Origin of the sequence: Butyrivibrio sp. INlla21 (genome assembly GCF_900116875.1) — a bacterium.
Taxonomy (GTDB): Bacteria; Bacillota; Clostridia; order Lachnospirales; family Lachnospiraceae; genus Butyrivibrio.
This window is the reverse complement of the sequence record NZ_FPCC01000021.1, coordinates 1-55,443: the sequence shown is the minus strand read 5'-3', so window position 1 is coordinate 55,443 and position 55,443 is coordinate 1. Positions and strand designations below refer to the sequence as shown.

Below are 55,443 nucleotides of genomic sequence, written 5' to 3'. Positions count from 1 at the left end.
CATATGGAAACAGTGGAAACTTCCCAAGACAAAGAAGAGAAATCTTATTAAACTGGGGATACCCGAATACTATGCACATATTACAGCCAACAGCCGTAGAGGCTATTGGTTTGTGTCTGGTATGGGCGCGGTTAACCGTGCCTTATCAAAAGAAAGACTGATAAACAGTGGCTTTTATGATTTAGCCACAGCCTATCAGTCTATGCACGTCAACTATTGAAAGCGCCGTATACCGAACGGTTCGTACGGTGCTGTGAGAGGACGGGAGCTAATCACTCCCTCCTACTCGATTGCCGAAAGCCTTCAAAACATTCTAATCTTAATAGGAATAATCTAAGACCTGAGAGATGAATAACTGATAGTGCAATAGGCAGGGGCGTGAAAGAGCCCTTGTTTTATGCACATAAAATTTGAACAGGATGGTAGATATAGGTATAATTATTGAAATAATACATTGACAGACATCTATGTATATGTTACTATCAACGCATAGACAAATATCAATGTAAGGAGGGGATTATGGCTAAATTAGACGAAGTATTGGTATGCAAGGCTCTTGGTGATCCCAACAGAATGGAAATCGTTAAGATGCTTTCTGATCAGGAGAAGTGCGGGTGTAAGCTTCTTGAAAAGTTTGATATTACACAGCCGACTCTTTCCCATCACATGAAGATACTGGTGGATTCGGGTCTGGTTAACGACAGAAAAGAAGGCAAGTGGCACTACTATTCAATAAACACTGGCATTATGAAAGAATTCTGTGGATTTATTAAAACTCTCTGTAATGAAACCACCGGCAAATGCTGTAAGGGGAAAGCATGATGTGGGACTTTATTCAGACACAGATCCTGGGGATGAAGTGGTTGAACATTTTGATAGGAGAGCTCCTCTCTACATTAGGATTGGATACAGATAGCAGGATAGGTTCCGGTATACATTTTTTTATCTATGATGTTATAAAGATCACGATCCTTCTTTGTTTGCTGATCTTTGTGATCTCATATATCCAGAGTTTCTTTCCGCCGGAGCGGAGCAGGAAGATAATGGGCAGATTTCACGGAATTGGAGCAAATATCGTAGGAGCTTTGCTTGGAACCGTAACACCATTCTGCTCGTGCTCATCCATCCCGATATTTATGGGATTTACGAGTGCCGGATTACCGCTTGGAGTAACATTTTCTTTTCTGATCTCATCACCGATGGTGGATCTGGGGAGCCTGGTGCTGCTTATGAGCATCTTTGGGGCAAGGATAGCCATCGTTTATGTTGTGATGGGGCTGATTATCGCCGTTACGGGTGGAACATTAATCGAGAAACTTCATATGGAAGATCAGATCGCGGATTTTATCAGGAATGCAAACAGCAGTGTTGAAATAGAAAATCCGCAGCTATCTGTTAAAGATCGACTACTCTACGCAAAGGACCAGGTAGTATCTACATTTAAGAAAGTGTTTCCATACATTCTGATAGGAGTCGGGATTGGGGCTGTGATACATAACTGGATTCCGGAAAGCTGGATCAGGGCAGTGCTTGGGGGAAGAAATCCCTTTGGAGTGATACTTGCAACAATCCTAGGTATCCCGATGTATGCTGATATCTTTGGCGTGGTCACTATAGCAGAGGCACTCCTGTCCAAGGGCGCTTTGCTTGGTACGATCTTAAGCTTTATGATGGCAGTGACTACACTCAGTCTTCCGTCGCTCATTATGCTGAAGAAAGCTATCAAGCCAAAACTGTTAGGAACATTTATAGCCATCTGTACAGTGGGTATCATCATTGTCGGGTATGGTTTCAACTTATTTCAATTTTTATTCATCTGAAGGAGGATATGGCATGAATATTAAAGTATTAGGTGGAGGATGTAAAAGCTGTGAGGCACTCCTTGCATCCGCAAAGGAAGCAGTGGCTCAAAAAGGGATTGATGCGGAGATAGAGTATATCACTGATATGGAAAAGATCATGGGTTTTGGGGTGATGAGTATGCCGGCTCTTATAATCGATGGAAAAGTAGTTTCAGCCGGAAAAGTTCTTAAAGCGAAGGACGTTGAAAAACTCTTATAGAAGATGTTAGGGATATGGAGGAGAATATTATGCTTTTTGAAACGAAAGAGTGTACTAATCCTGATATTGTGAAAGAGCTTTTTATTGAGTATTCGCATATCAAAGGGGCAGAAAGCTGTTTTGTTTCCTTTGATAAGGAATTGAATGATCTGCTTGAGTATTATTCAGGTGGAGCAATAATAGTAGGATATGAAGAAGATAAACCCATTGCCTGTGTTGCCATAAAGAAAATAAGCGACGAAACCTGTGAAGGAAAGCGTCTGTTTATCAGACCGGAATACAGAGGAAAAGGATATGCAAGGATAATGCTCAAAGCAATGACGGATAAGGCTTTTGAACTTGGGTTTAAGGAATTGATTTTCACAACGAAACCGGAAGTTATGAGAATTGGATATAGCCTATATAAACGTTTGGGATACGAGGAATTATCAGAGGAAAATGGTATTGTATCAATGAGGATAGATCTTAGCAAGGAATATCCGTATGGGTGATTACTAATTGTCTTTGGAGGTAATATGGAAAGAGAACTGTTTATAAGGGACGCTGATCCCGAAGATGCTAAAAAACTGGTGGAGATATATTCATATTATGTTCTGAATACCGCTGTTTCTTTTGAATATGAAGCTCCGTCAGTTGAAGAATTTAAAAACAGGATTAAGACAACAAAAGAAAAATATCCATATATGGTGTGCTTATTAAAAGACAGGATCGTCGGCTATGCGTATGCGGGACCATATAGTTCTAGAGAAGCTTATAACTGGACAGCAACAACATCTATTTATGTTGATAAGGATTATCGCAGACAGGGTATCGGTTCGTTGCTGTACAAAGAGCTGGAAAAAAGGCTTAAAGAACAGGGCATAGTCAACCTGCTTGCAGGAGCCGCCTATAGTGATGAAGAGGATGAATATCTCACACATGACAGCTATAAGTTTCATATACGATCGGGATATACAAAAGCAGCGCACATGAAGACTATAGGTAAGAAATTTGACAGATGGTATGATCTGTTATGGATGCAGAAAAAACTATAGTAAGCTGAGTGAAGATCTATGACACACAAAGAAAAAGCAATGAAGATATTTTATGAAAAATTCAAGTGCTCGCAGGCAGTTCTTGGAGCTTACGCGGAAGATTATGGGCTGACGATAGACCAAGCTATGAAAGTGGTAGCATGTTTCAGCGGGGGGCGTGAGAAAAGGTGAAGTGTGTGGTGCTGTATCCGGGGCAATCATGGTGATCGGTTTGAAACACGGAGACGGCCCCGACTATAAAACAACTGCTTACCCCAAGGCTGCTGAGTTTATGGACAGATTCAAAGAAAAAGAATGCTTCATATGTCTGTAGAGATATACTTGGCTGTGACATATCCTCCGAAGAATTTGATAGTTTTGATGACAAGGCTTTGATTGTGGAACTGTTGAATGGTATGTATGCTGAACTTCCGGAGAAGAAACCAAAGAAAGCAAAATGAGACAGAAAACTTCTTAATTATCAGGATGGATGGTGGAACGTTATATCGGAAGATAATCCTACAAAAGACAGACAAAGATTTAATGAGTAGAAAGAAAAATCAGAGTATTATTTTTGATCGCAGTTATTCAAGTTGCCACCAGCCGCATACAGTAGCCCTGAGCTTTCTACCGTACGCAGCAGGTAAACAGCAACTCGTTCTAGAAATGCCACAAACACAGCACTTAGGACATTGAAAAAGTTCTCAAAGAGATGATCAATCTGCAATAGCAGATTTCAGAAGACTCGGTACATTGTACCGAGTCTTTTTTGTAAGCATACGGCGAATGCCGCGACAACGAGGAACAAGCGAAGCGGTTTCGAGTCTGTCGGCATGGCATCGCTGTTAGAAATAAGGAACACGCATTGCGTCAAAATATAAGATATGATAAGATTAATTATCGCATTGCGTGGAGGTGCAAATATGGATATAGCGGAGAGAATTAAGCAATTAAGAGAGAGCACAGGAGAAACGCGAAAAGAGTTTTCGATTCACACAGGCATTCCGGTGCGTACATTAGAGGATTGGGAAGCGGGGCGTAGAACTCCTCCGGAGTATATTCCGAGGTTATTGGCATATCAGCTTAAATTTGAAAAAATAATGAATGATAAAGGGGAAGTTGATGGAAAAGAATGAAATAGTATTATTTGAATCAAAAGATAAGAAAATTGTGCTATCAGTACCTATGGACGGGGATACGGTCTGGCTAAATCAGTTACAAATGGCGAATCTTTTTGATACCACAAAGCAAAATATAAGTTTACATGCTAATAATTGCTTTAAAGAGGGAGAGTTGGATAAGAATTCAGTTGTCAAGGATTTCTTGACAACTGGTTCAGATGGCAAAAAGTATAAAACTAAGCACTACAGTTTAGATGTAATTATTTCTGTTGGTTACCGAGTAAAATCTCAGCGAGGAACAGAGTTTAGACAATGGGCTAATAATGTATTGAAACAGTATATTATTAATGGCTATGCAATAAATGAGCGCAGGCTACAGGCACTTCAGAAAACTGTTGAGATACAAACAAAGATGATTGCAGGGACACTTGATATCGAACAACAGGATGTGCTTAAGGCGGTAAATCTATACACACAAGCACTTATGCTTTTGGATCAATATGATCACCAGTCTCTTGAGAAGCCTGAAGGCTCAAGCCCAATATATAGAATCACTTATAGTGATTGCAGAGAGATGGTCAATCATATGGAGGATACTTTCAAATCAGACGTGTTTGGCGTAGAAAAAGAAGCCGGTAAGGTAGAAGGTATTCTGGCAGCAGTCTATCAGGATGTATTTGGAGGGGAGGTGTATCCTTCATTAGAGGAAAAGGCAGCCAATCTTCTTTATTTCATGATAAAAGATCATCCTTTTGAGGATGGTTGTAAGAGAATAGCGGCTTCCTTGTTCTTGGAGTTTTTGAGTAGAAATAACGCACTTTTTAGGGATGGGCAGAAGATAATAAGTGATGGAGCACTTGTTGCTATTACATTGATGATTGCTGAATCCAATCCTGATGAAAAAGATATTATGACAGCTATGGTAATGAATCTATTGAGGATATAAATGTGTTATTTATCAAAAAAAGAAAGCTGTATGCAAGAGTTGTAAGATGTGAGTAACACTTGGGACCAAGCTAGGCGTAGAGCTTGGCTTGGTCACTATATGGAGAACATAATATGAACAAGACGGGAACGCGCACAATAGAAACTACAAGGCTCATATTAAGGAGATTCACAATCGATGATGCTGAGGATATGTACAATAACTGGGCTTCAGATCCGATAGTTACAGAATTTCTTTCCTGGTCACCGCATCCAAGCGCGGATTTTACAAGGCAGCTTCTTGAGGATTGGATCAGCGAATATGAGGATGGAGAGTATTTTAACTGGGTAATTGAACTCAAGGAAAATAGGCAGGCCATAGGCAATATTTCGGTGATTAAGCTTGATGAAAAAATCGATGCGGCAGAAATAGGGTACTGCATGAGCAGCTCATACTGGGGACAGGGAATAATGCCTGAAGCATTAAAGGCGGTTATGGATTATCTTTTTGACGTTGTAGGACTTAATCGAGTCGCTGCATGCCACGATGTTAATAATCCTAAATCCGGCAGAGTAATGGAAAAAGCCGGAATGAAGTTGGAAGGTACTTTACGAGCAACCGGTAGAAATAATAAGGGAATGCTATATGATAAAGTATTGCATTCAATGATTAAAAGCGATAGATGCTAGAAATAATACATGAAGTATTATAATACTCACAGCATTTCTGAACTGAATCCTTCACGAAGACATGATATCAGTGTCGATGAAGGAATAGACATTCCGTTTTCTATCCATTTGATGAGCATGGAATTCATTCCGCCCAAGCTGTATGCGAGAAGATACGGAAGTTCAGCTTTGTACTGCTCAGAGAGGTCTGCCGATTTCACGGATCGGAATACTTCAAAAGATCTTTCGTAGGACTCCTCAAACAATTGCGGAAGCAGATTGCTCTGCTTCATCAGGTTCAGGATTTTGGCATGACTTTCCCAAAAATCAAAAAAGCATTGGACAACGTCCCAGTAATGGTGTAAGTCGTTGTCCTTTATTGTTGATACGCATTCTTTATACAGTGAATCAAACAGGTGCTTTAGGACTTCATCCTTATCACGGAAATGACGGTAGAAAGTCTTTCTGGAAACTTCAGCTTCCTGCGTGATCTGAGTCACTGTGATCTCCCTGTAATCATATATCTTCATAACCTTGAGCATAGCATTTGCGATAGTTTTCTTAGAACGTTCTGCAATAATTCCGTTTGTATTATTCAGCGGAACGGGAAACAGCTTGCGTGCGTCAAAAGTAATAGCAGAGGTACTTAAAGACACCACCATTGTCAATGTGAGAAAAGATCCTTCGGGATACAGTGCTGAGGATGCAGACATTATCGGCTTTGTCTGCCCGGTTTACGAATGGGATGTACCCGGAAGAATGAAAGAGTTTATCTCTGGGCTTTCCGTAAACCCCAATGCCTATATTTTTATGGTGGCCACGTACATAGCTGTTCACGGAAAAGCATTTGAAACTGTCGAGGATATTCTTTCTACGAAAGGGGTTCATCTGAACTATTCCCGTGCGATCAGGTGCGTCGCAAGCCAGTGCATAGCGTATCCGCCTTTTCCGCCTGAAAAGCTCATGCTTCCTTTGATGGAAAAAAATATGCTAAAGACAGCACGCGAGATATCGGAAATGAAATTCAGAAAGTATCCGCATATGTCTTTCATAACACGAAAACTGTTCCCAAAGCTTATGGTTCCGTATCTTAATATTGAGCATGAATATGACAAAGGCTTTTTTACAGACAAAAGATGCATCGGCTGCTCAACCTGCGAGAAGGTGTGCCCTAATAAGAATATTGTGATCGAAGACGGCCGCCCTAAATGGAATCATAATTGTAACGGTTGCAACGCTTGCGTGGTCTATTGCCCCACCAAAGCGATACAGTTCAAAAGACCTAAAGCATATGATGAATTAGGAACACTTATGACAAAGCTGCTTGGCTTGCCCGATAAAAGGAAGCGTTATCACAACCCGCATATCAATGCACATGACCTGATGGTATAATGGACCATAAAAGATAATCTGATGACATATAGAAGAAATGCTTAAGAAAAGGAAAGAGAATAACAATGAACAACAAATCTTTTGATTCAAAGCGTATAGCCATGGGATATACCAAGAGGCCATGGCTTCACAAGTCAGTAATAGAACAATTAAAAAGAGATTGCGATCTTGCGCCGGACCATATATTCAAGAACGGTCTTGACGTTGGCTGCGGCGCGGGACTTTCAACCAAGGCGTTAAAGCTTATCTGTGATAAAGTAACAGGAACCGATATCGCGGATGCTATGGTAGAAGCGTGCAAAAAACTGTACGGAGATAACAATGCATACGCCTTCTACACTGCCAAAGCAGAAGAGACAAGACTTCCCGAAGAAAAGTATGATATCGTGACTGCCGCAGGTTGCATAAACTGGGTCGATGAACAGATATTTATGGCAAATATGTCAGATGTCATGGAAGACGGAGGACTTTTAGTCATCTACGATTTTGGAATAACGAATCGCATGGCGAGGCATATAATGCCCGAGAGCGGACAGAATGTTTCCCTAAAGCTCGAAAGCGGAGCCGAGGTCTCACAAACCGCTGAAAGCGATGCATACACTCACTGGTACAACGATGAGTATCTGACTAGGTTTCCCAAGCCTCCAAGAAAAGAAAACAAGTGGAAACAAGAAGACCTTCCCGAAGGCTTTACCATGGAAAAACAGACCGAATATGACATGGTTTATTCTTTTACACTTGAGGAATTTGTTGATTTCATGCTTATCCAGTCTAATGTAAATACGCAGATTGAGAGCGGAACTGTCAGCGCAGAAGAAGCAAAAGAGTGGATGACGAAATCTCTTTTGCCCATATTTGATAATAAAGATAGGGGACTTATCTTTAGCGGCTATAGCTGGTACATTAGAAAGAACTGACGATTTATTAAAGGAGAGAGCAATACATAAATTGACTAAATAATAAGCACAAAAGTATAATTAAACTGATAACATATACACCAAACAACTTCATGGACGAGCGGGTGAATAGTATGTCGGATAAATCATTGGAGAACTACACGTTACAAGACATTTTTGGATTATTGCAGGAAAATGTGGCTATTGTGATCCTTGCGGATACTTCGGTCAATAAGTACAGAGTTCTTGCGCGCAATAATGATTTTGCGGATTTCGTAGAAGAGACCGGAAGCTATGACGATCTTATACAAAAGCTCTGGTTTCATATTTCCGAATCCAATGAGAAAGTATCGGATGAGTACAATGCCTTTGTGTCATACTATGGCAAGTTTAAAGGTAAGTACAGTAGGAAAATAAAGCTTTATTCAAATGGTAGCCAAACACCTACCATTCTTCAGATGACTGTTTATCCGATAAAAGATACAACGAAGTATGTTTACATCATGGATGAACTGTACGATGAATACGTTCAGGAGTACATGACTTCCGGTAAGGTAAACACTACGATCCAGAATACATTTCTTTTTTCCATGTATGTTGACCTTGTTAACGATACGACCAGCAGCATAAGTGTCACAGAGGTTTCGGAAGAGGTTATCAACGCGGATATTAAGTATTCCGACTGGCGCATGATGACGGTTAATATGATCTGGCCTGAGGATAAAGAGCAATTTCTTAAGATCACCGATCCGGAATACCTGAAAAATAATCTTGCTCGCGGCCGCACGACATCTTTTGATTGTCAGATGCAGAACCTCGAGGGAAAGTTCATCTGGGTAAAACTGATCTTCAGCAGAGCCATGACAAGTGCCGAAGAGGATTTCAGATTTGTGTTTATGGTGCAGAATATTCACGATTCTTCCATGCAGCTTATGTCTGAGCTTAAGAAGTACGAGAAGCTTGCCCAGAACGACACTCTTACGGAGCTCCTAAATCAGGGCAGTATTAAGAACGAGATCAATATCAGTATAGATAAGCATCATAGAGGTGGCATAAACGTAGCAATGATGATGCTTGATCTGGATTTTTTCAAGAAAGTCAACGATACATACGGACACTCCGCCGGAGATACTGTGCTTAAGTCACTTGCAGATCTGTTAAAAGACTTCGTGGCTGAAAAAGAAGCAGCTGTCGGAAGATGGGGCGGCGAGGAGTTTGTAATAGTTTACAACAATAAAACCGGAGATGAGCTGTATGCTATCGCCGACGAACTTAGGAAAAAAGTTGAAGCTACGGAGTTTCCGAAGATCGGGCATGTGACATGCTCTATCGGGGTGACGCAGGTTAAAGACGATGATACTTTTGAAGATGCATTTGACCGTATGGACAAGGCAATGTATCTGTCAAAAGAAAACGGCAGAAATACTGTCACATTGGTATAAGAAAAAGATATAAGAATAAAGACAAAATATTAAGACACAAAAGGACAGGATGAACAATGCTTGAAAAAATGGACAATTTCTTCACTGCTCGCGTTGACGGATATGACGAGCACATGAAGAGCAATATAGAAGGTGCTGATGTATTCTACGGTTACACGGCAGCGCTTTTGCCAAAGCCGGAAGGAGCGAACGTACTTGATCTTGGCTGCGGAACGGGCCTTGAGCTTGAAGCATTTTTTGAAATGAATCCCGGCGCCAAGGTTACGGGAATCGACCTCACAAAGTCGATGCTTGATGCGCTAAAAGCTAAATTCCCGGGGAAAGATATTACACTGATATGTGGTTCATATTTTGACGAGCCGTTTGGTGAAGATAAATATGACGCGGCCGTATCGGTTGAATCGCTGCATCATTTCACCAAAGAAGAGAAGGTCCCGCTTTACACAAGGTTATGCAAGGCGCTTACTTCCAAGGGATACTTTATCCTTACGGATTGCTTTTCAAAGTCCGATGAGGAAGAGGCTTCGCTAAGGCAGGAACTTCTTAAGATCAGAAAAGAGCTGAAGCTTCCGGATGGCGAATTCTATCACTTCGATACGCCGCTTACGGTGGAGCACGAAAAAGAAGCACTTCTGACAGCAGGCTTTTCATCGGTGGAAGTTCTTAAGAACTGGGATAAAACATATACGCTTAAAGCAAGCAAATAAAAAAACCTCAATCTTCAAATACCTGAAGATTGAGATTTTTTATTATGTATTCGATTATCGCGAAGAATCAAGAAGCCGACTCAATCTCGCTTTCGTGAATTTCCTGAATCTTACCGATGGCAGAGAGCATAGGCTTAACGTTTTTGTGTCTAAGCTTTCTGTCAACGTAGTTCTTGGTTATCTTAACAACCGTTCCGCTGAGTGCAATGACACCGATAAGGTTCGGGATTGCCATAAGTCCGTTGAGGGTATCAGAAATGTCCCAGGCAAGTGTGAGATCCATAGTTGCACCGATAAGGATGAATAACACAAAAACAATCTGATAGAATATAGTACTCTTTGTGCCGAAGAGATATTCAAAGCCCTTGCTTCCGTACTGGCTCCAGCCAAGTACTGTTGAGAAAGCAAAGAACAGGATTGCGATCGCGATGAACGCCGAGCCGAATCTTCCGAATATCGTTGAAAAAGCTTCTGCGACAAGAGCTGTGGAAACCTGCTCCGAAAGCACTTTTCCTGTATTAAGATCGACAAGTCCGCTTGAAAGAACCGCAAATGCAGTGATCGTGCAGACGATGATGGTGTCGGCAAATACCTCGAAGATGCCCCACATTCCCTGAACAACGGGCTCTCTTACGTTTGAGCTTGAGTGAACCATTACGGAAGAACCAAGACCCGCCTCATTGGAAAAGACGCCTCGCTTCATTCCCCACTGCATAGCCATTGCAACACCGCTTCCCACGATGCCGCCGCCGACAGCTTTAAATCCGAAAGCGCCGCGGAATATTGCTGAGAAAACGGCTCCGAACTGATCAATGTTGCAGATGCATACGATGAGTGCACCGACGATATATATAACAGCCATGAAAGGAACGAGCTTTTCCGTTACGGATGCGATTCTCTTAAGGCCGCCGACGATAACCATGCCCGCAAGTGCCATAAGTACGATTCCGCTTATCAAAGTGGGAATGCCGAATGCGCTGTGCATGTTAAGCGCGATCGAGTTGATCTGGCTCATGTTACCGATGCCGAATGAGGCAAATACGCAAAAGAAACTGAACATAAACGCAAGAGCTGTTCCGATATGTCTGCATCCCTTCTTGGATCCGAGTCCGTCCTTTAAGTAATACATAGCTCCGCCGCACCATTCATTTCTGCTGTTTCTGCGGCGATAGAAAATTCCGAGTACGTTCTCCGAATAATTCGTCATCATTCCAAAGAAAGCAACGATCCACATCCAGAAAATGGCTCCCGGGCCGCCCGAAACGATGGCAGCTGCAACACCTGCGATGTTACCTGTTCCGATAGTAGCGGCAAGAGCGGTACAAAGGCTCTGGAACTGTGAGATCTGAGTGTCTTCATTTCCTGTGTGCGCCGTTACTTTTTTATCCTTAAATATTCCGCCGATAGTGTTTTTTACCCAGTGATTAAAGTGACTCACCTGGAAAAAACGTGTCAGGACGGTCATAAGTATTCCCGTGCCGACCAAAAGAACCAGCATGGGAAGTCCCCAAACAAATCCGTTTACTGCGCCGTTAATCTGTTCAACTTTTGATAAAATATTCTCCATACAACCTCCGGTAAAAAAAGATAATATTTGCCGTGCAGGCATAATAAACAGTATAAAAGAAAAACGGTGCCTCATGTTATCCATGAAACACCGTCGTTTCAATAACTTATATTATCATACTCAATACAAAAAGAACAGAAAAATTTAATAATTCATCAAAACAATATACGATATAATGATAATATGAGCAAATCAAAAAAGAAAAGGTTAATAGTCGTATCAATTCTATATTTTGTTTTGACTTTGGTAATGGCTCAGCTTGTTTTCTACAGAGGGATAAACACGCTCAGACCGATATATCTTATCAATATCGGCGCGGACTTAGTGGGAATGATGTTGGGCTGTACTCTCTATGTCTGTTGCCTTATCGACCTTCAAAAGACGGGCGCTGATATAAAGTACATGATGGCCCTTATTAATGTTGTGTTTATTCAACTCTTAGCGGACGGCTGTGCATGGCTTGTTGACGGAATCCCGTCTCTCAGACACCTCAATATTTTGGACAATACATTGTACTATCTGTGTGCTCCTATAGAGGCACTGTTCTTTTGGATGTACACGATGACATATTTGAAAATTAGAAAAAATCTGGTAAAAAAGCTCTTTTTGATCGTCAGCATTGGCGCCTATGTGGCCATTGCGGTCAGGATCATAAATATTTTTACCGGAATCTATTTTACTGTCGGGCAAGACGGCGTCTATGCAAGAAGCGCGCTCTATCCGATCTCTATGGTCTATTCCTATTTCACCGTTATAGCTGCGCTTGTAGTGGTTGTTCTTGAGCGTAAGCTCCTTGAAAGATATCAGGTCTTTGCATTTTTTATGTATGTGCTGGCTCCGATGCTTGTTGGCATTATAACTATTGTTGTATACGGACTTTCGCTCGGACCTGCCGTATTTATGATTGCTTTGATGCTTATGTACTGCATTCTCAACGTTTCCGAGGGCCGTGAGATGGTGGCGGCATCCAGAGATATGGCACTTGCTGCGGAAATACAGGAAGATGCCATGCCAAAGGTTTATCCGTATATGCCCGAGAGAAAAGATTTTGATCTGTACGCATACATGAAGCCTGCAAAAGAGGTGGGCGGCGACTTCTATGATTATTTCATGATTGACGAGGATCACCTTGGACTGGTCATTGCAGATGTTTCCGGAAAAGGCATACCGGCGGCATTGTTTATGATGATGGCCAAAAAACTTATAAAGAATGCACTTACTTCGGGTATGTCTCCCGCGGATACTTTGTATGAGGTAAACAACAGGCTGTGCGAAGACAATAAGATGGGCTTCTTTGTGACGGTGTGGATCGGAGTTATCGATCTTACCAGCGGTGAGAGTATATCTGTCAATGCAGGACACAAGCATCCGGTTATAAGGCATGCAGGCGGCGAGTATGAATTTGTAAAATATAAGCATTCACTTCCTGTGGCGGTAATGGAAAATACCAAGTTTGTTCCGCACAATTTCAAGATGGAACCGGGAGACAGCATATTCGTCTATACGAACGGATTCCCGGAGGCCATTAATGAGGGCAATGAGCTTCTTGGAAATGACCGAATGCTTGAGATAATGAACAGATTCCCTGTGGCCAATCCCAAGGTCGCCATTGAAAACGTCATGGTCGGCATCGATGAATATGTGGGCGGTGCCAAGCAGTTTGATGACATAACCATGCTATACATGACATATTACGGGAAATGATGAGCTTCGAAAGAAAGTAGTGACATGATAATTAATGAAAAAGACAATGCGCTTACAGTTGAAGCGACGCTGGAAAAACTGCCGAATGTTATGAAGTTCATAGATTCCAAGCTGGAAGAAATTTCTTGTCCTAAAAAGAGTCAAAACCAGATCCGGACAGCAGTCGAGGAGTTGTTCGTCAACATCGCACATTTCGCGTATCCCGGAGAGATAGGTCTTGCGGAAGTTAGATTTAAATTTATAGAAAAAGAACGTGCGGTAGAAATATCTTTTGCCGACCAAGGAATCCCTTACGATCCGCTAAAAAAGACCAATCCCGATATCACATTACCCGCGGATAAAAGAGCTGTCGGGGGACTTGGTATCTATATGGTAAAAAAGCTGATGGACGATTTCAGATACGAATACAAAGATTTACGAAATATAAACACGATATACAAGCGGATATAGAGCATTCAATGAGCGGGGCTGACGATAAGGAGGGACAACATTATGCTTAACATCGAAAAAATAAAGGATAATGGCAATATGAAGATCTCGCTGGAGGGACGCCTTGATACAACGACTTCTCCGCAGCTTGAGATCGAGGTTCAGAGCTCATTGGATGGCGTTGATAATCTTACTTTCGATCTTGCCAAGCTTGATTATATTTCAAGTGCGGGACTACGCGTTCTTCTTTCCGCGCAGAAGATCATGAACAAGCAGGGGAGCATGGTTGTTACAAACGCAGCCGAAGAGATAAAAGAGATATTTGAAGTTACGGGATTTTCGGATATCCTTACGATTCAGTGACAGGTTCTTTTTATAGGAGTAGCACCGCAAGGCTGATAAACTTGGAATTATAAAGGATAAAAGGATTCGAAAAAATAATATAGCCTTGACTTAGCCGTACGACTAAATTTATAATAATTAATATAAAATTTAGCCGTACGGCTAAATTTATGCCTAGCGCGATCGAATTATGCCGTACGGCATAATTTGGAGAAAGCACATTTACGAGGGGAAAGTATATGAAGATCAGCGATACAAAAACATTTGGAAAAGCAATCAGAGACAGACGCAAGAAGCTTGGATATACACAGAAGTACATATCTGATTTTACGGGGATATCCGTGACGTTTCTTTCGGATCTTGAAAACGGAAAGAAGACAATTGAGCTTGGAAAGGCGCTTCTTATTGCCAATCTTCTGGGGCTTGATATAGAACTTAATGAAAGAGGATGATATGAGAAATCTTGGAGTATACATTGAAATAAACGGAGAGCAGACGCTCGTCGGAAATATTACAGGCGAAGCCTATACCGATGCGACTTTTAAATATGACAGTGAATTTATGAACGCTTCTTATGGCGCGCCGATATCAATTTCGCTTCCTTTTCAGGAAGAAAGTTTTACTGCTGAAAATACGAGAACCTTTTTTGAAAGTCTCCTTCCGGAGGGCTTTTCAAGACGTGCTGTTGCAGATTGGATAAAGACCGATGAGAAGGATTACCTATCTATTTTGGCGGGACTTGGAAGAGAATGCCTTGGCGCGATCAAGATTGCAGAGGGTGGTGTTTTAAGTGACGCTCATTATGAGAAACTGACCAAGGCTCAGGTTAAATCGCTTGCGGCAGAAGGTGCAACGAGATCGACTCAGATACTTATGGAAACACATCTTTCGCTTACGGGAGCTTCAGGTAAGGTGGGGCTTTACTATGATCCCAAAGGCAAGTGGTATCTTCCAAAAGGAGATGCGCCGAGTACACATATAGTCAAGCAGAGCCATGTAAGACTCGATCGTATAGTATTAAATGAGCAGCTTTGCATGCTTACCGCCAAGAATATAGGTATAGATGTTCCGGAGAGCTTTATTGTAAACGTAGGAGGCGGAGAAGACAGTGATGTACTCTATGCAACAAAGAGATATGACAGAGATTTAAACGGAGTAAAAGAAATAGATGGTCTTCTTGTACCGCTGAGGCTCCACCAGGAAGACTTTGCTCAGGCCATGGGAATTGCAGCCGAGGATAAGTATGAGAAGCAACCTATTGGATATATGAAGAAGATGTTTGATCTTATCAAAAAGCATTCATCAAATCCTATCGAAGATCAGAGCAAGCTTCTTGAGCGAATAATTTTTAATTTCCTCATAGGTAATACAGATTGCCACTTGAAGAACTATGCTCTTTTATACTCTCCCGACCTTAAGTCGGTGAGACTTTCGCCCGCTTATGATATTGTTTCTACGAGAGTGTACAATTCGATTCCGGAGATGTCTTTTTATATCGGAGGAGAGCTTGATATCAATAATATAAACAGAGATAGCTTCATTAAATCAGCTGAAGATGTCGGTTTGAGTAATAGAGTTGTAGAGACAACTTTTGACAGATTGTCGGATAGATTTGAGAAATCGCTCAAAGAAGCTGCAGAAAGCCTGACTAATAGCGGCTTTGTCGCAGCAAAAAAGCTTAAGAACGATATCTTAAAAACCGGAGGATATTCTCATCTTAAGTAAAATTACAAAAAGTCCTATGACTTTCGCAAGGATGTTTGCAAAAGTCATAGGACTTTTGGTTCTTAAACCAAGACCTCAATATCAGTCTTCGTTAAAATCCATAGGGATTACCTTAGTTGAGGCTGCGCCGAGTCCCTTGAGTTCTTCTGTAGATTCAAGTCTGATAGCGTTGTTCTCGGTTGAAACTCCGATGAGCTTAAAGGTAATATTGTCTTCACCGGCTCTCATCTTCTGATTGGATGCGTTGTTTCTTATAGTGTTTCCTTTACTGTTGTCATCGCATTCCTCATAGTAAACCTCAGCTTCGTTAGCTGCGATAAAGATGTTTTTCTCGATCACGTTTTCTTCATCGTGTGCATTCTGAATAGTGATACATGTATTGTCTGTGTTCAAAACAGTGTTGTTGTAGATATGGCAAGCCTTTGCCTCACCGTTTTCTTCGGGATTGCAACCACCGATAACGAGGCCGGCAAGATTATTGTTTTCTACAAGAGTGTTGTTGTACACTTCGATTCCTGTTGTAGCGGTTCCGTGATGCTCTGTAGCGATCTCGATACCGATATCGCTGTCTGATACGTAGTTATTGAAGATATCAATGTCTTTTCCGCCGTCAACATAGATTCCGTCCGCGCAAGCATCGCCAAAGTAAGTCATGTTCTTTGCGGATGAAATTCCAACAACGGTATTATCGTGGATTTTTCCGTCGTGAGCTCTGTCGCTCTCAAGTAAAAGGAGCTCGCCTGTCTCGGGATTGGTACGCTCATAGCCGATAGCATCGATTCCGATATTGTCACAGTTGTGAACGTAGTTGCCGGAAATATCGAAGTTGCCTACGTTACCGTTAACTACAAGTGCTTCACTGTTACCGAGCGTCATGTTATAGATCTCGTTTCCTGTGATTGAAACTCCGTTTACAGGTGATTCGGGCTGACCGTATACAAGGATTCCGTGTGCATTGTAGTACTCGGATTCCTCTGTGTACTTAACACCCATGTCATGGATCTTACATTTTGAGATTGATATTCCGTCTGAACCTGCGTCTACATAGATACCCATGGGCTTGACGTCCATAGAAGGATGATCCTGACTAAGGCCCGTGATCTCAAGACCTGAGATGGAAACGTTCTTGGCATGAACATTGATCATTGCGTAATCGTCTTTTGTCGGTGTTAAGCCTGCACCGTTAAGAACAGCACCTTCTTCACCTACAAGTTTTACTCCATCCTTTTCAATCTTTAACTGTTCGGAATAATTTCCCTTGGGGATTACGATCGTATCCCCGTTTGAAGCCTTGTCAATGGCTTCCGCGATGGTAGAAGCGTCACTACCTACTTTGATTGTGTTTCCGTTTTCTGCGGCTGCACTGGCCTTACAACAAAAACCGGTTGAACACATAAATGCAAAACCTGCTATCATAAGGCTAGAAACAACATAACCCGCATTTTTTTTCATCATTATTCCCCTTTCTGATGTTTTTTGCTAAGTTTTCAGTTACTATGATATAAACCATAACATACGGAAGTGCCCAAAAAGCGACTAAAAAATAAAAAAGATATAAACAAAAGTTACATAAATAATCGCCGGAGTACGCGCGATATTATATAATAAGCATAGAACGAGGTGTAAAATGACTAATAGAATATATCAAATTATTGCAATATTTTTCATGCTCATTTTTTACGGTATTTATTTTATAAAGATGCTTATCCAGAAAAATAAAGGGATAGTGACCGATCAGATCGCCAAGGGAAAAAAGCGTGATAAAAGCTTCTACACAGAGCTTCTTATGAAGATTGCGACAATACTTGCGCCTATAACCGAACTGATATCGATAATAATCGGAAAATCGCAGCTTTCTTTTATGTGCAGAATTTTCGGAGTTTACTTCGCGGTTGTCGGTGTCACAGTGTTCGGGATTGCCGTGTATACCATGAGAGACAGCTGGAGAGCGGGCGTCGCGGAAGAAGACAAGGAAAAAAGAAATCTAGTCACGAACGGTATTTATAACTACTCAAGAAACCCTGCTTTTTTGGGCTTTGACCTTGTTTACATAGGAATCCTTCTTATGTACTTTAATCCGGTGCTTCTTGCTGTGACCTTATTTGCGATGATCATGTTTCATCTTCAGATATTAAGAGAAGAAAAATTCTTAGAAAGCTCTTTTGGCAAGGAATACATCGATTACAAAAACAGAGTAAGCAGATACGCCGGAATGGGAAAGATCACGTACGTTAAGATAGTAATGTACATCTATTTCCTTATATTTATATGGTCTGTTCTGTATTTCTTTACATGCATTGCCTACGGAGGCGGATTGCTCCTTTCATGGGTTTGGCTGTGGATTCTTATCGCCGTATTTTCTTTTGTCAGGATAAAGATGCTCATAGCAAGGATTAACGGAACAGAGAAATTCAAGGTTCCGCCGGTGATCACATGGATATACAGGGTTGCGGCCACCGCATTTATTGTTTTCTTTTTAATAACGGAAGCTAAGATCGTGGATGACATGACTGCGATACCCGAGAGAAATCTTGATTATGTGATTGTTCTCGGTGCGGGACTTAACGGAACAGAGCCTAGTAACCCGTACAGAGTAAGGATAAAAAGAGCCGGCGAGTACCTGTCGGAAAACGAAAAGACTATAGTCATCGCTTCCGGCGGACAGGGAGAGCATGAGCAGATAAGCGAGGCTGAGTGTGCAAAAAGAGTGCTTATAAGGGATTACGGTATCGATGAGAGCAGGATCCTATTGGAGAATAAGTCGACCGACACTCATGAAAACCTTAAGTTTAGTCTTGAGATAATAGGAGATCCCACTGCACATGTCGGCATAGTTACGAACAGCTTCCATGAGCATAGGGCGCTTTCCATTGCCAAGAAAGTAGGCTTTGAAAATGCCGAAGCCGTTCCCGCAACGACTCTTTTGCCTGTCGGAATTCATTATGTTGTGAGGGAGTTTTTCGGAATGGTCGAGTTTTATATTAGAGACATGTGATAAAGAAAGTTCTTTTAATTGACATCTTCTGCGAAGTAGTGCTAATATTGTAAATTGCAAATGAATTGCAAATTATAAAAATGTAAACGATCATAGCATTTACACGCGGAGGAATACAATGTTTGGTTTATCAAAGAAACCGGTGACCATACTGACAGGATATCTTGGCTCAGGTAAGACAACGGTGCTTAATGAGTTGTTAAAAAATACGGAATCAGACGGAATCGCACTGATAGTAAATGATATGGGAAGCGTTAACATTGACGCTTCCCTTATTTCGAAAAGTAACGTTACTCAGGCGGATTCCAAGATGATAGAGCTCACGAACGGCTGCATCTGCTGCACTCTTCAGGAAGCCTTTATGACACAGGTCGAGGCGCTTGCAAAAGATAAGCATATCAAAAGAATCATCGTGGAAGCCTCAGGCATCAGTAATCCCGCATCAATAGCGGATGGATTCCTTATGTATCAGGAATCGCACAAAAAGCTTGGCTTCTATCTGGACTCTGTTGTGACTGTCGTTGATGCCGACAGGATATACACGGAGTTTCTTGACGGAATAAAAGAAAAGTCCGATGAAAGACAAAGAGAGATCATGGACGAGGATCCTGACATCATCAATCTTATAATGGATCAGATCGAATTCTGCAACGTGGTTCTTTTGAACAAATGCGATCTTCTTCCCACTGATAAAAAAGAAGCGGTGAGGAAGGTGATAAGACAGTTCCAAAGAAAGGCCGAGATCGTAGAGTGCATATACGGCAAGGTTAATCCCGACAGGATTTTCAAGGGATCAAAGTTTGACTACGACGAGGTTATGAATTCTTCGGCGATGCAGGCTGCTCTTGCCAGAGAAAAAGCGATGGATGAAGGATGCGTTGATGAATACGGCATCAGCTCTTTTGTCTATGAGGAAAAAAGACCTTTCGATCACGAGAAGTTCAGTGCTTTCGTTGAAGAAAACTATCCCGAAAATATAATCCGCGCTAAAGGTTATATCTGGTTTTCGGATGATGACATTCATGTTCAGCTCTTTGAGCATGCGGGAAGAAATGCGTCAATATCCGAAGTTTCCAATTGGGTAGCGGCTTTTGACGAAAAGGAAAAAGAAGAGGTTATTCGAAGCTTCCCTGACATCATGGAAGAGTGGGATGAAATCTACGGCGACAGGCTCAATCAGATTGTTTTCATAGGAAAAAATATTGATAAAGAGCGCATAGTTTCAATGCTGGATGAGTGCATAGACAAGGCACCGTATACACCGCAGGCAGAGCTTGAAAATAAGGAGAATAAGAAAATTGGGTAAGGTTTATTTTGTGAACGGATTTTTGGATGCGGGAAAGACCTCTTTTATCCAGGACTTGTTCGAAGAGTCGTATTTCAAGATTGACGGAGTAACGCTTCTTATCGTCTGTGAGGAAGGCGAAGTGGAATACGACGACTATCTTCTTGAGAAGATGGGCGTGGTTGTAAGGTATATCGAGGATGAGGAGGATTTTACTCCGGAGCACATCGAGGAGCTTGAAAAGGCGGTCAAGCCGGCGCGGGTTGTGGTTGAGTTTAACGGCATGTGGATGCGAAAAGACTTATCTTTTCCCTGGTACTGGAACGACATTATGGAGATCGCCGTGATCAACGGAAAGACTTTTGAGCTTTATGCGGCCAATATGAAATCTCTTTTGTCTGAGCAGGTCAGGAACGCGTACATGGCGGTTGTAAATAACTGCACGGGACTTGAGGATAAGCTTTCGTATTTCAGAAGGAATCTTAAGGCCGTGAACACGGGGCTCAACATTGTATTTAAGGATGACGAGAGGGACGATATTGTAATAAGGTTTGAGGACGACCTTCCGTATGACTTAAATGCTGATATAGTCGATGTCGACAATGATTCATTTTCCGTGTTCTATTTGGACAGCCTCGACAACTTGGACAGATACGTCGGAAAGACGATTCGCTTCACGGCGCAGGTCATGAAGTCACGCGGTAAGACAAGGCAGTCTTTTCTTGCGGGCAGATACGCAATGACATGCTGCGAGGACGACCTGTCTTTATTCGGAATAATCTGCGACTACGATGACCTTGACAGCCTTGAAAACGGCAGCTGGGTGAATGTTACAGGGCTTGTGGAAAAAGAGTATATGGATAAGTACAAGGTTGATTTCCCGGTGTGCAAGGTGAGCGGGCTAAAGGCTGCCGACAAACCTGAGCGGGAAGTGATAAATGTAGTGTGAAGCTTTGTTTGGAAAAAGTTCGCGAAAGCGGGCTTTTTTCTTTAAATATAAGGCGAAAGAGGGTATAATAATACGGCGAGATTCTTGAAAAATCTCGCTAAGCGAAACAGTAAGGGAGTATTAAGACATGAAATCACCGGCAGAAATTGCTCAAAAATATGTACAGGTAGGAAAGGCCAAGGCCGAAGCTAAGGCTTCACAGACCTTTCTTTTAGCTATAATGGCGGGAGCCTTCATTGCGCTTGGAGGACTCGGAAGCCAGATCGCATCATGCCTTGCGGATAATGCTTCATCGGCAAGGGTTATCAGTTCTGTAGTTTTCCCTATAGGTCTTTTTATGGTGCTTGTCGGAGGAGCTGAGCTCTTCACAGGCAATTGCCTTATTACGATCCCTGTTCTCAAGAAAGAGACCTCGCCTCTTAAGATGTTTAAGAACTGGGTTATCGTTTATTTCGGAAACATGGTCGGAGGCTTTATCATTGCAGCACTTGCGGCTTTTGGCCATATTTATTCGTTCGGTGACGGACAGCTTGCAACAAACGTAGTTGCGACAGCAGTGACTAAGTCAGGCATCTCTTTTGCCGACGGACTCCTTCGCGGAATCCTTTGTAACGTTCTTGTATGCATGGCAGTATGGTGTTCTTTCGCTGCAGATGAGCTTGCAGGAAAAGTGCTTGCACTTTGGCTTCCCGTTATGCTCTTTATTATCTGTGGTTTCGAACACTGCGTTGCAAATATGTATTTCATTCCTGCAGGTTTCCTTGCATCTTACGTTCACGGAATCCCCGCAGACGGATTGTCATTATTCGGCTTCTTTGTGATAAATCTACTTCCCGTAACCATCGGAAATATCATTGGCGGCGGACTTTGCGTCGGCGCAGTTTACTACGGCGCTTATCTTAAAAAGAACTGATTACCTGTCCTGTATATAAACATAACAAAAAATGAGAAGTCTTATGTCTATCGATAAATAGTCATAAGACTTTTTCTGTGCCATTATTATGAAATAGGCGTGCTTATTATGCATGATATAATAGTAATTAGTTAATCAGAGCAAACGAGAAAGGGGTTATTATGCAGAATTTTACGTTCTACTCACCTACTTATTTTGTTTTTGGAAAAGACACTGAGAATCAGGCCGGAGAGTACGTCAAGAAGTTTGGCGGAAGCAAAGTTCTTATTCATTACGGCGGCGGAAGCGTTGTTAAATGGGGACTTCTTGACAGAGTTAAGGCTTCTCTTGATAAGGAGAGTATTCCTTATGTGCTTCTTGGAGGCGTTAAGCCCAATCCCAGAAGCGGCCTTGTTTACGAAGGAATAGAGCTTTGTAAAAAAGAAAATGTTGACTTTATTCTTGCTGTGGGCGGCGGAAGTACTATAGATTCATCCAAGGCTATAGCTGCAGGAACAGTTTATGACGGAGATTTCTGGGATTTCTATCAGGGAAAGACTATCACTGAGGCTCTTCCTGTGGGAACTATCCTTACAATTGCCGCTGCAGGCAGTGAGGGAAGTCCTGATTCCGTTATTACCAAGGAAGATGGTATGATCAAGCGCGGTGCAAGCGGAGACGCGATAAGACCTAAGTTCAGTATTCTCAATCCCGCTCTTACCCAGACTCTTCCCGCATATCAGTCGGCAGCAGGTATCACGGATATTATGGCTCATCTGTATGAGAGATATCTTACAAATACCGCTGAGGTCGAGGTTACGGACAGACTTATAGAAGCACTTCTTCTTACAATGAAGCACGAGGGACCCAGAGTTATCGAAGATCCCAACAACTATGAGGCAAGAGCCAATATCATGTGGGCAGGAATGATGGCACACAATAATTCATGCGGCGTCGGAAGAACTCAGGACTGGAACAGCCACAACATTGAGCATGAGCTTTCAGCTCTCTATGACTGCGCTCACGGAGCAGGTCTTGCTGTTACAATGCCCGCTGTATTCACATATGTAATGAAGCACGATGTAATGCGCTTTGCGCAGGTAGCTACAAGAGTTTGGGGTTGCCAGATGGACTTCACCAATCCCGAAGTTACAGCTAAGGCCGGCATTGAAGCTCTCAGAAACTTCCTCATCTCGATCGGTATGCCCAAGAACTTTGAGGAACTCGGAGCCAAGAAGGAAGATATTCCAAAGCTCGTTGATGTCCTTTGTAACGGCGACGGAAGACCCGGTTCAATCTCAGGCTTCGTAACTCTTAGCGAGGATGATTGCACCAAGATCTATGAGCTTATGATCTGAATATAATACATATGAATCAATAAAAATGCTCTGCATGCGTCCATGCAGAGCATTTTTTATGAGATTAAGTTAATGCACCTTCACATTGCTGTGGGGCAATAAGATCAGCCAACATACTTCTTGAGCGTTGCTCTTACGGCGCCTGTGCCGGCGATAAGTTCTTCAAAGTAAGAAAGAACTCTATCCGAAAGGCCTGCTTCTTCAAGGTCTACGCCAAAGATTGTAGCGTCCTTGAGAATAGGAAGAAGCTTAGCTTTGATAGCAGCTTTATCTATAGAAGCTCCAAGCTCAATTCCTTCAACAAAGCTCTTAGCCTTCTCAAGAAGCGGATCGGGGCTTGGCTCAAATGCTTTGCCGTTATCGTCTACGCCCATCACATAGCGAAGCCAGCCGGCGTGTACTAGAGGAATACACTTTAGATCGGCTACATTGAGACTATCTGAAGAAAGGTAAGCTTTGATAGTCTCACCGAATCTGATGGCAAGCTTCTGCGATGTGTCTGTGGCAATCCTTTGAGGGGTATCAGGCATGAACTTGTTGGGAATTCTGACGTTTACAACGGTATCAATGAATTCCTGAGGCTTTATAACACCCGGATCTGTAACAACGGGGAGTCCCTCAACATATCCGATTGTCTTAACAAGCTTAACAAGCTCCGTATCTTTCATTTCTTCTGAGATCTTGTCGTATCCAAGAAGGCATCCGTATACGGCAAGTGATGTGTGAAGAGGATTGAGGCAGGTACAAACCTTCATTCGCTCAACCTTATCCACAGTCTCTTTTTCCGTGAAGATAACTCCGACCTTCTCAAGAGCGGGACGACCGTTCGGGAACTTATCCTCGATAACGAGGTATTCGCTCTCCTCAGCATTAACAAAGGGAGCAACCCAAGTTTTCTTGGAAGTCACAACGGGCTCAAGCTCCTCGATTCCATCGTTTTTAAGAATCTCATTAACGGAATCGTCGGGTCTTGGTGTGATCTTATCGATCATTGACCAAGGGAAAGAAACCTTGGAATCATCTTCTATATATGAAATAAATCCTGCGTCAGCCTTACCGTTTGCAGTCCACTCTTTTGCAAATGCATGTACCGCATCAAAGAGCTTATCTCCGTTGTGTGAGCAGTTATCTGTGCTGACCATGGCGATCTTCTTTTCACCTGCAAGGAATCTCTCATACAAAAGAGCTGCAACCTTACCGATATAGCTCTGAGGCTTTGAAGGGCCTGCTGCAAAATCGTCTTTTACAGCGGGAAGAAGCTCACCTGCGGGATTAACAAGGCTGTAGCCTTTCTCTGTGATCGTAAAAGTAGCAAGCTGAAGAGAATCGCATCTAAAGATCTCTTTAAGACGAGAAAACTCTTTTTCATCATTTGAATCAAGGATGCATGACTCCGCAATACTTGAGATCACGGATTTTTCAACGGATCCGTCAGCTTTAAGTGTGACAAGGAGTGAGAGGTTGTCGTGAGGTCTGTACATCTTCTCGATGATCTCATAGTCAAAACCTTCTACGACAGTAAGTCCCTTATCGTTCATGCCGCCGTCAAGCATTCTCTGTGAAAGATTGGCCTGAAATGCTCTGAAGATATTTCCTGCTCCGAAGTGAACCCACTCGGGTGCTTCAACTGTCTTTTTTATCATTTCAGCCCTGTCGAAAGTGGGAAGGTAGTAACCCTTCTCTTTCCAAGCGCTGTCTTTTAAACTCTGTTCGTTAAGCTTCATGATCAAACTCCTCTCTGATGTGCCTTATCTATTGCTTCCCAAAGACCGTTGAGGTAAGTCGCACCGAGCGCTCTGTCATAGAGACCGTAGCCGGGCATTGCAACTTCGCCCCAGATCATTCTTCCGTGGTCGGGACGGATAGGTCCGTCGAAGCCTGTCTCGTAGAGAGCCTTCATGATCTCGTACATATCGAAAGTTCCGTCGGCTGAAAGGTGAGCAGACTCCTCAAAGTTGGTGGGAGAGATGAACTTAAGATTACGAACGTGTGCAAAGTGAATTCTTCCTTCAAGTGCTCTGATCATGTGAGGCAGATCGTTCTCAAGGCTTGTGCCGTAAGAGCCGGAGCAGAATGTAACTCCGTTGTGAACGTCATCAACCGCCTTCATGAGCTTAAGGATGTTCTTTTCATTGTTGATGATCCTCGGAAGTCCGAATACAGACCAGGCGGGATCGTCGGGATGGATAGCCATCTTGATGTCATACTTATTACATACGGGCATGATCGCCTTCAAGAAATAAACAATATTTTCAAAGAGCTTGTCCTCGTCGATTCCTGAGTAGAGCTCAAAGAGCTCCTTGATGTGAGCCATTCTTTCGGGCTCCCAACCGGGCATTACGCTGCCGTTTGTGTCACCTGAAAGTGTTTCGAACATCTTCTCGGGATTGATAGCATCGATAGCTTCCTGAGTGTAAGCAAGTACGGTCGAGCCGTCTTCTCTTTTTCTTGCAAGCTCGGTTCTTGTCCAGTCGAATACAGGCATGAAGTTGTAGCATACCATGTGGATATCTTCTTTACCGAGATTCTCCAAAGTCTTTATATAGTTATCGATGTGCTCGTCTCTCTCTGCGGTAGCAGCCTTGATGGCATCCGATACGTTTACCGATTCGATACCTGAAACCTTAAGTCCGCCGTCAGCGACATCCTTTTTGAGAGCCTTGATCTCGTCCTGAGTCCAGAGCTCGCCTGCCTGCTTGTTGTAAAGAGTTGTGATAACGCCCTTTACACCGGGAACCTGTCTTATCTGCCAAAGCTTGACGGTATCGTATTCCTTACCGTACCAGCGAAGTGTCATTTCCATAATTAGAATTTCTCCCTTCCTAATACATCTTTTTTGATCTGATTTAATGATCTGAATAATAATTGTGGTCTGTATAATACAATAGTTTCTTTTAGTAAAAAAAAGAATGGAATAATTTGTTTCATACCTTGCAAAAATTGCAATCGGTGTTATTATACAAATATGAAAAGCAAACTAAGATCATCCTTTAACACAAGACAATACATGGTTTCATCGGATTTTGAGGTCTACTATTACTCAGACAGAGACTTCAAGACGCTTAAGCCGCATGCCCATGATTATTACGAGTGCTACCTCTTTATAGAGGGAGACGTTACCATGGAGATATTCAGTCCCGAGGGCAAGACCATCAGATACAAGATGTCTCCCGGCGACCTTATGCTGGTTCCTCCCGGGATCTCGCATCATGCGCTTATGAACAACCCCGAGAAGAACTACAGACGTTTTCTGTTCTGGATCAGCAAGGATTGTTGCAATTCACTCATGCAGGAATCAGTTGATTACATGTTCCTTTTCCAGAAGGCGGAGGCGTATCACAAATATATCTACCACCTTGCGCCTGCGCAGTTTCACATGGTAGAGTCCAAGTTCTTGCGCCTTTTAGAGGAGATCGCAAGTGAGAGATACGGAAGCACTGCGTTCAGACATCTGTGCCTTTGCGACCTTATCCTTACGATCAACAGGATTGTCTACGACGAGGAGAACATCAGCAGCGGAAGTGATGAGCTGACTCTTTTCCAAAATATCATTGCTTACGTTGAGAGTAATCTCGAAGATGCCCTTACGCTCGACGATATTGCCGGGCAGTTTTTTATAAGCAAGTACTACGTTGCGCATCTTTTCAAGGATACGCTCGGCGTTTCGCTCCATCAGTACATTATCAAAAAGCGCCTCGCCGAGTGCAGAAATGCGATCACGGGTGGCGCCAGTATTACAGGAACATATGAGAGATTTGGTTTTAGAGATTATTCCAGCTTTTTTAAGGCATTCAAAAAAGAGTACGGAATGTCCCCAAAGGAATACCAGGGACTCTATTCCAACAGCATATTACACACAGACGGTAAAGAGGCAAAGAAATGATACAGGACATAGCACCACATAAACTTCACAACGAGTACGATCCGGGCAAAAGACCCGGTGCAGACAGCAAGATATTTGTTTTCAGAGACAATCAAAGCGGCCGCGGCGATAAGGAACTTGCACTTTTTCTTGATGATGAAAAAAAGTGTGTCGAACTTCCGAAGTACTGCGAATTTTCGGGGCAAAAGATATCCGAAGAGAATTTCATATATCTTTTTTCCGTAGACGATGAGAGCTTTTTCCTTCTTGAAAATGTGGATGAAAAGACGCTTTCCGAGATCTTTAAGGGTAAAAGATACAGCTTTTGTTCTTTGAGAGAACTCAGAAACGAATATTACAATCCCAAAGAATACATTTATGCGGCATTTACCGCAAACCAGCTTGCCGAGTGGTATTCTGTAACAAGGTTCTGCGGAAAGTGCGGAGCAGAGAATGAGAACGATAAGCTAGAGCGCGCAAGAACCTGCCCTAAATGCGGAAACAAGATCTACCCGAGGATAAACCCTGCCGTTATCATTGGAGTTACCGACAAGGAGACCGACAGTATCATTCTTACCAAGTACCGCGTGGGCTACGGCCACAACGCTCTTGTTGCGGGCTTTACAGAGATTGGTGAGACGCTTGAAGAGTGCGTTGCAAGAGAAGTTATGGAAGAGGTCGGACTTAAGGTTGAAAACGTAAGATACTACAAGTCTCAGCCATGGGGTATCGCAAGCGACATCCTTGTTGGTTTTTACTGTGATGTGGTTGGAAATAAAGAGATCAAGATGGATAAAGGCGAGCTTAAATATGCCGAATGGGTGAAAAGAGAAGACATCGTCCTTCAGCCGCTTGAGTACAGCCTTACGAATGAGATGATGACAGTATTTAAAGAAAAAGGGTATAAAGGAACGGTGTAGCATAAGCTACACCGTTTTGTTAATTAAAGAAAAAATAAGGAACTTCCGATCTCACTTCGTTCGCCGGAAGACGTTCGAACCAGACTCAACAATACTTCGTCAGGTTCTCACAGCCGATATATTATATCGCTTCTTGCAGGTCCGTTACTTACCATAGTGATGGGATATCCGATCTGCTCCTCGATGAACTCGATATACTTTCTGCAGTTCTCAGGGAGATCTTCGTACTTCTTGATTCCTCTGATATCGCACTTCCATCCGGGAAGAGTCTTGAATACGGGCTTAGCCTTCTCAAGAAGGTGTGTTACGGGGAACTCAGTTGTAATTTCGCCGTCAATATCATAGCCTACGCATACGGGAATCTCATCGAGATATCCGAGAACGTCAAGTACTGTGAAAGCAACATCCGTTGTGCCCTGAAGTCTGCAGCCGTACTTACTTGCTACGCAGTCATACCAGCCCACACGTCTGGGTCTTCCTGTTGTTGCGCCGTACTCACCGCCGTCGCCGCCTCTTCTTCTGAGTTCCTCAGCTTCATCTCCGAAGAGCTCTGATACGAATGCACCTGCTCCGACAGCTGATGAATAAGCCTTGGATACTGTAACGATCTGCTTGATCTCATAAGGAGGGATGCCTGCTCCGATCGCGCCGTAAGCTGCGAGAGGAGATGAAGATGTAACCATGGGATAGATTCCGTGGTCGGGATCCTTCATTGTTCCGAGCTGACCCTCGAGAAGAATTGTCTTTCCTTCCTTGATCGCTTTGTCGAGATAGAGAGATACGTTGCCGACATAAGGCTTAACCTGCTCTCTCCAGTCAATAATCTGTTTGAAGAGTGCTTCCTGATCGATGGGCTCTGCATGATAGAGATTAACAAGGAGTACGTCCTTGATCTGCGCGATACGTGCGATCTTTTCCTTGATAACGTCATCATCCTGGAAGAACTCGTTTATCTGCCATCCTATCTTAGAGAACTTATCTGAATAAAAAGGAGCGATTCCTGACTTTGTTGAACCAAAGCTCTTTCCGGCAAGTCTTGCTTCCTCAAGTGAATCGAACTGCACATGATAAGGCATCATAACCTGAACTCTGTCTGAGATCATGATCTGAGGAGCGGGAACTCCCTTGGAAGTAATCTCATTAAGCTCATTCATGAACTTTGTGATGTCAAATGCGACACCGTTACCGATGATGTTCATGATGTGTGAGTGGAATACACCTGAAGGCATCGTGTGAAGTGCGAATTTACCGTAATCGTTAACTATTGTGTGTCCGGCGTTTGCTCCGCCCTGGAAACGGATAACGACATCGGCCTGGTCTGCAAGAGTATCGGTAATCTTACCTTTTCCCTCGTCGCCCCAGTTGGCACCTACTACTGCTTTAACCATTTTAAAAAATCCTCCTTAAAAATAACTCTTTTAAGCTACATGAGATATGATATACGAAAAAAGAATATAAGTAAAATCAATCTTTTTTATATTTGCCATAAGTTTTGCTTATTTCTCGAAATTTTATATAAATTTATACAATTTTTTGACATACAAACCGGTAAAAAGCTTAAAATAATAGTACATATAATCATTTATGATTCGCATAATATAGGAGGTTAGCATGGGCAGAGCAGCCGTAATAGGAAATGAATTTTCACAAGATTCATTCAAAAAACTTTCTGTATCCGATAAGTTTAAAAAAGTCTTCAACAGACTTAGACTTAATCTTGTTGTTATCTTTGTGGTAATCATCATAATTGATGCTTTCTCTGTTTTTAATCTGAATATGATCTACAACAGATTTTATGAGCAGAATACCCAGCAGGGTGAGATACGTATCACCATCCAGGCCCTTGCCAAGTACTACCTCTGGGCACTGAATGCATATGACGAGGCTGACAGAGCCGAGCAGATGCAGGGGGCAAAAGAAAAGATCCAGGAGCTGAACGATGGCCTTGATTCACTCGGAAAGGTATATAACGACGACCTTACCGAAGTATATAAGCACATCGCGGATATAGACAATTCCGCGGCTACTTTGGATGCAATGTTTGCTGCGGGTAATTCTCACGAAGAACTTTATAATTACTACGTTGCCAACGTCAACGAGGCTATAAAAGTAGTCGTTAAAGATTTCAAGGAAATAGGTATATCAGCCAAAGAGCAGGCACATAAAGCATTTAATGCCGCTCTTACAAGTGTGTTTATTTTGACTGTGTTCTCACTGGCCATAGTTGCCTATGCGATTCTTTATTCAAACAAGGCAAGACGCGCTCTAACCGGAAGCATACTCGGACCTATCGAATCCATTTCCAAGGCTGCCGACGACATGGCTAACGGTAAGATCGAGATCAAGATCCCCAGCGAATCGGACGACGAGCTTGGAAAGCTTGCCAATGATATCACATATTCGACCGATGTTATCGAAGAGATTGTAAAAGATATTACGGAGACCCTGGGACGTATGTCAACGGGCGATTTCTCCTGCGGTTCAAAGAATGAAAAACTGTATATCGGTGATTATGCTGCCATTAAGAAGGCTCTCGGAAATATTGCCGAGACGCTTAGCAGCACACTTCAAGAAGTTAAGAATTCTTCATCGCAGGTTTCTCAAGGAGCCATCAATATGTCACAGGGAGCCAACGATCTTGCGGAAGGCTCTACAGATCAGGCTGCGGCTGTTGAAGAGCTTACGGCCTCGGTTAATTCAGTAACCGAGCAGACAAGGCAGCTTGCGACAGTTGCGGAAAAGAGTAAGAGAATGGCGACTGAAGTAAGAGACAATGCCGAGACATCAGCTGCCAAGATGCATCTTGTGACAGATGCCATGACCAGGATCACTGAGGCGTCCGCTGAGATTGAACAGGTAACAAATTCAATTGAGGCTATTGCCAGTCAGACATCACTTCTTGCACTCAATGCTTCAATTGAGGCTGCAAGAGCCGGAGAAACAGGAAAAGGCTTTGCGGTTGTTGCGGATCAGATTGGACAGCTTGCGGATCAGTCCAGCGAAGCTGCAAAGAATACACATCAGCTTATAGCAGATACAATGGATGAGATCAGTAACGGTAATGCGGTTGTTGCAGAGACGACGCAGGCGCTCGATGCCATGCAGCACAGCGTAGAAGAGATAACGGAGATGATCGTTCAGACAGGAGACCTTGCGGAGCAGCAGTCTCAGAGTATGGACGAGATCGATAAGGGAATCGAGATGATATCCAATGTCGTTCAGAACAACTCCGCTACAGCTCAGGAATCAAGTGCCGTATCGCAGGAACTTTCGGAACAGTCGGAGAGTCTTAACAAGCTGATAGATCAGTTCACGATAGGTTCACAGTTCTGATTTTTGACACAGTATCATAATATTGCTTTTGAAATATGCCTACATTATAATGATGTAGATATCGATATTTCGGTATCTACATCATTTTTTATTTAATGAGCATAAGCAATTTGGGGGCGCCGCGGCGCAAAAGAGAGGACTGGGGTATGATACATATTAAATCATTAGAGGACGGACTTGAGCTTTTTAAGACTCTGGGCTCCGACATAAGAATTGAGATCATAAAGGTGCTTCTTGATGAGGGAAGCCTTAACATGAACGATCTTGCAAGACATCTTAATATCACAAACGGTGCTCTTACAAGTCATATAAAAAAGCTTGAGGAGTGCGGACTTGTTCGCGTATCATCGGAAGCACTCGGTCACGGCAATCAGAAGATCTGCTCGGCAACACTTGAAAGAATACTTATAGATGTTGTTCCTGAGAAAAAAGATCAGGATATATATACAACGGATATTAAAGTCGGACATTATCTTGACTGCCTTGTTTATCCCACATGCGGAATATGTTCAACGGAGAAAGCCATCGGAGAAGTTGACGATCCAAGATATTTCACTCATCCCGATAGATTCGATGCGGATATTCTTTGGTTTACCAAGGGCTTTGTTGAATATCAGATTCCAAATTTCATCCCAGGCAATCAGAAAATAGATGAACTATGCATCACCGCAGAGCTCAGCTCGGAGGCTCCAGGTTACAATAACGTATGGCCTTCCGATATCTATTTTTACATTAACAATACATTTGTCGGAACTTGGACATCTCCCGGAGATTTCGGTGACGTGAAGGGAGTCTTTACGCCCGATTGGTGGTTCCCGATGTGGAATCAGTACGGACTTATCAAGATGCTTGTCATAAATCACGACGGCACTTTTATTGACGGACTCAAGATTTCCGATGTAACGACAGATTCTCTTGAACTTACATCCAAGAGCAATATTAAATTTAAACTCGAGGTTCCCGACACTGCGGAGCATGTCGGAGGACTAACGATATTTGGCAAAGGTTTTGGTAATTACAACCAGGACATCAATGTCAAAATGAAATACAGTGCAATGAATTAAGGAGACATCTAAGTGGAACAGAACAGCAAAACACCTATGTACAAGCGAGTTCTCGCTATTATCGGTATCTTGATCCTTATCGGTATGTACATAAATCTTTTAATTCAGGCGGCAATCGGTTCGCCTGATACCTTCAACACATTTGTATATTGCGCAGCCGCAACAGTTGCGGTTCCGATAGCCATATGGGTACTTATGTGGGCAACAGGTGCGATCATCGGAAGGCATACGATGGCATCACTGGATCTTTTTTCAGCAAACAAAAGACATGACAAATACGGAAACGTTATTCCGGATGGCGAGATAGATACGGTTGTCTTTGATATAGGAAATGTCCTTGTTGATTTCGCCTGGGAGAAGTTTATTGAGGATAAGGGCTTTACCGGCGAGATCGCAGAGCGTATCGGAAAGGCATCTGTTTTGAGCGATGACTGGAAAGAGATCGACCGCGGAGTCCTTTCTATTGAAGAGATAATCGGAAATTTTGTTAAGAACGATCCTGAGATAAAAGAGCAGATTGAAAAGACATTCTCGGATTTTAACAATATCTGTATAAAAAGAGACGCAACGATTCCTTGGATAACGGCGCTCAAGACAGCCGGCTATAAGGTTTTGTATCTTTCCAATTATTCGGGACAGGTTCTTGAAGGAACAAAAGAAGCTATGGCATTCAGAGAATTTACCGACGGAGGCATTCTTAGCTACACCGAGCACATGATAAAGCCCGACCGTGAGATTTATGACCTTCTCGTTGAGCGCTATAACCTTACACCTTCAAAGACAGTATTTATCGATGACACTCCCGTCAACGTGGAGGCTGCCAAGAACTATGGTTGGAAAGGCATCGTGTTTAAGGATTATAAGCAGGTAAAAGAAGAACTTGAGAAACTTGGGGTGAAATACTAATGAAGATCTTGGAAACGGTGAACCTGAGACCATTGATCACATGTATTCAGACCTTCAGGAATTTATCAGCATGTGCAACAGCATTATACGTGAGCGCTAAAAGTACTTGTGCAGTACGACGCCTCAGGCTTTTATAAGCTCGACGAGTTTTCTTGCGGCAATAGACAGCGGTCTTGTTTCGTTTGTGATAACGCAGATCTTCCTTTTGGGGATCATCTTATTAAAACGAAGCTCGAACAAAACTCCGCTGTCGAGGTACTCTTTGGCAAAGTCTTTGACAACGCAGCCGACTCCAAGGTTACGAAGCGCGAACTGTACGATCATGTCGCTTGTTGCGAGCTCGAACTCAGGGTGAAGCTCGGCGCCGTTCTCGGTTAAAAGAGAACTTATATAATCTCTGGTACTTGTCTTTCCTTCAAGCATTATTAACGGAACGTTTGAAAGATCGGAAAAATCCAGCATCTTATTTTTATATTGAATAAACTTACGGCCGGCTACAAAGGTATCTTCTATCTCGGAAACGGGGAAGAAACTGTAGCCGTCTTTTTCTTTAAAGGGCGTGGAAATAACACCGAAATCAATCTTGTCATCTTCGAGAGAAGAAAGCGTTTCGGGTGTGGGACCGTTGGTTACGGTAACCTTGATCCCGGGATAGAGCTCATGGAATTTTTCAAGATAGGGCAGCAAAAAGAATCTGAGCGTCATATCGCTTGCACCGATCCTGACTTCTCCGGCGTCCAGATGAAGAAGCTGCGAAAGGCGCTGCTCTCCGAGCTCTATCTGTTCATAACCTCTTTCGATATATCTATATAGAAGATTTCCTTCACTTGTAAGCTTCATTCCTCTGGAAGTTCTCTGAAAAAGAGTGCAGCCGAGGGACTTTTCAAGCTGATGGATTGACTGTGTCACGGCAGGCTGGGAAATAGACAGTTCTTTTGCCGCGAGAGTTATGCTTGAAAGCTTTCCTACATAATAAAAGGTTTTATAATATTCGAGGTTGTTGGTCATAAGTGGGCTCCGTGGGGTACCTTGATAAAGGTGGAGTGCGGTTGGTTGTGGGGAAATACGCATTGCTACGTTGCTTCGCAACTCTCGCAATGCTCCAATCATTCGGAATCCGCTATTTTTACATCGTAAAAATGCTACTTCCTCATGAATGGGTGGGGGAGGCAAGCCAATTTGATATACGCATTGCCATAATTGTGATATAAGAAGTGCTGCGCTGAGGCAGCTTTCGCACTTCTTCATTCATTCGGAATCCGCACTGTCGTGCTACTTCCGAATGCCTGTACGATTCCCAAAAACAAACAGAATCTTAAGCGAGCTTAGATTCTGCTTCTTTTTGGGAATCTATATCACAATTATAAAAAATAATATTGCCATTCGCAAATCTGCTTGCTATAATGTTTCAAGAACTCGGACAGGAGTTTTTTTGAGTGCCACAAATTCAGTTAGAAACGGCCGAAAGCCAGAACAGGAGCGGAATTTCATGAGCATGGAAAATGACAACAATGTCAATGAGAACAGTGTTGAGGATATTATTTTAAGATATCGACCCGAGCTTGCGAAGATTACACCTTACCTTAATTGGCTTAAAGAGAACGTCAAAGTTGAGGTCGCTCAGACCTATTCAAACAGCGAGCTCAAATCTATACCCTTTCCGGTATACGATTCCAATCTTTTGGGCTTTGTAAAGGCGGCTCAGACCACCAATCTTCTAGATCGCAACTACGTCTATGTTTACAGCGAGAATCACCTTAGAAACTACAAGGACGAGCTTCTTTTTATACAGGAAGCCGGAATCACGGACATGGATGCTCTTGCGGGAATCCTTTCCAGTTACATATTAAGAGGAATGGTAAAGGGCTCTGTTTGGTCAGAAGGCGTGGCTACGGGAGTTCTGTATCAGGTAGTCAAGAAGATGGACGAACTGATCAAGTTCTGGGGACAGGATAACCTTTCAAGACAGTAACATTGACAAGTAGCAGAGGATAGCGGACGAATGGGAGAGAAATCCACCATCAAAAAGAAGTACATTCTTGGCAAGGCCAGAGAAGTCTTTGCCGAAAAAGGCTTCAAGAATGTCACAATGAAGGATATTGTAGATGCCTGCGACATCAGCCGTGGGGGTCTTTATCTCTATTTTTCCGGTACAGATGAATTATTCCTTGCAGTTCTTGCAGACGATATTGCAGAAGACGATGAAGAAGCCGTAACGGCAGCTCTTTCCGGCAATGCATCTGCAGGTGATATGTTAGCTCTTTTCCTAAAAGAACAAAAGAAAGAGATCCTCAGGAAAAAGAACAATCTCATTGTCGCTACTTATGAATACTTTTCCGTTAATAAAGTATCGGCTAAGGATAATCCCCTAAAAAAACAGTTTGATACCGCAGTTAAAATAGTTGAAAAGCTTATTGAAAACGGCGTTGAAAGTGGTGAATTCTATTGCGAGAACCCTCTTGGATGTGCTCGTAATCTTATGTACGTTGTGGAAGGTCTCAAGATCACTTCCAAGACGGTAGGTATTAATGAAGAAGCCATTGATAAAGAGCTTATGTATGTATTAGAGGGATTAGTGCCCGATGAATTAAATAATAACAGTAATTAATAAAGAGTGCTTTGAACCATCGGCACTCTTTATTTACAATATACATTATCAAATTAGTGAGGAGATATTATGAGCACGGTAAAACGAATCTATGTTGAAAAGAAAGCCCCCTATGCCGGAAAGGCTAAGGAACTCAAGGCAGAGATCAAGGGCTACCTTGGCATTAAGAGTGTGGAGGAAGTACGTATATTCATCAGATATGACGTTGAGAACGTATCGGATGAAGTATTTGAGAAGGCTTGCAACACAGTCTTTTCAGAGCCCCCTGTAGACATTCTTTACAGAGAAAATATTGAGATTCCTCAGAATGCAAAAGTATTCAGCATAGAGGCGCTTCCCGGACAGTTCGATCAGAGAGCCGATTCCGCAGAGCAGTGCGTTCGCTTCATCAAGGGCGACGAAGAGCCTGTCATCAAGACAGCCGTTACATACATGCTTATCGGAAATGTATCTGATGAAGAGCTTGCCAAGATTCAGGAATATACAATGAACCCTGTTGATTCAAGAATTGCTGCGCCCGAAAAGCCCGCAACTCTTGTTACCAACTACGATGAGCCCGATGATGTTGCAGTATTTGACGGCTTCAAGGATATGTCTGAGAACGATCTCAAGGCGCTTTATGAGTCACTCGGACTTGCCATGACCTTCAACGATTTCAAGTGGATCCAGACATATTTCCATGATGATGAGAACCGCGATCCTTCAATGACAGAGATCAGAGTTCTTGATACATACTGGTCAGATCATTGCCGTCACACAACATTCGGCACTGAGCTCACGGATATCGAGTTTGCAGACGGCTTCTACAAGGAACCCATCGTCAATGCTTATAACGAATACCTCACAGCAAGAGACGATCTTTACAAGACAGATGAAAAGAAAAAAGAGAAGTTCATTTCTCTTATGGATATCGCCCTCATGGGTATGAAGAAGCTCAAGAAGGACGGAAAGCTCACAGACATGGAAGAGTCTGAGGAGAACAACGCTTGTACAGTAGTTGTGCCTATCGAGGTTGACTACGGCGAGGGCGTTAAGACAGAGAACTGGCTTGTGTTCTTCAAGAACGAGACACACAACCATCCCACAGAGATCGAGCCTTTCGGTGGCGCTGCTACTTGCCTTGGAGGTGCGATCAGAGATCCTCTTTCAGGAAGAGGCTATGTATACCAGGCTATGCGTGTAACAGGTGCGGCTGATCCCACTGTTCCCGTAGCTGAGACAATGAAAGGCAAGCTTTCACAGAAGAAGCTCGTTCGCGGCGCTGCATCAGGTTACTCTTCATACGGTAACCAGATCGGACTTGCAACAGGCTATGTAAAAGAGGTTTATCATCCCGGATACGTTGCAAAGCGTATGGAGATCGGTGCGGTAATGGGAGCTGCTCCTCAGGAGCACGTTATCAGAGAGTCCGCAGATCCCGGAGATATCATCATACTCCTTGGCGGACGTACAGGTAGAGACGGCTGCGGCGGAGCTACAGGTTCATCCAAGGCTCACGACAGCAAGTCACTTACAACTTGCGGAGCAGAGGTTCAGAAGGGTAACGCTCCTACAGAGAGAAAACTTCAGAGGCTCTTTAGAAGACCTGAAGTAAGTGAGCTTATCAAGAAGTGTAACGACTTCGGTGCCGGCGGTGTATCCGTTGCGATCGGTGAGCTTGCACCCGGTCTTGATATCAACCTCGATCTTGTACCCAAGAAGTACGCAGGTCTTGACGGAACAGAGCTTGCAATCTCCGAGTCACAGGAGAGAATGGCAGTTGTTGTTGCACCTAAGGATGTAGACAAGTTCCTTGGATATGCGGCAGAAGAGAACCTCGAGGCGGTTAAGGTTGCGGTTGTCACAGAAGAACCCAGACTTGTCCTTAACTGGAGAGGTAAAAAGATTGTAGACATAAAGAGAGCATTCCTTGATACCAACGGAGCTCATCAGGAGACCAAGGTTAAGGTAGAAGTTCCTGCTCAGGAAGACAACTACTTTAACAAGATCGCATCCGATAAGGTATCACAGGCTCTTTCAAATAACGATGTAAAAGAGGCATGGCTTGCACAGATGAGCGACCTCAACGTATGCTCACAGAAGGGTCTCGTTGAGATGTTCGACTCTTCGATCGGCGCAGGTTCGGTACTCATGCCTTACGGTGGAAAGTATCAGCTCACCGAGACACAGACAATGATCGCCAAGCTTCCTGTACTTTCAGGAAAGACAGATACAGTAACAATGATGAGCTACGGCTTCGATCCTTATCTTTCAAGCTGGAGCCCTTATCACGGAGCTGCTTACGCGGTAACAGAGTCTGTATCAAGAATCGTTGCATCCGGCGGTGATTATAAGAACCTCCACTTCACATTCCAGGAGTACTTCAAGAGAATGACTGAGGATGCACAGCGCTGGAGCGAGCCTTTCACGGCACTTCTCGGAGCATTTGAAGCTCAGCTTCGCTTCGGAATCGCTTCAATAGGCGGTAAGGATTCAATGTCAGGCTCATTTAACGAGATCAACGTTCCGCCCACACTCGTATCTTTTGCGGTAGACGTTGCTAAGCTTTCGGATGTCATCACACCCGAACTTAAGAAAGCAGGAAACAAGCTTGTACAGGTAAGGCTCCCTAAAGATAAATTCGACCTTCCCGATTACGACAAGGTTATGGCTATCTACTCCGATATCACAGACCTTATGAAGAAAAAAGCTATCGTTTCGGCTTACGCTGAGGACAGCTACGGAATCGCTGTGGCTGTCAGCAAGATGGCATTCGGTAACGGACTCGGAGTTAAGATCGCTGATGGAATCAAGGCAGAAGAGCTCTTTGCGAACGACATCGCAGACATCGTTGCTGAAGTTCCCGCAGATAAGCTTGCAGATGTACTTAAGATCGCAGGAGCAAGAGAGATCGGTGAAGTTACGGCTGATGCCAAGATCACAGCATGCGGCATGACTCTTGACCTTAACGATGCACTTGCAGCTTGGAAGAATAAGCTCGAGAAGGTATTCCCTTCAACAGTCGGAACAGAGAAGACTTCAGTTGAGTCACCTCTCTTTAAGGCTGACAGCATCTACGTATGCAAGAATAAGGTTGCAAAGCCCACAGTATTCATCCCCGTATTCCCGGGAAGTAACTGTGAGTACGACAGCGCGCAGGCATTTGAGAGAGCAGGCGCCAATACAAACATCAAGATATTCAAGAACAGAAACGCAGAGGATATCGTAGAGTCTGTGGCAGAGTTTAAGAAGGCTATAAACAATGCTCAGATCATCATGTTCCCCGGCGGATTCTCAGCAGGTGATGAGCCTGACGGAAGTGCCAAGTTCTTCGCGACAGCCTTCCAGAACGCAGAGATAAAAGAAGCTGTAGAAGATCTTCTCAATAACAGAGACGGACTTGCGCTCGGAATCTGTAACGGTTTCCAGGCTATGATAAAGCTCGGACTTGTACCTAACGGCAAGATCACAGGACAGAATGAGAACTCTCCTACACTTACATTCAATACTATAGGAAGACATATCTCCAAGATGGCTTACATCAAGGTCGTTTCAAACAACTCACCTTGGCTTTCCGAAGCTAAGCTCGGCGGAGTTTACACTAACCCCGCATCACACGGTGAGGGTAGATTTGTAGCGCCCGACGATGTACTTGATACACTCTTTAAGAACGGACAGATCGCAACACAGTACTGCGATCTCGACGGTAACGTAACAATGGACGATGAGTGGAACATCAACGGTTCTTACAGAGCGGTTGAGGGTATTCTTTCACCTGACGGAAGATGCCTTGGTAAGATGGCTCACTCAGAGAGAAGAGGCGACGGCGTAGCCGTTAATATCTTCGGTGAGCAGGACATCAAGATATTCGAGAGTGGTGTTAAGTACTTTAAGTAAGAAATAAACGAGTTATATCTGGAGGAAATAAATGAAAGCTTTTTTGATCTTGGAAGACGGAAGCATCTTTGAAGGCAAGCACTTCGGAGCCGACAAGGATGTTATAAGTGAAATAGTTTTTAATACATCGATGGCGGGATATACGGAAGTATTTACAGATCCTTCCTACGCAGGACAGGCAGTCTGCATGACTTATCCCCTTATAGGAAACTACGGCGTTTGCCTTGACGATATGGAGTCGGAAAGACCTTGGGTTGACGCTGTAATTGTTAGAGAGCTTTCACGCATCCCTTCAAACTTCCGCTGCGACATGTCAATCCAGGAATTCTTGGAAAAATACGAGATTCCCGGAATTGAAGGAATAGACACAAGAAAACTTGTAAGGATTCTCAGAGAAAAGGGAACCATGAACGGTATCATCACAACCAATGAAAACCTTACATTCGACAGCATCAAAGACAAGCTCCACGCATACACAACAGGAGACGTTGTAAGCAAGGTATCCTGCAAGGAAAAGATAGTTCTCAAGGGCGTATCCGATCTTTCAGAGAACGGACCTCTTTCAGGAAGTGCCGTATTCAACGCGGATAACTACAAGGCAGATCTTGCAGGCGACCACTCCAAGAGAGAAAAGAGACCTGCGATCGTAAAAGAGCTTAACGGCAAAGGCCTTAAGGTTGCGCTCCTCGATGTGGGAGCCAAGAAGAACATTGCGGCTTCACTTGCTGCAAGAGGCTGTGATGTTACGATATATCCTTCAAATACAACCGCTGAGGAGATCCTTAAGGACGCTCCCGACGGAATCATGCTTTCAAACGGCCCCGGTGACCCGAAGGAGAACGTGGATGTAATTAAGGAGATTAAAAAACTCTACGATTCAGATACACCTATTTTTGCGATCTGCCTCGGACACCAGCTTATGGCGCTTGCAACGGGTGCGGATACATTTAAGATGAAGTACGGCCACAGAGGCGGTAACCACCCGGTAAAAGACCTTACGAACGGCCGCGTATACATCTCATCTCAGAACCACGGCTATGTAGTAGACATGGATAAGCTTGATAAGAACATAGCTGAGCCTGCGTTCATAAACGTTAACGACGGAACCAATGAAGGACTTGCTTATGTCGGCAAGAACATCTTCACTGTGCAGTTCCATCCCGAGGCATGCCCCGGACCGCAGGATTCAAGCTATCTGTTTGACAGATTTATAGATATGATGAAAAAAGGAAAAGTAGGAGGAAAGAACTGATGCCAAAGAATAAAGATGTTAAAAAGGTACTGGTAATCGGTTCAGGACCTATCGTAATCGGACAGGCAGCAGAGTTTGACTATGCCGGAACTCAGGCATGCCGTTCACTTAAAGAGGAAGGAGTTGAGGTTATCCTCGTTAACTCCAACCCCGCAACTATCATGACGGATAAGGACATTGCCGACGAGGTTTATATCGAGCCCCTTACAGTCAAAGTCCTTGAGCAGATAATCGAAAAGGAAAAGCCCGATTCAATCCTTCCCACACTTGGAGGACAGGCAGGACTTAACCTTGGTATGGAGCTTGATGAGTCAGGCTTTCTTAAGTCACATAACGTAAAGCTCCTCGGAACAACAGCAGAGACAATCAGAAAGGCTGAGGACAGACAGGAATTCAAGGACACCATGGAAAGAATCGGTGAGCCTTGCGCTGCTTCACTCGTTGTTCACAACGTTCAGGACGGTGTTGAGTTTGCCAACAAGATTGGCTACCCCGTTGTTCTTCGTCCCGCGTTCACACTCGGTGGTTCAGGTGGCGGTATCGCGCACAATCAGGTTGAGTGTGAGGAGATACTTGAGAACGGACTCAGACTTTCACGTGCAAACGAAGTTCTTGTAGAAAGATGCATCGCAGGATGGAAAGAGATCGAGTACGAGGTAATGCGTGACTCTGCGGGAAACTGCATCACGGTATGTAACATGGAGAACATCGATCCCGTCGGTGTACATACAGGTGACTCCATCGTTGTGGCTCCTTCTCAGACACTTTCCGACAAGGAATACCAAATGCTCAGAAGCGCGGCTCTCAACATCATCGACGAGCTTCAGATCACAGGTGGATGTAACGTACAGTTTGCTCTTCACCCCACAAGCTTTGAGTACTGCGTAATCGAGGTTAACCCTCGTGTAAGCCGTTCATCAGCGCTCGCTTCCAAGGCTACGGGTTATCCGATCGCCAAGGTTGCAGCCAAGATCGCACTCGGCTACACACTTGATGAGATCAAGAACGCCATCACAGGTAAGACATATGCAAGTTTCGAGCCTACACTTGACTACTGCGTAGTTAAGTTCCCGAGACTTCCTTTTGATAAATTCATCACTGCAAAGAGAACTCTTACAACACAGATGAAAGCAACAGGTGAGGTAATGAGTATCTGCACCAACTTTGAAGGTGCCATGATGAAGGCTATCCGCTCACTTGAGCAGCACGTTGACTGCCTTACAAGCTATGACTTCTCAGAGCTTGACGACGAAGAGCTTACTGAGCGTCTTAAAGTTGTAGACGATCAGAGAATCTGGGTTATTGCCGAGGCTCTCAGAAGAGGCTTCTCACACGAGCAGATCCATGACATCACACTCATCGACATCTGGTTCATTGATAAGCTTCACGCACTTGTTAAGATGGAGCTTAAGCTTCTTAGGATCGGTGAGAAGAATACACAGGGTAAGGACGCAGACCTTGCGGAAGCCAAGAAGATCATCAGCTTTGAGACACTTCTTGAAGCTAAGCGCCTTGAGTATCCCGATTCCGTTATCAGCAGACTCACACGTTTCTCTGAGGATGTGTTAAAAGAGCTTAGATATGAATACAATATCAAGGCCACCTTCAAGATCGTTGATACCTGCGCAGCTGAGTTTGCGGCTGAGACACCTTACTACTATTCGGTTTACAACGGACCCGATTCTGAAGATGAGGCTGCTCTTAAGGCTGACAGCGGCAAAAAGAAGATCCTTGTACTTGGCTCAGGTCCTATCAGGATCGGTCAGGGTATCGAGTTCGACTATTGCTCTGTTCACGCAACATGGGCATTTAAGAAGGCCGGTTTTGAGACAATTATCATAAACAACAACCCCGAGACTGTAAGTACTGACTTCGATATAGCTGATAAGCTTTACTTCGAGCCTCTTACACCCGAGGATGTAGAGAATATCGTAAGACTTGAAAAGCCCGACGGAGCGGTTGTTCAGTTCGGCGGACAGACAGCCATCAAGCTTACTCAGGATCTTATGAAGATGGGCGTTAAGATCTACGGTACGGATGCCAAGGATGTAGATGCAGCCGAGGACAGAGAGATTTTTGATCAGATCCTTGAAGAGACACAGATCAAGCGTGCTCAGGGTGCTACCGTATACACAGCGGAAGAAGCCAAAGAAGTTGCAAACCGTCTTGGTTATCCCGTACTTGTAAGACCTTCCTACGTACTTGGAGGACAGGGCATGCAGATAGCTCTTTCCGATGCAGAGATAGAAGAGTTCATGAACATCATCAACAGATATGCTCAGGATCATCCTATCCTTGTTGATAAGTACCTTCAGGGTGTTGAGACAGAGGTTGATGCCGTTTGCGACGGTGAAGACATCGTTATCCCCGGTATCATGGAGCATATCGAGAGATCCGGTATTCACTCAGGTGACTCAATCTCCGTATATCCCGCACAGTCTCTTTCGGATAAGGTTAAGCAGACAATCGCCGAATATACAAGAAGACTTGCAAAGGCTCTTCACGTAATCGGACTTATAAACGTACAGTTCATAGCTGTGGGCGATGAAGTATATATTATCGAGGCGAACCCCAGATCATCACGTACCGTTCCTTACATCAGTAAGGTTACCGGTATTCCGATCGTCGATCTTGCAGCAGAAGTTATGCTCGGTAAGAAGCTCAAAGACCTCGGATACACACCCGGACTTCAGCCTGAAGCCGGCTATGTGGCGATCAAGATGCCTGTATTCTCATTTGAGAAGATCAGAGGAGCCGAGATCAGCCTCGGACCCGAGATGAAGTCTACAGGTGAGTGCCTTGGTATCAGCAAGAACTTCAATGAAGCACTTTACAAGGCATTCCTCGGAGCAGGAGTTAAGCTTCCGAAATATAAGCAGATGATCATCACCGTTAAGGATTCCGATAAGGGCGAGATCATCGACATCGCAAGACGTTATGAGAAGCTAGGATATATCATTTACGCGACAAGATCTACAGCCGCTACTCTTAACGACAACGGAGTAAAGGCAAGAAAGATCAACAAACTTTCTCAGGAATCACCTACGGTCATCGACCTTATATTAGGTCACAAGATCGACCTAGTAATCGATACACCTACACAGGGAAGAGATAAGACACGTGACGGATTCCTTATCAGAAGAACCGCGATCGAGACAGGTGTTAACGTTATCACTGCTCTCGATACAGCCAAGGCTCTTGTGACAAGCCTTGAGACAACCAACTCTGAAGAAGGACTTGAGCTTGTGGATATCGCAAAGCTTTAATGTAACAGATGACGCGAATCCGCGTATGCGGATGAATTAGACATGGTATTACTTTATGAGGAAACACTATGGCTAAGCTGATTTTAGACAATTCTCTTTCGGAAAAAGATATTGCTCGGGACTTCGAGTTATACGGAAACGCCGATATATCTTTTCCGGAAGGGGCACTTAAGATAGAGACAAAAGATAAGGAAGGCGAGGCTGCGTTTTTATGCACAGGCTCTTTTCCTTCTGATGTCCGTATTGAGTGGGAATTTATGCCTCTTTCGTCAGGCGGAAGAGCGTCTTTGATATTTGCTTGTAAGAATGCGCAAAGTGACGATGCTGCTAAGGAAGAACCCGGCAGCGAAAGTTTCTTTGAGCTTTCTTTTTATAGAAGAAAAGGCGCGGCGTCCAAGGCTTTTCATGTGAGTAAGCTTTTTAAGAGCGATCCCGTGCAGACGTGGGAAGTCGCTTCCGGAGCAGATCCTCTTCCCGATGCTGTAGTGCAGGCTTTCAGCGGTGTGAATGAATCAGGGGATAGCGACGGTTTTTGGTACAAGATGACTGTTGTAAAGAATAAAGACAAAGTCTCTTTTGCCATAAATGACATGGATATCCTCGGTTTTGCCGATGACGGCCTTAAGTGCGGAGAACTTCTTACGGGTGGACGGATCGGATTTAAACAGGAAGGCGCGATGGCTGCGAAGTACAGAAATCTCAAAGTCACATGGATATGATACGGTGTCAAAAGATCTTTTGACTAAAGATATTAATAATGGGAGAAGCGTATGAAAATTTTGGTTATAAACGGACCGAACCTCAATTTCCTCGGAATCAGAGAAAAGGCGGTCTACGGCAATCAGGACTATGACTATCTTTGCAATATGATAAAAGAAAAGGCGAAGGCGGACGGTGATGAGGTTGAGCTCTATCAGTCCAACCATGAGGGTGCCATAATCGACAGGATTCAGGCTGCCTACAGCGACGGAACCGAAGGGATCGTAATTAATCCCGGTGCGTATACACATTACAGCTATGCGATCCACGATGCGCTTAAGAGTATAGAGAATATCACCAAGGTTGAGGTGCACATTTCCGACATCAGTTCCAGGGAGGAATTTCGCAAGATTTCAGTAACGGCGCCTGCTTGTGACAAGCAGATATACGGACATGGGCTAAACGGCTACCTCGAAGCAATGGATTATATAAAAAAATGATGTAAAACCGCGAAGAATTGGCTTATAATGTTGATATGATATAGGTGTCATAAGTGCAAAATGCGTACATGCTTGCATGTGCCAAAGGAGCTTGGCATGAGAAATATTATTATTAAAGTAAGCACAATTATTTTCGCGGCTTTTATTTTGAGCTTTGCGATCGCAACACCCGCTTACGCGAGCGGTTTTGACGCAGCGTATTATGCGGCCAAATATCCCGACGTGCATGAGGCGTTTGGTGATGATGTACTTGAGCTGTATAATCACTACCTCAATTTCGGTATGGATGAGGGACGATTTAAAAACGCGGAAGAAGAGGCGGCAGGCGTGCCGGCGACCACAATCGATACATATGTTGACGTTGATATCGAGAATCAGACGATGACTTATTATGTTGACGGTGAGGTTGTGCTTACATCGCCCTGCGTTACCGGTAAAGAGAGCACCGGCAATTCGACTCCCAGAGGAAGATTTGTGCTTCGAGCCAAGGTTCCCGGCAAAAATCTTGTAGGTCCCACATGGAACGTCTGGGTCGACAGATGGATGAGATTTACTACCTTCTGCGGACTTCACGATGCAAGCTGGAGAGGTAAGTTCGGCGGACAGATATACAAGAAGAACGGATCGCACGGATGCGTCAATCTTCCCAAAGATGTGGCGTATCAGCTTTATGACATGATTGAGATCGGTACGGCGGTGATCGTGCACTGATCGAGTTTTTATGAGGATGATGTAAAAATCTTATTTTGAGGGGAATAATATGGCATTTGATATTTCTTCGATAACAGGTGCGGTAAACAATTACTTAAGCTCAATATCGGATACAAGCAAGCTCCTTACTCAGAAAGAGAGCGAGAATGCTTTTGATACAAGCTTAAGCGGGATATTCCAAAAGTATCTGGATAAGGCTATCTCAGATGAGACGGGGAAGAGTCTCGACGGCATAACATCAGATACCACGGTAAAAGAAATTGCGGCTAAATATGGGATCACGGAAGACGATCTTTTGAAATATATAAGATCTGATATTACGCCGGCAAAACAGGTTGCGGCGGTAAAAGATGTTCCACAGACAAAAAATACAGAAGCGGCGCATGTACAGAGGGTCGACACTTCGATTCCGTTTCCCAAGTTTGATATAGGGAGCATGATAGCTGATAATATCGCTTCACACAACAGATTTAACACGGATACTTTCTCAGGAGCTGAGCACACTGCTCAGAGAGAAATATCCGCAAAGGGGATAGATCCGTATTATTCAAATATGATAAAGAGCTCTATAAAGGAAAGTGAAACATGAGTACAAGTTATGCTGAGGGTGGAATACCCAAGACAATTGAGGAACTGAAGGATTATTGTGAGAGAAACGGTTTTACCGAGAGTAAGACAAGATTCTTTATAGGCTATAATTATGAAGGGCCTAAGGCTTTTGGTATATACAAGGACGAGGCCACGGGAGAATTCGTGGTCTACAAGAATAAAGCCGACGGGACCAGAGCCGTTCGATATAAGGGAAAAGACGAGGAGTTTGCGGTTGTTGAACTGTACGATCGTCTTCAGTCTGAGATTACCAATCAAAAACTTCAATATGCCGCCGACATGGCAGAGAGAGAAAGAAATAAATACGAGGTCGGTGACGGTCGCAGATTTTTAAACAGCTTCAGCAGAATGGATGAATATGAAAGCAGCGGTTTTTCGAATTTTACTCCGGATAACAACGACTCTTTCAAAGTTGATAACGACAGGACTTTCGGACGCGGCGGATATGACAGGAACGATTCAAGAGAATATAATCCGCTTGGAATTATAATAGGGATTATCGCGATCATTTTATCGCTTCTTTTAGGCGGCGGAGGCGGCTATCACGGTGGTAGCAGCGGACGAAGCAGCTATGGCGGATACGATAGATATGATTCACATTGGGATTCCGGTTCACACTCCGATTGGGATTCGGGTAACTGGGATTCGGGATATACAGATTGGGATTCCGATTGGTGATCCATGAATATTAACCAAAAAAAACAGTTGAAAAATCAAATCTTATAGTTTAATATAAACTAGTTGTTTGATGTGATGTAATTTAGGAGGATTTTTATATGATTTCTGCAAGTGATTTCAGAAATGGTATGACCATCGAGATTGATGGCAATGTATGTCAGATTATTGAATTTCAGCATGTTAAGCCCGGTAAAGGCGCTGCTTTCGTAAGAACTAAGCTCAAGGATATCATCAATGGTGGTGTTAAGGAGACAACTTTCCGTCCCACTGAGAAGTTCCCTGCAGCTCGTATCGACAAGAAGGATATGCAGTATCTTTATCAGGATGGAGATATCTTTAACTTCATGGATTCAGAGACTTATGAGCAGATCGGTCTTACATCAGACCAGATCGGTGACTCTCTCAAGTTCGTGAAAGAGAACGAAGTATGCAAGGTTATGTCTTATAACGGAAGCGTATTCGCAGTTGAGCCTCCTATGTTCGTAGAGCTTGCAATCTCTGAGACAGAGCCCGGATTCAAGGGTGACACAGCTACAGGTGCTACAAAGCCCGCTACAGTTGAGACAGGTGCTACAGTAGCAGTTCCTCTCTTCGTTAACGAGGGAGATGTTATCAAGATCGATACAAGAACAGGCGAGTATCTTTCAAGAGTTTAATCTGACGACCTTACTGACGCTTGGTAAAGTCATACTTATTCATAAAGAAACTAATATAGGCAATAGAGATGTATGTCTCTATTGCTTTTTCTTTTACCCAAAAACATGAAAAGAGGACTTTATGAATACAGAAGAATTTGAAAAAATAATAGAAAAAACATACACTGACTTTTCCGATGTCGCTGACAGGCTTTCTTTTAAGCTTATGAATCTGAAGAAAAACAAATGGGTATTGTCCGATGTTCCATACAGGCAATTTGAGGATCTGGCACTTGTTCCGATCTATATTTTTGATGATGACGGCGGAAGCGGCAATATCCTGATCAAGAACAATCATTTAAGATATTGGGATATAACGAGCGAAGAGCTATGGGAAAATGTGATGGAGAGCGCAGTGAAGATTGCTCCCGTCAAGATCCGCAACATAATACAGACTCTTGAAGAAATCCGAAAGATCAGGATAATCGGATACGAGAATCCGGACAGGATGCTCGTTGTGAGTAATGAAGATAACTTTTTCGGGGCGGGGGCAATTTTTTACCCCGGAGTGCTCAAAGATCTGGCAGGACGATTTGGCACAGACTTATATGTTGTTCCCGCATCGGTACATGAAGTCATCGTCGTCTCGGCAAAGGACAAGGAGGATGGATATGATATCATTCATGAGATATTGGAAGACGTCAATGCACATGACATCCCGCCTATGGATATCCTAAGTAACAACGTGTATATATATGATTGTAAGTCCGATAAACTCAGCATTTGCAAAGAGGAAAAGTGAGAAAAAGCCCATGGGACCGCATCATGCGTAGCTACGCCCGTATGGGCTTCCGTTTTTGGGCATCTTGTGGTATGATAGTGAAGTATGTATGCACCCGTAGTCTAATGGATAGAACGGAGGCCTCCGACGCCTTTAATGCAGGTTCGATTCCTGTCGGGTGCATCGAGAAATACAAGAAATACCCTCTTGAACGGGGAAATATAGAGGTTTTGGTTATGAAAAAAAAGAACAACAAAAATGATCTATTAAACTGGCGTAATGAGAAGAAGAGTATAATCGCATTTCTTGAAGACAATAAGAAATTGCTTATGCCTTTAATACTTGGAGTAGCAGTAATAATTACCGTAGCTATAGCACTTAGCGCCAATCACAGAGCTGTGAAGGCGGCAGCGACAGATGAGAATGCCAAGCAGGAAGAGCTGTATGCCGTAACAGATGCAACAATGAGTGAGGAAGAGAATCCCGAAGTAAACGCTCTTATCGAGAAGTACTATAAGGCTTCAGCCGATGGTGATGCGGATACTATCAAGCAGATATACAAGGGACTCGATGATACAGAGGTATTAAAAGCGGTTGCCGCTTCCGATTACATCGAGACATTTGAGAATATCAAAGTTTATTCCAAACCCGGCCCGGTAGAGGGAAGCTGCATTACTTATGTTTACAATGAAGTTAAGCTTTACGATTATGATAAGCCGGTACCCGGACTTGAGACATTTTATATCTGTACCGCAGAAGACGGCTCTTTATATATGAGCAGAGACATCGCGGACGAGGCTGTTCTTCAGTACATCAAGCAGGTTAATGTGCAGGCTGATGTTATCGACCTCAACAACAAGGTCGCTACTCAGTACAATGAGATGGTTCAGGGCGATGAGAAGCTTGCCGAGCTCCTTAACAATATGAGATCCGGTCTTCAGATCTCAGTCGGTGAGGCTCTTGCATCGGCGCAGGCTTCTAACGAGAGTGAAGAAAGTGCTGCGGAAGCTTCTTCCGAGGAAAAAGAGGAAGAGCCTGAGACGATCACACAGTATACGATCAAGGCTACAAGCGTTATCAATATCAGAAGTTCAGATTCCGAGACAGCGGAAGTTATCGGTAAGACCGAGACAAACCAGGAGTTCAAACAGCTTGAGGCTCGTGCCAACGGATGGAGTAAGATTGAGTACGAAGGCAAAGAGGCTTTCGTTAAGACTGAGTTCTTTGAGGTTGTAGGCGAAGAAACAATAGAGGCTCCCAAGAAGGATGATTCCGATACTCAGGAAGCCGATACGGAGGAGAAGGCCGAGAATACCGATACATCTGAGAATAAGGATGAAAAGGCCGAGGATACTTCTGACAATAAGGACGAAGGAAAGTCTTCTTCAATATCAAAGGGTAAACACGAAGTAACAGATACCGTTAAACTCAGAAAAGAGCAGAATACAGACTGTGACGTTCTTGCAACGATCTACAAGGCTGAGACCGTCAATGTTGTTGAAGTTGGTTCTGAGTGGTCCAAGGTTGAGTTCAAGAACAAGACCGGATATATCAAGACTGAATTCATAAAAGAGTAAGAGATGCTTACATTGGGAATGTGCCACTGTGCACATTTCGTCAAGATATTATTAGGGGAGGTATAGCTTATGTTTGGACGTGTTAAGGTTGCTATTATGGGAACCGGAAAGATTGCCGGAATCATGGCAGAAACTCTTAAGAATGTAAGAGGTGCCGTGTGCTATGCAGTTGGTTCCAGGACCAAGGAAAACGCCGACAGATTTGCACAGGCCTATGGAATCAAAAAAGCTTACGGCAGTTATGAGGAGCTTCTTGCCGATCCCAAGATAGATCTTGTGTACGTTGCTACACCTCATTCAGAGCATTACAAGAATGTAAAGCTTGCGCTTATGAACGGAAAGAACGTTCTTTGCGAGAAAGCATTTATGTTAAACGAACGCCAGGCAGAGGAGGTTTTCAAGCTCGCAGAGGAGAAGAAGCTTCTTGTTGTTGAGGCTATGTGGACAAGATTCCATCCGATGAGAGCCAAGCTCGAAGAGATCATGGCAAGCAATGTCATCGGTGAGCCCACAATGCTGACTGCCAATCTCGGATATAACATCAGGGAGAAAGACAGGATCAAGCTTCCGGAGCTCGGAGGCGGAGCACTTCTTGATCTTGGTGTATATACACTTAATTTTGCATCAATGGTATTTGGTAATGACGTTACCGATATTGTTTCCATGTGCTCTTTTAACGAGTATGGAATGGATCTTCACGACAGCATCACACTTCGCTATAAGAACGGCAAGATGGCTGTCCTCAATGCTTCCGCGCTTTCTGTCAGTGACAGAAGAGGCGTTATATACGGAAGTAAGGGATTTATCGTTGTTGACAACATCAACAATATAGAGGGTATCACCGTATATGACAGCGAATACAAGAAGCTGGCGTATTACAAGAGACCCAAACAAAAGACAGGATATGAGTATGAGGTCGAGGCATGCGTTAAGGCTATTTCCGAGAAGTGGCTTGAGTGCCCTCAGATGCCGCATGAAGAGACTCTTAAGATACTCAATATGATGGACTTTATCCGTAACAGCAATAATATCAAGTTCCCCGATGAAGATGTTATTACGGACGCTTCTTTAGAAGCTCCGGCCATCGAAAGCAATGATGTTCAGGTTTCCGAAAGCAATGATCAGACGGATAACGGTTCAGACGCTGCCAATGAGCAGACTACAGAATAATACTAAGCTGATAGCATGATGATTATTATGAAGAAAAAATTTCTTGTATGGATGCTTCTTTTTGCCATAATATGGGGTAATATTCCGCTTAGTTCCTATGCCGATGAGACAGATGGGCTTGGTACGGAAGAAGAAACGAGAGCGACCATCTCCAATCTTGAGAAAGAGAGTAAGGAGACCAAGGACGCTATCAAGCAGCTCCAGGGCGAAAAGGAGCAGACCAAATCCAATGTAAAGAATCTGCAAGATCAGAGCAGTGCTCTGCAATCTACGATCAATGGATATTCCAACAAACTAAACACAATAGACTCCGAGATCTCCGCTACAGAAGAGAAGCTCGCTGTAGTTTCCGCAGAGATAGTTGAGCTCGATAAGCAACTTCAGGAGGCCAGACAAGAGGAAAAGGAACGTTATGAGCTCCTTAAGCTTCGTATGCAATCAACTTATGAGAATGGCGGAAGTAAGGGCCTTTTGAGACTTATGCTTGAATCGGGTACGATGAAAGAGCTCCTTACCAAATTTGAATATATCAATGCCATAGTGGCTTATGATAAAAGGAAAATCTCTGAGCTTAAGGCCATACAGGATGATATAGAGGCCAAGAGTGCGGTCGTTGAACAAAAAGAAGCAGAGCTTGATGCATATCAGTCTCAGCTTGATGAAAAACATGATGAGATTGCCGGACTTACAAGTGTGGTAAAGGGACAGCTTAATACAACGAACAGTTCTCTTTCTTCCGAAAAGACCAAGCTTGACGATTATGATAAAAAGCTTGCCGAACTCGATAAGAAGATGAAGGCTCTGGAAGCCAAGACGGCTGCCGCACAGGCTGCTCTCGCTCAGCAGATCGCCGAGAGACTTGCGCGCACCAAGGAAGATACTTCCGGATCGTATTCTGCGAGCGATAACGAGCTTATATGGCTTGCGGCTACAATACAGGCGGAGTCTGACGGTGAATCATATACAGGTAAGCTCGGTGTCGGTTCTGTTATTATGAACAGAGTTAAGAGCTCGGCTTTCCCCAATGATGTTATCAGTGTAATAACCCAGCCCAACCAGTTTGCTCCTTACAGATCCGGTAAGGTTGAATTTATTATTGCAAACGGTCCCAATTCCACTTGTATAAGGGCAGCCCAGGAAGTGCTTGCGGGAGCCCGTGTAGGAGACTACTTGTTCTTTATGACGCAGAAGTGGGCGGATTACTATCGCATAAGCGAATATACCATGATCGGTAACCATGCATTCTTCTACAGATGGCAGACCAAAGAGGCACCTCCGGAGGAGGCTGCCGAAGCAGAATCTGAGAACCACGAAGAGGAAGCACCTGCGCAGGAGCAGCAGGAGGAACCACAGGAAGAAGAGCAGGAAGAAGAACATCATGATGAAGAAGATGATGAAGAAGATGATGAAGAAGATCATGATGACGACGATGATGACGATTAAAACGGCGTGGTTTTGCCTTGCTTTATAAAGCACAAAATTTTTAAAAATAACTCTTGCACTTTAAAATGGTAAAGTGTATAATCTCATTCAGGCAGTGATGTCTGCGCAATGGGGCGTAGAGACCAGTTGGTTTCTTACGCCCTTTTTTCATACTAGTTTTTAAAAAGGCAAATATTGTTTTGTGCTATCAGCACAGGAAGGAGAAACAAAAATGTCATACGTTGACGAGATCTACGACTATGTCGTAGCAAAGAACCCCGCTCAGCCTGAGTTCCATCAGGCAGTAAAGGAAGTGCTTGAGTCACTTCGTGTTGTTATTGAAGCTAATGAGGACGAGTATCGTAGAGATGCTCTTCTTGAGAGACTTGTAACTCCCGAGAGACAGATCCTCTTCAGAGTTCCTTGGGTAGATGACAAGGGACAGGTACAGGTTAACAACGGTTTCCGTATCCAGTTCAACTCAGCAATCGGACCTTACAAGGGAGGACTTCGTTTCCATCCTTCAGTAAATCTTGGTATCATCAAGTTCCTTGGTTTCGAGCAGATCTTTAAGAATTCACTTACAAGCCTTCCTATCGGTGGCGGTAAGGGTGGTTCTGACTTCGATCCTAAGGGCAAGTCAGACAGAGAAGTTATGGCATTCTGCCAGAGCTTCATGACAGAGCTTTACAGACACATCGGTGCTGATACAGACGTTCCTGCCGGAGATATCGGTGTAGGCGGACGTGAGATCGGATTCCTCTTTGGTCAGTACAAGAAGATCAGAGATACATACGAAGGCGTTCTTACAGGTAAGGGTCTTACATACGGCGGATCACTCGCTCGTACACAGGCTACAGGATATGGCCTTCTTTACATCACAGAAGAGCTTCTTAAGTGCAACGGCTCTGATATCAAGGGCAAGACAGTTGCAGTTTCAGGTGCAGGTAACGTTGCTATCTACGCTATCGAGAAGGCACAGCAGCTTGGTGCTAAGCCTGTTACATGTTCTGATTCAACAGGTTGGATCTATGATCCCGAAGGAATCGATGTTGAGCTTCTTAAGGAAGTTAAGGAAGTTAAGAGAGCACGTCTTACTGAGTACGCTGCTGCTAGAAAGTCAGCTGAGTACCACGAAGGTAAGGGTGTATGGTCAGTTAAGTGTGATGTAGCTCTTCCTTGCGCTACACAGAACGAGCTCCTTCTTGAGGATGCTAAGCAGCTTGTTGCTAACGGCGTTCAGGCTGTATGTGAGGGTGCTAACATGCCTACATCTATCGAGGCTACTGAGTACCTCCAGGCTAACAAGGTTCTCTTCATTTGTGGTAAGGCTTCAAATGCAGGTGGTGTTGCTACATCAGCTCTTGAGATGTCACAGAACAGCGAGAGACTTTCATGGAGCTTCGAAGAGGTTGATTCTAAGCTTAAGCAGATCATGGTTAACATTTATCACAGCATTGATGATGCTGCTAAGAAGTACGGCCTTGAAGGCAACTATGTTGCAGGTGCTAACATCGCAGGCTTCCTTAAGGTTGCTGATGCTATGAAGGCTCAGGGTATTGTTTAATTTGAAAGTATAAATATGTATTTATATCAAGGCTGATGCATTTATTAAAATGTGTCAGTCTTGTTTTTTATATCACAGGTCATTTTATCAATACGACATTATTATACATATATAATATTATTTCTTCACAAATCCTCCAAAACCTCTTGAAATGAAAAGGTAGTATGCGCTATCATGTTAATTAGTTATTTACAAATGCGCTTATAAGATAAAAGAAAGCAGTATAAATGGGGAGAATTAAATGGGAAAGAGCTACGATTCGGAAGAATCAATCAGATTCATAGAAAATCTTTATGATCAGATAGAAAGCTATCTGACAAAAGCAGCTCCGCTTGAATCGGATTATCATAGATATGTCAATAATGAGACATTTGTAGGTAAGGCAGCGGAAGCATCTAAGAGATTCATCAGAGATAAACAATTACAATTTCACTATGAACAACAAAATATCCAGAACAAGCTTTATCAGATGTATAGTCAGATACAAGCTGAGTTTGAGGATACCGTTGACGCTTCACCTAAAGCACGTATAGATA

General features: G+C 43.5%; 53 protein-coding genes, 1 tRNA gene and 1 pseudogene. 48 read left to right on the top strand and 7 right to left on the bottom strand.

All coding sequences use genetic code 11. The features are described from left to right. The 11 genes and pseudogenes from BM377_RS11955 to BM377_RS11905 all read left to right on the top strand — a co-directional run. Positions 1-220, top strand: a pseudogene (locus BM377_RS11955) (group II intron reverse transcriptase/maturase); the annotation flags it as partial. Positions 221-519: 299 nt separating this feature from the next. Next, positions 520-822, top strand: coding sequence for an ArsR/SmtB family transcription factor (locus BM377_RS11950; RefSeq protein WP_092248625.1), 303 nt, complete (start codon positions 520-522; stop codon positions 820-822). Continuing rightward, positions 819-1,820: a permease gene (locus BM377_RS11945; RefSeq protein WP_242948164.1), complete on the top strand. Its 1,002-nt coding sequence runs from the start codon at positions 819-821 to the stop codon at positions 1,818-1,820. The genes BM377_RS11950 and BM377_RS11945 overlap by 4 nt, the downstream gene beginning before the upstream one ends. Before the next feature lie 13 nt (positions 1,821-1,833). Then, positions 1,834-2,061 carry a thioredoxin family protein gene (locus BM377_RS11940; protein WP_092248619.1) on the top strand — a complete coding sequence of 76 codons (228 nt, stop codon included), beginning with the start codon at positions 1,834-1,836 and terminating at the stop codon, positions 2,059-2,061. 29 nt (positions 2,062-2,090) lie between these two features. Further along, a complete protein-coding gene (locus BM377_RS11935) occupies positions 2,091-2,552 on the top strand; it encodes a GNAT family N-acetyltransferase (RefSeq protein WP_177223875.1) in 462 nt (153 codons plus the stop codon). Between the two features lie 24 nt (positions 2,553-2,576). Then, complete coding sequence (locus BM377_RS11930) at positions 2,577-3,095, top strand: GNAT family N-acetyltransferase (RefSeq protein WP_092248613.1); 519 nt, start codon at positions 2,577-2,579, stop codon at positions 3,093-3,095. An 18-nt stretch (positions 3,096-3,113) separates the two neighbouring features. Next, on the top strand, positions 3,114-3,266 hold the full coding sequence (locus BM377_RS16770; protein WP_442857314.1) for a C-GCAxxG-C-C family (seleno)protein: 153 nt from the start codon (positions 3,114-3,116) through the stop codon (positions 3,264-3,266). Then, entirely contained in the window at positions 3,253-3,408 is a 156-nt protein-coding gene (locus tag BM377_RS11925; RefSeq protein ID WP_092248609.1) for a C-GCAxxG-C-C family protein, read from the top strand. Before BM377_RS16770 ends, BM377_RS11925 begins: the two co-directional genes overlap by 14 nt. 589 nt (positions 3,409-3,997) lie before the next feature. Further along, entirely contained in the window at positions 3,998-4,210 is a 213-nt protein-coding gene (locus BM377_RS11915) for a helix-turn-helix domain-containing protein (protein ID WP_092248606.1), read from the top strand. Further along, positions 4,197-5,141 carry a virulence RhuM family protein/type II toxin-antitoxin system death-on-curing family toxin gene (gene rhuM, locus BM377_RS11910; protein WP_242948163.1) on the top strand — a complete coding sequence of 315 codons (945 nt, stop codon included), beginning with the start codon at positions 4,197-4,199 and terminating at the stop codon, positions 5,139-5,141. The genes BM377_RS11915 and rhuM overlap by 14 nt, the downstream gene beginning before the upstream one ends. 113 nt (positions 5,142-5,254) lie before the next feature. Further along, the gene (locus BM377_RS11905; protein ID WP_092248600.1) at positions 5,255-5,809 is read left to right on the top strand and encodes a GNAT family N-acetyltransferase; all 555 of its coding nucleotides are present in this window, start codon (positions 5,255-5,257) and stop codon (positions 5,807-5,809) included. 26 nt (positions 5,810-5,835) lie between these two features. Here the strand turns inward: BM377_RS11905 and BM377_RS11900 are convergent, their stop codons facing one another. Further along, entirely contained in the window at positions 5,836-6,318 is a 483-nt protein-coding gene (locus BM377_RS11900) for a TetR/AcrR family transcriptional regulator (RefSeq protein ID WP_177223874.1), read from the bottom strand. A gap of 4 nt (positions 6,319-6,322) precedes the next feature. Here BM377_RS11900 and BM377_RS11895 point away from each other — a divergent pair, with 4 nt between their 5' ends. The 4 genes from BM377_RS11895 (at position 6,323) to BM377_RS11880 (ending at position 10,225) form a co-directional block, all read left to right on the top strand. Next, positions 6,323-7,180, top strand: coding sequence for an EFR1 family ferrodoxin (locus BM377_RS11895; protein WP_278290625.1), 858 nt, complete (start codon positions 6,323-6,325; stop codon positions 7,178-7,180). Between the two features lie 65 nt (positions 7,181-7,245). Further along, positions 7,246-8,097 carry a class I SAM-dependent methyltransferase gene (locus BM377_RS11890; protein WP_092248591.1) on the top strand — a complete coding sequence of 284 codons (852 nt, stop codon included), beginning with the start codon at positions 7,246-7,248 and terminating at the stop codon, positions 8,095-8,097. Positions 8,098-8,210: 113 nt separating this feature from the next. Next, positions 8,211-9,518 carry a GGDEF domain-containing protein gene (locus BM377_RS11885; RefSeq protein ID WP_092248588.1) on the top strand — a complete coding sequence of 436 codons (1,308 nt, stop codon included), beginning with the start codon at positions 8,211-8,213 and terminating at the stop codon, positions 9,516-9,518. A gap of 56 nt (positions 9,519-9,574) precedes the next feature. Then, positions 9,575-10,225 carry a class I SAM-dependent methyltransferase gene (locus BM377_RS11880; RefSeq protein WP_092248585.1) on the top strand — a complete coding sequence of 217 codons (651 nt, stop codon included), beginning with the start codon at positions 9,575-9,577 and terminating at the stop codon, positions 10,223-10,225. 67 nt (positions 10,226-10,292) lie between these two features. On the opposite strand, the gene BM377_RS11875 is transcribed toward BM377_RS11880, so the two are convergent. Next, on the bottom strand, positions 10,293-11,792 hold the full coding sequence (locus BM377_RS11875; RefSeq protein ID WP_092248582.1) for an alanine/glycine:cation symporter family protein: 1,500 nt from the start codon (positions 11,790-11,792) through the stop codon (positions 10,293-10,295). A 183-nt stretch (positions 11,793-11,975) separates the two neighbouring features. Between BM377_RS11875 and BM377_RS11870 the strand changes: the two genes are divergently transcribed. The 5 genes from BM377_RS11870 to BM377_RS11850 all read left to right on the top strand — a co-directional run bounded on the left by BM377_RS11870 (position 11,976) and on the right by BM377_RS11850 (position 15,992). Beyond that, positions 11,976-13,496: a PP2C family protein-serine/threonine phosphatase gene (locus BM377_RS11870; protein ID WP_092248579.1), complete on the top strand. Its 1,521-nt coding sequence runs from the start codon at positions 11,976-11,978 to the stop codon at positions 13,494-13,496. Positions 13,497-13,520: 24 nt separating this feature from the next. Further along, positions 13,521-13,946 carry an ATP-binding protein gene (locus BM377_RS11865; RefSeq protein ID WP_092248576.1) on the top strand — a complete coding sequence of 142 codons (426 nt, stop codon included), beginning with the start codon at positions 13,521-13,523 and terminating at the stop codon, positions 13,944-13,946. A 42-nt stretch (positions 13,947-13,988) separates the two neighbouring features. Further along, positions 13,989-14,288 carry an STAS domain-containing protein gene (locus BM377_RS11860; protein ID WP_092248573.1) on the top strand — a complete coding sequence of 100 codons (300 nt, stop codon included), beginning with the start codon at positions 13,989-13,991 and terminating at the stop codon, positions 14,286-14,288. Between the two features lie 218 nt (positions 14,289-14,506). Then, a complete protein-coding gene (locus BM377_RS11855; RefSeq protein WP_092248570.1) occupies positions 14,507-14,719 on the top strand; it encodes a helix-turn-helix domain-containing protein in 213 nt (70 codons plus the stop codon). Position 14,720: 1 nt separating this feature from the next. Beyond that, positions 14,721-15,992 (top strand): HipA domain-containing protein, encoded by a 1,272-nt coding sequence (locus BM377_RS11850; protein WP_092248567.1) that lies wholly within the window; start codon positions 14,721-14,723, stop codon positions 15,990-15,992. Positions 15,993-16,073: 81 nt separating this feature from the next. Here the strand turns inward: BM377_RS11850 and BM377_RS11845 are convergent, their stop codons facing one another. Further along, positions 16,074-17,447, bottom strand: a complete 1,374-nt coding sequence (locus tag BM377_RS11845; RefSeq protein WP_143104504.1) for a right-handed parallel beta-helix repeat-containing protein — start codon at positions 17,445-17,447, stop codon at positions 16,074-16,076. 172 nt (positions 17,448-17,619) lie between these two features. Here BM377_RS11845 and BM377_RS16700 point away from each other — a divergent pair, with 172 nt between their 5' ends. The 5 genes from BM377_RS16700 (at position 17,620) to BM377_RS11820 (ending at position 23,471) form a co-directional block, all read left to right on the top strand. Further along, the gene (locus tag BM377_RS16700; RefSeq protein WP_092248561.1) at positions 17,620-18,987 is read left to right on the top strand and encodes an ElyC/SanA/YdcF family protein; all 1,368 of its coding nucleotides are present in this window, start codon (positions 17,620-17,622) and stop codon (positions 18,985-18,987) included. A gap of 118 nt (positions 18,988-19,105) precedes the next feature. Continuing rightward, positions 19,106-20,293 carry a CobW family GTP-binding protein gene (locus BM377_RS11835; protein WP_092248558.1) on the top strand — a complete coding sequence of 396 codons (1,188 nt, stop codon included), beginning with the start codon at positions 19,106-19,108 and terminating at the stop codon, positions 20,291-20,293. After that, positions 20,286-21,221 (top strand): TIGR03943 family putative permease subunit, encoded by a 936-nt coding sequence (locus BM377_RS11830; RefSeq protein ID WP_092248556.1) that lies wholly within the window; start codon positions 20,286-20,288, stop codon positions 21,219-21,221. Before BM377_RS11835 ends, BM377_RS11830 begins: the two co-directional genes overlap by 8 nt. Positions 21,222-21,348: 127 nt before the next feature. After that, a complete protein-coding gene (locus BM377_RS11825) occupies positions 21,349-22,134 on the top strand; it encodes a formate/nitrite transporter family protein (protein ID WP_092248553.1) in 786 nt (261 codons plus the stop codon). Positions 22,135-22,295: 161 nt separating this feature from the next. After that, entirely contained in the window at positions 22,296-23,471 is a 1,176-nt protein-coding gene (locus tag BM377_RS11820) for an iron-containing alcohol dehydrogenase (RefSeq protein ID WP_092248550.1), read from the top strand. 104 nt (positions 23,472-23,575) lie between these two features. Here the strand turns inward: BM377_RS11820 and BM377_RS11815 are convergent, their stop codons facing one another. Next, complete coding sequence (locus tag BM377_RS11815) at positions 23,576-25,195, bottom strand: mannitol dehydrogenase family protein (protein ID WP_092248547.1); 1,620 nt, start codon at positions 25,193-25,195, stop codon at positions 23,576-23,578. Positions 25,196-25,197: 2 nt separating this feature from the next. Further along, positions 25,198-26,274 (bottom strand): mannonate dehydratase, encoded by a 1,077-nt coding sequence (uxuA, locus tag BM377_RS11810; protein ID WP_092248544.1) that lies wholly within the window; start codon positions 26,272-26,274, stop codon positions 25,198-25,200. A 162-nt stretch (positions 26,275-26,436) separates the two neighbouring features. On the opposite strand from uxuA, the gene BM377_RS11805 reads away from it, so the two are divergent. After that, positions 26,437-27,354 (top strand): AraC family transcriptional regulator, encoded by a 918-nt coding sequence (locus BM377_RS11805; protein ID WP_092248541.1) that lies wholly within the window; start codon positions 26,437-26,439, stop codon positions 27,352-27,354. Then, on the top strand, positions 27,351-28,253 hold the full coding sequence (gene nudC, locus BM377_RS11800; protein WP_092248538.1) for an NAD(+) diphosphatase: 903 nt from the start codon (positions 27,351-27,353) through the stop codon (positions 28,251-28,253). The genes BM377_RS11805 and nudC overlap by 4 nt, the downstream gene beginning before the upstream one ends. A gap of 107 nt (positions 28,254-28,360) precedes the next feature. Here the strand turns inward: nudC and BM377_RS11795 are convergent, their stop codons facing one another. After that, positions 28,361-29,641: an adenylosuccinate synthase gene (locus BM377_RS11795; protein ID WP_092248535.1), complete on the bottom strand. Its 1,281-nt coding sequence runs from the start codon at positions 29,639-29,641 to the stop codon at positions 28,361-28,363. Positions 29,642-29,864: 223 nt separating this feature from the next. Between BM377_RS11795 and BM377_RS11790 the strand changes: the two genes are divergently transcribed. The 3 genes from BM377_RS11790 to BM377_RS11780 all read left to right on the top strand — a co-directional run bounded on the left by BM377_RS11790 (position 29,865) and on the right by BM377_RS11780 (position 33,556). Next, positions 29,865-31,586 (top strand): methyl-accepting chemotaxis protein, encoded by a 1,722-nt coding sequence (locus BM377_RS11790; RefSeq protein WP_092248532.1) that lies wholly within the window; start codon positions 29,865-29,867, stop codon positions 31,584-31,586. Between the two features lie 146 nt (positions 31,587-31,732). After that, positions 31,733-32,650: an ArsR/SmtB family transcription factor gene (locus tag BM377_RS11785; protein ID WP_092248529.1), complete on the top strand. Its 918-nt coding sequence runs from the start codon at positions 31,733-31,735 to the stop codon at positions 32,648-32,650. Positions 32,651-32,662: 12 nt separating this feature from the next. Beyond that, on the top strand, positions 32,663-33,556 hold the full coding sequence (locus BM377_RS11780) for an HAD family hydrolase (protein ID WP_092248526.1): 894 nt from the start codon (positions 32,663-32,665) through the stop codon (positions 33,554-33,556). Positions 33,557-33,679: 123 nt separating this feature from the next. Here the strand turns inward: BM377_RS11780 and BM377_RS11775 are convergent, their stop codons facing one another. Continuing rightward, positions 33,680-34,564, bottom strand: coding sequence for a LysR family transcriptional regulator (locus tag BM377_RS11775; protein WP_092248523.1), 885 nt, complete (start codon positions 34,562-34,564; stop codon positions 33,680-33,682). A gap of 481 nt (positions 34,565-35,045) precedes the next feature. Here BM377_RS11775 and BM377_RS11770 point away from each other — a divergent pair, with 481 nt between their 5' ends. From BM377_RS11770 to BM377_RS11685, 18 genes are all read left to right on the top strand, one after another. After that, entirely contained in the window at positions 35,046-35,528 is a 483-nt protein-coding gene (locus BM377_RS11770; protein WP_092248520.1) for a hypothetical protein, read from the top strand. Positions 35,529-35,558: 30 nt separating this feature from the next. After that, a complete protein-coding gene (locus tag BM377_RS11765) occupies positions 35,559-36,164 on the top strand; it encodes a TetR/AcrR family transcriptional regulator (RefSeq protein WP_092248517.1) in 606 nt (201 codons plus the stop codon). 69 nt (positions 36,165-36,233) lie between these two features. After that, a complete protein-coding gene (locus BM377_RS11760; RefSeq protein ID WP_092248514.1) occupies positions 36,234-40,040 on the top strand; it encodes a phosphoribosylformylglycinamidine synthase in 3,807 nt (1,268 codons plus the stop codon). 31 nt (positions 40,041-40,071) lie between these two features. Continuing rightward, positions 40,072-41,292, top strand: a complete 1,221-nt coding sequence (locus tag BM377_RS11755) for a carbamoyl phosphate synthase small subunit (RefSeq protein ID WP_092248510.1) — start codon at positions 40,072-40,074, stop codon at positions 41,290-41,292. After that, a complete protein-coding gene (gene carB / locus BM377_RS11750; protein ID WP_092248507.1) occupies positions 41,292-44,558 on the top strand; it encodes a carbamoyl-phosphate synthase large subunit in 3,267 nt (1,088 codons plus the stop codon). The genes BM377_RS11755 and carB overlap by 1 nt, the downstream gene beginning before the upstream one ends. Before the next feature lie 68 nt (positions 44,559-44,626). Then, complete coding sequence (locus tag BM377_RS11745; protein WP_092248504.1) at positions 44,627-45,277, top strand: DUF1961 family protein; 651 nt, start codon at positions 44,627-44,629, stop codon at positions 45,275-45,277. 51 nt (positions 45,278-45,328) lie between these two features. Continuing rightward, entirely contained in the window at positions 45,329-45,757 is a 429-nt protein-coding gene (locus BM377_RS11740; RefSeq protein ID WP_092248502.1) for a type II 3-dehydroquinate dehydratase, read from the top strand. A 96-nt stretch (positions 45,758-45,853) separates the two neighbouring features. Continuing rightward, on the top strand, positions 45,854-46,468 hold the full coding sequence (locus tag BM377_RS11735) for a L,D-transpeptidase (protein ID WP_092248500.1): 615 nt from the start codon (positions 45,854-45,856) through the stop codon (positions 46,466-46,468). Between the two features lie 49 nt (positions 46,469-46,517). Beyond that, entirely contained in the window at positions 46,518-47,057 is a 540-nt protein-coding gene (locus BM377_RS11730) for a hypothetical protein (protein ID WP_092248497.1), read from the top strand. Beyond that, on the top strand, positions 47,054-47,755 hold the full coding sequence (locus tag BM377_RS11725; protein WP_092248494.1) for a hypothetical protein: 702 nt from the start codon (positions 47,054-47,056) through the stop codon (positions 47,753-47,755). The genes BM377_RS11730 and BM377_RS11725 overlap by 4 nt, the downstream gene beginning before the upstream one ends. A 98-nt stretch (positions 47,756-47,853) precedes the next feature. After that, a complete protein-coding gene (gene efp / locus BM377_RS11720) occupies positions 47,854-48,411 on the top strand; it encodes an elongation factor P (protein WP_092248490.1) in 558 nt (185 codons plus the stop codon). A gap of 121 nt (positions 48,412-48,532) precedes the next feature. Then, positions 48,533-49,192 (top strand): DUF5688 family protein, encoded by a 660-nt coding sequence (locus BM377_RS11715; RefSeq protein ID WP_092248487.1) that lies wholly within the window; start codon positions 48,533-48,535, stop codon positions 49,190-49,192. A gap of 90 nt (positions 49,193-49,282) precedes the next feature. After that, a tRNA-Arg gene (locus tag BM377_RS11710) sits at positions 49,283-49,354 on the top strand. Between the two features lie 53 nt (positions 49,355-49,407). Next, the gene (locus tag BM377_RS11705) at positions 49,408-50,748 is read left to right on the top strand and encodes an SH3 domain-containing protein (RefSeq protein ID WP_092248484.1); all 1,341 of its coding nucleotides are present in this window, start codon (positions 49,408-49,410) and stop codon (positions 50,746-50,748) included. Positions 50,749-50,817: 69 nt separating this feature from the next. Then, positions 50,818-51,918 carry a Gfo/Idh/MocA family protein gene (locus tag BM377_RS11700; RefSeq protein ID WP_092248481.1) on the top strand — a complete coding sequence of 367 codons (1,101 nt, stop codon included), beginning with the start codon at positions 50,818-50,820 and terminating at the stop codon, positions 51,916-51,918. 27 nt (positions 51,919-51,945) lie between these two features. Beyond that, positions 51,946-53,361: a cell wall hydrolase gene (locus BM377_RS11695; protein WP_177223872.1), complete on the top strand. Its 1,416-nt coding sequence runs from the start codon at positions 51,946-51,948 to the stop codon at positions 53,359-53,361. 211 nt (positions 53,362-53,572) lie between these two features. Beyond that, a complete protein-coding gene (gene gdhA / locus BM377_RS11690) occupies positions 53,573-54,907 on the top strand; it encodes an NADP-specific glutamate dehydrogenase (RefSeq protein ID WP_092248475.1) in 1,335 nt (444 codons plus the stop codon). 241 nt (positions 54,908-55,148) lie between these two features. Beyond that, the coding region (locus BM377_RS11685) for a T7SS effector LXG polymorphic toxin (RefSeq protein WP_143104503.1) at positions 55,149-55,443 on the top strand (295 nt) is incomplete at its 3' end.

Coding starts and splice junctions, on each gene's coding strand:
- BM377_RS11950 (WP_092248625.1), top strand. CDS start 520: ATGGCTAAATTAGACGAAGTATTGGTATGCAAGGCTCTTGGTGATCCC.
- BM377_RS11945 (WP_242948164.1), top strand. CDS start 819: ATGATGTGGGACTTTATTCAGACACAGATCCTGGGGATGAAGTGGTTG.
- BM377_RS11940 (WP_092248619.1), top strand. CDS start 1,834: ATGAATATTAAAGTATTAGGTGGAGGATGTAAAAGCTGTGAGGCACTC.
- BM377_RS11935 (WP_177223875.1), top strand. CDS start 2,091: ATGCTTTTTGAAACGAAAGAGTGTACTAATCCTGATATTGTGAAAGAG.
- BM377_RS11930 (WP_092248613.1), top strand. CDS start 2,577: ATGGAAAGAGAACTGTTTATAAGGGACGCTGATCCCGAAGATGCTAAA.
- BM377_RS16770 (WP_442857314.1), top strand. CDS start 3,114: ATGACACACAAAGAAAAAGCAATGAAGATATTTTATGAAAAATTCAAG.
- BM377_RS11915 (WP_092248606.1), top strand. CDS start 3,998: ATGGATATAGCGGAGAGAATTAAGCAATTAAGAGAGAGCACAGGAGAA.
- rhuM (WP_242948163.1), top strand. CDS start 4,197: ATGGAAAAGAATGAAATAGTATTATTTGAATCAAAAGATAAGAAAATT.
- BM377_RS11905 (WP_092248600.1), top strand. CDS start 5,255: ATGAACAAGACGGGAACGCGCACAATAGAAACTACAAGGCTCATATTA.
- BM377_RS11900 (WP_177223874.1), bottom strand. CDS start 6,318: ATGAAGATATATGATTACAGGGAGATCACAGTGACTCAGATCACGCAG.
- BM377_RS11890 (WP_092248591.1), top strand. CDS start 7,246: ATGAACAACAAATCTTTTGATTCAAAGCGTATAGCCATGGGATATACC.
- BM377_RS11885 (WP_092248588.1), top strand. CDS start 8,211: ATGTCGGATAAATCATTGGAGAACTACACGTTACAAGACATTTTTGGA.
- BM377_RS11880 (WP_092248585.1), top strand. CDS start 9,575: ATGCTTGAAAAAATGGACAATTTCTTCACTGCTCGCGTTGACGGATAT.
- BM377_RS11875 (WP_092248582.1), bottom strand. CDS start 11,792: ATGGAGAATATTTTATCAAAAGTTGAACAGATTAACGGCGCAGTAAAC.
- BM377_RS11870 (WP_092248579.1), top strand. CDS start 11,976: ATGAGCAAATCAAAAAAGAAAAGGTTAATAGTCGTATCAATTCTATAT.
- BM377_RS11865 (WP_092248576.1), top strand. CDS start 13,521: ATGATAATTAATGAAAAAGACAATGCGCTTACAGTTGAAGCGACGCTG.
- BM377_RS11860 (WP_092248573.1), top strand. CDS start 13,989: ATGCTTAACATCGAAAAAATAAAGGATAATGGCAATATGAAGATCTCG.
- BM377_RS11855 (WP_092248570.1), top strand. CDS start 14,507: ATGAAGATCAGCGATACAAAAACATTTGGAAAAGCAATCAGAGACAGA.
- BM377_RS11850 (WP_092248567.1), top strand. CDS start 14,721: ATGAGAAATCTTGGAGTATACATTGAAATAAACGGAGAGCAGACGCTC.
- BM377_RS11845 (WP_143104504.1), bottom strand. CDS start 17,447: ATGATGAAAAAAAATGCGGGTTATGTTGTTTCTAGCCTTATGATAGCA.
- BM377_RS16700 (WP_092248561.1), top strand. CDS start 17,620: ATGACTAATAGAATATATCAAATTATTGCAATATTTTTCATGCTCATT.
- BM377_RS11835 (WP_092248558.1), top strand. CDS start 19,106: ATGTTTGGTTTATCAAAGAAACCGGTGACCATACTGACAGGATATCTT.
- BM377_RS11825 (WP_092248553.1), top strand. CDS start 21,349: ATGAAATCACCGGCAGAAATTGCTCAAAAATATGTACAGGTAGGAAAG.
- BM377_RS11820 (WP_092248550.1), top strand. CDS start 22,296: ATGCAGAATTTTACGTTCTACTCACCTACTTATTTTGTTTTTGGAAAA.
- BM377_RS11815 (WP_092248547.1), bottom strand. CDS start 25,195: ATGAAGCTTAACGAACAGAGTTTAAAAGACAGCGCTTGGAAAGAGAAG.
- uxuA (WP_092248544.1), bottom strand. CDS start 26,274: ATGGAAATGACACTTCGCTGGTACGGTAAGGAATACGATACCGTCAAG.
- BM377_RS11805 (WP_092248541.1), top strand. CDS start 26,437: ATGAAAAGCAAACTAAGATCATCCTTTAACACAAGACAATACATGGTT.
- nudC (WP_092248538.1), top strand. CDS start 27,351: ATGATACAGGACATAGCACCACATAAACTTCACAACGAGTACGATCCG.
- BM377_RS11795 (WP_092248535.1), bottom strand. CDS start 29,641: ATGGTTAAAGCAGTAGTAGGTGCCAACTGGGGCGACGAGGGAAAAGGT.
- BM377_RS11790 (WP_092248532.1), top strand. CDS start 29,865: ATGGGCAGAGCAGCCGTAATAGGAAATGAATTTTCACAAGATTCATTC.
- BM377_RS11785 (WP_092248529.1), top strand. CDS start 31,733: ATGATACATATTAAATCATTAGAGGACGGACTTGAGCTTTTTAAGACT.
- BM377_RS11775 (WP_092248523.1), bottom strand. CDS start 34,564: ATGACCAACAACCTCGAATATTATAAAACCTTTTATTATGTAGGAAAG.
- BM377_RS11770 (WP_092248520.1), top strand. CDS start 35,046: ATGAGCATGGAAAATGACAACAATGTCAATGAGAACAGTGTTGAGGAT.
- BM377_RS11765 (WP_092248517.1), top strand. CDS start 35,559: ATGGGAGAGAAATCCACCATCAAAAAGAAGTACATTCTTGGCAAGGCC.
- BM377_RS11760 (WP_092248514.1), top strand. CDS start 36,234: ATGAGCACGGTAAAACGAATCTATGTTGAAAAGAAAGCCCCCTATGCC.
- BM377_RS11755 (WP_092248510.1), top strand. CDS start 40,072: ATGAAAGCTTTTTTGATCTTGGAAGACGGAAGCATCTTTGAAGGCAAG.
- carB (WP_092248507.1), top strand. CDS start 41,292: ATGCCAAAGAATAAAGATGTTAAAAAGGTACTGGTAATCGGTTCAGGA.
- BM377_RS11745 (WP_092248504.1), top strand. CDS start 44,627: ATGGCTAAGCTGATTTTAGACAATTCTCTTTCGGAAAAAGATATTGCT.
- BM377_RS11740 (WP_092248502.1), top strand. CDS start 45,329: ATGAAAATTTTGGTTATAAACGGACCGAACCTCAATTTCCTCGGAATC.
- BM377_RS11735 (WP_092248500.1), top strand. CDS start 45,854: ATGAGAAATATTATTATTAAAGTAAGCACAATTATTTTCGCGGCTTTT.
- BM377_RS11730 (WP_092248497.1), top strand. CDS start 46,518: ATGGCATTTGATATTTCTTCGATAACAGGTGCGGTAAACAATTACTTA.
- BM377_RS11725 (WP_092248494.1), top strand. CDS start 47,054: ATGAGTACAAGTTATGCTGAGGGTGGAATACCCAAGACAATTGAGGAA.
- efp (WP_092248490.1), top strand. CDS start 47,854: ATGATTTCTGCAAGTGATTTCAGAAATGGTATGACCATCGAGATTGAT.
- BM377_RS11715 (WP_092248487.1), top strand. CDS start 48,533: ATGAATACAGAAGAATTTGAAAAAATAATAGAAAAAACATACACTGAC.
- BM377_RS11705 (WP_092248484.1), top strand. CDS start 49,408: ATGAAAAAAAAGAACAACAAAAATGATCTATTAAACTGGCGTAATGAG.
- BM377_RS11700 (WP_092248481.1), top strand. CDS start 50,818: ATGTTTGGACGTGTTAAGGTTGCTATTATGGGAACCGGAAAGATTGCC.
- BM377_RS11695 (WP_177223872.1), top strand. CDS start 51,946: ATGAAGAAAAAATTTCTTGTATGGATGCTTCTTTTTGCCATAATATGG.
- gdhA (WP_092248475.1), top strand. CDS start 53,573: ATGTCATACGTTGACGAGATCTACGACTATGTCGTAGCAAAGAACCCC.